At 65.7% G+C, this 55568-nt stretch carries 45 protein-coding genes; 36 read left to right on the top strand and 9 right to left on the bottom strand.

From position 1 onward, the window contains the following. From VNQ78_RS06440 to VNQ78_RS06420, 5 genes are all read left to right on the top strand, one after another. A partial coding sequence (locus tag VNQ78_RS06440) for a proline racemase family protein (protein WP_325687802.1) occupies window positions 1-527 on the top strand: 527 nt, incomplete at its 5' end. Further along, the gene (locus VNQ78_RS06435) at window positions 524-2218 is read left to right on the top strand and encodes an aconitase X (protein ID WP_325687800.1); all 1695 of its coding nucleotides are present in this window, start codon (window positions 524-526) and stop codon (window positions 2216-2218) included. The genes VNQ78_RS06440 and VNQ78_RS06435, both read left to right, overlap by 4 nt. Window positions 2219-2243: 25 nt before the next feature. Continuing rightward, on the top strand, window positions 2244-3272 hold the full coding sequence (locus VNQ78_RS06430; RefSeq protein ID WP_325687798.1) for a trans-3-hydroxy-L-proline dehydratase: 1029 nt from the start codon (window positions 2244-2246) through the stop codon (window positions 3270-3272). 70 nt (window positions 3273-3342) lie between these two features. Beyond that, a complete protein-coding gene (locus tag VNQ78_RS06425) occupies window positions 3343-4050 on the top strand; it encodes a GntR family transcriptional regulator (RefSeq protein WP_325687796.1) in 708 nt (235 codons plus the stop codon). Window positions 4051-4186: 136 nt separating this feature from the next. Continuing rightward, window positions 4187-5149: a dihydrodipicolinate synthase family protein gene (locus VNQ78_RS06420; RefSeq protein ID WP_325687794.1), complete on the top strand. Its 963-nt coding sequence runs from the start codon at window positions 4187-4189 to the stop codon at window positions 5147-5149. A gap of 36 nt (window positions 5150-5185) precedes the next feature. Here VNQ78_RS06420 and VNQ78_RS06415 read toward each other — a convergent pair whose 3' ends face one another. Then, complete coding sequence (locus tag VNQ78_RS06415; protein WP_325687792.1) at window positions 5186-5536, bottom strand: antibiotic biosynthesis monooxygenase; 351 nt, start codon at window positions 5534-5536, stop codon at window positions 5186-5188. After that, window positions 5533-5859, bottom strand: coding sequence for an NIPSNAP family protein (locus tag VNQ78_RS06410; protein ID WP_325687790.1), 327 nt, complete (start codon window positions 5857-5859; stop codon window positions 5533-5535). The genes VNQ78_RS06415 and VNQ78_RS06410 overlap by 4 nt, the downstream gene beginning before the upstream one ends. A gap of 74 nt (window positions 5860-5933) precedes the next feature. Between VNQ78_RS06410 and VNQ78_RS06405 the strand changes: the two genes are divergently transcribed. Both VNQ78_RS06405 and VNQ78_RS06400 read left to right on the top strand, forming a co-directional pair. Next, window positions 5934-6605 carry a winged helix-turn-helix domain-containing protein gene (locus VNQ78_RS06405; RefSeq protein WP_325687787.1) on the top strand — a complete coding sequence of 224 codons (672 nt, stop codon included), beginning with the start codon at window positions 5934-5936 and terminating at the stop codon, window positions 6603-6605. A gap of 64 nt (window positions 6606-6669) precedes the next feature. Further along, window positions 6670-7800, top strand: a complete 1131-nt coding sequence (locus VNQ78_RS06400; RefSeq protein ID WP_325687785.1) for a carboxylate-amine ligase — start codon at window positions 6670-6672, stop codon at window positions 7798-7800. A gap of 6 nt (window positions 7801-7806) precedes the next feature. Here VNQ78_RS06400 and VNQ78_RS06395 read toward each other — a convergent pair whose 3' ends face one another. Together VNQ78_RS06395 and VNQ78_RS06390 are read right to left on the bottom strand one after the other, a co-directional pair. Continuing rightward, window positions 7807-9183, bottom strand: a complete 1377-nt coding sequence (locus VNQ78_RS06395; RefSeq protein WP_325687782.1) for a GntP family permease — start codon at window positions 9181-9183, stop codon at window positions 7807-7809. Between the two features lie 18 nt (window positions 9184-9201). Next, entirely contained in the window at window positions 9202-10263 is a 1062-nt protein-coding gene (locus tag VNQ78_RS06390; protein ID WP_325687780.1) for a patatin-like phospholipase family protein, read from the bottom strand. A gap of 28 nt (window positions 10264-10291) precedes the next feature. Here VNQ78_RS06390 and VNQ78_RS06385 point away from each other — a divergent pair, with 28 nt between their 5' ends. From VNQ78_RS06385 to VNQ78_RS06310, 16 genes are all read left to right on the top strand, one after another. Beyond that, window positions 10292-10741, top strand: coding sequence for a hypothetical protein (locus VNQ78_RS06385; protein WP_325687777.1), 450 nt, complete (start codon window positions 10292-10294; stop codon window positions 10739-10741). 61 nt (window positions 10742-10802) lie between these two features. Continuing rightward, the gene (locus tag VNQ78_RS06380) at window positions 10803-12371 is read left to right on the top strand and encodes an arylsulfatase (RefSeq protein WP_325687775.1); all 1569 of its coding nucleotides are present in this window, start codon (window positions 10803-10805) and stop codon (window positions 12369-12371) included. Window positions 12372-12431: 60 nt separating this feature from the next. Continuing rightward, entirely contained in the window at window positions 12432-13442 is a 1011-nt protein-coding gene (locus VNQ78_RS06375) for an AAA family ATPase (protein WP_325687773.1), read from the top strand. Window positions 13443-13451: 9 nt separating this feature from the next. Beyond that, window positions 13452-14447, top strand: coding sequence for an HAD family hydrolase (locus VNQ78_RS06370; RefSeq protein WP_325687771.1), 996 nt, complete (start codon window positions 13452-13454; stop codon window positions 14445-14447). Continuing rightward, a complete protein-coding gene (locus VNQ78_RS06365; RefSeq protein WP_325687769.1) occupies window positions 14447-15427 on the top strand; it encodes a DUF58 domain-containing protein in 981 nt (326 codons plus the stop codon). Before VNQ78_RS06370 ends, VNQ78_RS06365 begins: the two co-directional genes overlap by 1 nt. After that, on the top strand, window positions 15424-15933 hold the full coding sequence (locus tag VNQ78_RS06360) for a DUF4381 domain-containing protein (RefSeq protein WP_325687766.1): 510 nt from the start codon (window positions 15424-15426) through the stop codon (window positions 15931-15933). Before VNQ78_RS06365 ends, VNQ78_RS06360 begins: the two co-directional genes overlap by 4 nt. After that, the gene (locus tag VNQ78_RS06355; protein ID WP_325687764.1) at window positions 15899-16939 is read left to right on the top strand and encodes a VWA domain-containing protein; all 1041 of its coding nucleotides are present in this window, start codon (window positions 15899-15901) and stop codon (window positions 16937-16939) included. Before VNQ78_RS06360 ends, VNQ78_RS06355 begins: the two co-directional genes overlap by 35 nt. Further along, window positions 16936-18465, top strand: a complete 1530-nt coding sequence (locus VNQ78_RS06350) for a VWA domain-containing protein (protein ID WP_325687762.1) — start codon at window positions 16936-16938, stop codon at window positions 18463-18465. Before VNQ78_RS06355 ends, VNQ78_RS06350 begins: the two co-directional genes overlap by 4 nt. Then, window positions 18462-19736 (top strand): hypothetical protein, encoded by a 1275-nt coding sequence (locus VNQ78_RS06345; protein ID WP_325687760.1) that lies wholly within the window; start codon window positions 18462-18464, stop codon window positions 19734-19736. The genes VNQ78_RS06350 and VNQ78_RS06345 overlap by 4 nt, the downstream gene beginning before the upstream one ends. Window positions 19737-19840: 104 nt before the next feature. After that, complete coding sequence (locus VNQ78_RS06340; RefSeq protein WP_325687758.1) at window positions 19841-20839, top strand: formylglycine-generating enzyme family protein; 999 nt, start codon at window positions 19841-19843, stop codon at window positions 20837-20839. A gap of 16 nt (window positions 20840-20855) precedes the next feature. Next, a complete protein-coding gene (locus VNQ78_RS06335; RefSeq protein WP_325687756.1) occupies window positions 20856-21659 on the top strand; it encodes a DUF72 domain-containing protein in 804 nt (267 codons plus the stop codon). A gap of 247 nt (window positions 21660-21906) precedes the next feature. Next, entirely contained in the window at window positions 21907-22749 is an 843-nt protein-coding gene (gene efeU, locus VNQ78_RS06330) for an iron uptake transporter permease EfeU (protein ID WP_325687754.1), read from the top strand. Next, window positions 22746-23900 (top strand): iron uptake system protein EfeO, encoded by a 1155-nt coding sequence (gene efeO, locus VNQ78_RS06325; RefSeq protein ID WP_325687751.1) that lies wholly within the window; start codon window positions 22746-22748, stop codon window positions 23898-23900. The genes efeU and efeO (VNQ78_RS06325) overlap by 4 nt, the downstream gene beginning before the upstream one ends. Before the next feature lies 1 nt (window position 23901). Continuing rightward, entirely contained in the window at window positions 23902-25182 is a 1281-nt protein-coding gene (efeB, locus tag VNQ78_RS06320) for an iron uptake transporter deferrochelatase/peroxidase subunit (protein WP_325687749.1), read from the top strand. After that, complete coding sequence (gene efeO / locus VNQ78_RS06315; protein WP_325687804.1) at window positions 25077-26048, top strand: iron uptake system protein EfeO; 972 nt, start codon at window positions 25077-25079, stop codon at window positions 26046-26048. Before efeB ends, efeO (VNQ78_RS06315) begins: the two co-directional genes overlap by 106 nt. Window positions 26049-26166: 118 nt before the next feature. Continuing rightward, on the top strand, window positions 26167-26856 hold the full coding sequence (locus tag VNQ78_RS06310; RefSeq protein ID WP_414694046.1) for a fumarylacetoacetate hydrolase family protein: 690 nt from the start codon (window positions 26167-26169) through the stop codon (window positions 26854-26856). A 40-nt stretch (window positions 26857-26896) separates the two neighbouring features. On the opposite strand, the gene VNQ78_RS06305 is transcribed toward VNQ78_RS06310, so the two are convergent. From VNQ78_RS06305 to VNQ78_RS06285, 5 genes are all read right to left on the bottom strand, one after another. Beyond that, a complete protein-coding gene (locus VNQ78_RS06305; RefSeq protein ID WP_325687744.1) occupies window positions 26897-28255 on the bottom strand; it encodes a hypothetical protein in 1359 nt (452 codons plus the stop codon). A 459-nt stretch (window positions 28256-28714) separates the two neighbouring features. Further along, window positions 28715-30343, bottom strand: coding sequence for an acyl-CoA dehydrogenase family protein (locus VNQ78_RS06300; RefSeq protein WP_325687742.1), 1629 nt, complete (start codon window positions 30341-30343; stop codon window positions 28715-28717). A gap of 87 nt (window positions 30344-30430) precedes the next feature. After that, window positions 30431-32422 (bottom strand): cellulase family glycosylhydrolase, encoded by a 1992-nt coding sequence (locus VNQ78_RS06295; RefSeq protein ID WP_325687739.1) that lies wholly within the window; start codon window positions 32420-32422, stop codon window positions 30431-30433. 135 nt (window positions 32423-32557) lie between these two features. Further along, window positions 32558-34768 carry a FepA family TonB-dependent siderophore receptor gene (locus tag VNQ78_RS06290; protein WP_325687737.1) on the bottom strand — a complete coding sequence of 737 codons (2211 nt, stop codon included), beginning with the start codon at window positions 34766-34768 and terminating at the stop codon, window positions 32558-32560. A gap of 265 nt (window positions 34769-35033) precedes the next feature. Then, a complete protein-coding gene (locus VNQ78_RS06285; RefSeq protein WP_325687735.1) occupies window positions 35034-36434 on the bottom strand; it encodes a YncE family protein in 1401 nt (466 codons plus the stop codon). Between VNQ78_RS06285 and VNQ78_RS06280 the strand changes: the two genes are divergently transcribed. The 13 genes from VNQ78_RS06280 to VNQ78_RS06220 all read left to right on the top strand — a co-directional run. Next, window positions 36433-36699, top strand: a complete 267-nt coding sequence (locus tag VNQ78_RS06280; RefSeq protein ID WP_325687733.1) for a hypothetical protein — start codon at window positions 36433-36435, stop codon at window positions 36697-36699. The genes VNQ78_RS06285 and VNQ78_RS06280 overlap by 2 nt on opposite strands. Window positions 36700-36731: 32 nt before the next feature. After that, window positions 36732-37058 (top strand): hypothetical protein, encoded by a 327-nt coding sequence (locus VNQ78_RS06275; protein ID WP_325687731.1) that lies wholly within the window; start codon window positions 36732-36734, stop codon window positions 37056-37058. Between the two features lie 399 nt (window positions 37059-37457). Then, window positions 37458-38792, top strand: coding sequence for a hypothetical protein (locus tag VNQ78_RS06270; protein ID WP_325687729.1), 1335 nt, complete (start codon window positions 37458-37460; stop codon window positions 38790-38792). 25 nt (window positions 38793-38817) lie between these two features. After that, window positions 38818-41697 carry a DUF6603 domain-containing protein gene (locus VNQ78_RS06265; RefSeq protein WP_325687727.1) on the top strand — a complete coding sequence of 960 codons (2880 nt, stop codon included), beginning with the start codon at window positions 38818-38820 and terminating at the stop codon, window positions 41695-41697. Window positions 41698-41869: 172 nt separating this feature from the next. Next, entirely contained in the window at window positions 41870-43027 is a 1158-nt protein-coding gene (locus tag VNQ78_RS06260) for a hypothetical protein (protein WP_325687725.1), read from the top strand. Next, window positions 43015-43740: a hypothetical protein gene (locus VNQ78_RS06255; RefSeq protein ID WP_325687723.1), complete on the top strand. Its 726-nt coding sequence runs from the start codon at window positions 43015-43017 to the stop codon at window positions 43738-43740. The genes VNQ78_RS06260 and VNQ78_RS06255 overlap by 13 nt, the downstream gene beginning before the upstream one ends. Window position 43741: 1 nt before the next feature. Continuing rightward, window positions 43742-47353, top strand: a complete 3612-nt coding sequence (locus VNQ78_RS06250; RefSeq protein WP_325687720.1) for a hypothetical protein — start codon at window positions 43742-43744, stop codon at window positions 47351-47353. Then, window positions 47353-49035, top strand: coding sequence for a hypothetical protein (locus tag VNQ78_RS06245; RefSeq protein WP_325687718.1), 1683 nt, complete (start codon window positions 47353-47355; stop codon window positions 49033-49035). Before VNQ78_RS06250 ends, VNQ78_RS06245 begins: the two co-directional genes overlap by 1 nt. Window positions 49036-49037: 2 nt before the next feature. Next, window positions 49038-51071, top strand: a complete 2034-nt coding sequence (locus VNQ78_RS06240; protein WP_325687716.1) for a hypothetical protein — start codon at window positions 49038-49040, stop codon at window positions 51069-51071. 35 nt (window positions 51072-51106) lie between these two features. After that, window positions 51107-51913 (top strand): hypothetical protein, encoded by an 807-nt coding sequence (locus VNQ78_RS06235; RefSeq protein WP_325687714.1) that lies wholly within the window; start codon window positions 51107-51109, stop codon window positions 51911-51913. Window positions 51914-52077: 164 nt separating this feature from the next. Continuing rightward, a complete protein-coding gene (locus VNQ78_RS06230) occupies window positions 52078-52608 on the top strand; it encodes a dihydrofolate reductase family protein (RefSeq protein WP_325687712.1) in 531 nt (176 codons plus the stop codon). A gap of 212 nt (window positions 52609-52820) precedes the next feature. Continuing rightward, window positions 52821-54653: an SLC13 family permease gene (locus VNQ78_RS06225; protein ID WP_325687710.1), complete on the top strand. Its 1833-nt coding sequence runs from the start codon at window positions 52821-52823 to the stop codon at window positions 54651-54653. A 121-nt stretch (window positions 54654-54774) separates the two neighbouring features. Next, on the top strand, window positions 54775-55568 hold a 794-nt coding region (locus tag VNQ78_RS06220), incomplete at its 3' end, for a Na/Pi symporter (RefSeq protein ID WP_325687708.1).

Raw genomic sequence — 55568 nt, 5'->3', positions numbered from 1 at the left:
TGGGCGAGGTCGTCGTGGACGTGGCCTATGGCGGCAATTTCTATGCCATCGTCGAGCCGCAGAAGAATTTCCGCGACATGGCCGACCACACCGCGGGCGAGTTGATCGGCTGGTCGCCGAAGCTGCGCGCGGCGCTGAACGCGAAATACGAATTCGTCCATCCCGAACATCCCGAGATCAACGGCCTTTCGCATATCCAATGGACCGGCACGCCGACGGTCGAGGGCGCCCATGCCCGCAACGCGGTCTTCTATGGCGAGAAGGCCATCGACCGCAGCCCTTGCGGCACCGGCACCTCGGCCCGGATGGCGCAGCTTGCCGCCAAGGGAAAGCTGAAAGCGGGGGATGAATTCTGGCATGAATCGATCATCGGCTCGATCTTCAAGGGCCGGGTCGAAGCTGAGACCACGGTGGCCGGACGCCCCGCCATCATCCCCTCGATCGCCGGCTGGGCGCGGATGACCGGCTATAACACCATCTTCATCGACGACCGCGACCCCTTCGCGCATGGTTTCGTGGTGAAATGACCGCCGCGCTCCGCATCCTGCCCGGACGGGCCGAAGGACCGGTCCTCGCCATGGCCGAGGGGCTCAGCTTCTGGGGCGGGGTGGATCCGGCAACCGCGCGAGTGATCGACGCGCATCACCCCTTGAACGGCGCCAGCCTTGCTGGTGCCGTGGTGATGATGCCGACCAGCCGCGGGTCGTGTTCGGGTTCGGGGGTGGTGCTGGACCTCCTCCTGAAGGGGAATGCCCCGGCAGCGCTGATCTTTTCCGAGCCCGAGGATATCCTGACGCTGGGCAGCCTGATCGGGGCGGAGATGTTTGGGGCAAGCTTCCCGGTCCTGCGGGTCGGCAAGGGCGATTTCGACCTGCTGGCGGCGCAGCCCCGGCTGACGATCAGCGAGGATGCGATCGTCGCGGGAGATATCGTGGTGCCGGTCGAGGCGCTGCCTGATACCGCGCTGAGCCTCAGCGATGGTGACCGCGCCATCCTTGATGGCCGCGACGGCGCGGCGGCGGCGCTGGCCATGCGCATCATCTGCGCCATCGCGCGCCAGCAGGGCGCGGCGCGGCTGACCGACATCCAGCGCGGCCATATCGACGGCTGCATCCTTGCCCATCCCGCGAACCTGATCTTTGCCGAAAAGATGGACGAACTCGGCGCGCGGGTCCGTGTCCCGACCACCATCAACGCCATTTCGGTGGACCGGCAGAACTGGCAGCGGCAAGGCGTCCCGGCGCTTTTCGGCGAACAGGCGTCACGGCTGGCCGATGCCTATGTCCGCATGGGGTGCCAGCCCACCTTTACCTGCGCGCCCTATCTGCTCGAGGACCGCCCGAGCCTTGCCGAACCGATCGCCTGGGCGGAATCGAACGCGGTGGTCTATGCCAACAGCGTCCTTGGCGCGCGAACGCCGAAGCACCCGGATTTCCTTGACCTCTGCATGGCGGTGACGGGGCGGGCGCCTCTAGCCGGACCCTATCTGGACGAGGGCCGGAAGGCCGGGCGCGTGCTTCAGATCGAGTTGCCTGAAGGCGTGGATGACGCGATCTGGCCGCTGATCGGATATGTGGCCGGGCTTAAATCGCCCGATCGCATCCCCTTGCTGCGGGGCCTCGCGGCGGCGGCGCCCGAGACGGATGACCTGAAGGCCCTTTGCGCGGCATTCGGCACCACCTCGGCCGCGCCGATGCTGCATGTCGAGGGCGTGACGCCCGAGGCCGAGGGCGCAGCCGCGCCCGATGCGGATCATGCGCGGATCACCGCGACCGACCTCCTCTCGGGCTGGCAGCTGCTTAATGACGGGCCGGAGACGGTGGACCTCGTCGCGATCGGCAGCCCGCATGCCTCGCTCTCGGAATGCCGGGCGCTGGCGCGGGAACTGGCGGGGCGGGCCATCAGCATTCCGGTCATCGTGACCGCCGGACGGAGCATCATTGCCGGGGCGCGGGCCGACGGCACACTGGCCCTGCTGGAGCGCGCCGGGGTGCAGGTGATCCCCGACCTTTGCTGGTGTTCGATCTCCGAGCCGGTCTTTCCGCCGGCGGCGCGGACGGTGATGACCAATTCCGGCAAATATGCACATTACGGACCGGGTCTTTCCGGGCGCGCGTTGCGGTTCGGCAGCATGGCCGATTGCGCGGCGGCGGCGATTTCGGGAACGGTTCCGGCAGATCCGCCGGAATGGCTCCTCCATGCCGCGGGACAGGCCTGAAGATCTATCAGCCAGAGGCGAGACCATGCGCAGCAACCGAACCATCCATGTGATCTCGGCCCATGCCGAGGGCGAGGTCGGCGACGTGATCGTCGGCGGCGTGCTGCCCCCACCCGGCGACACGATCTGGGAGCAGAGCCGCTGGATCGCCCGCGACGGAACCTTGCGCAACTTCGTGCTGAACGAACCGCGCGGCGGCGTCTTTCGGCATGTGAACCTGCTGGTGCCGCCCAAGCACCCTGAGGCCGACGCCGCCTTCATCATCATGGAGCCGGAGGATACCCCGCCCATGTCCGGCTCGAACTCGATCTGCGTCGCGACCGTGCTGCTCGACGGCGGGCTGATCCCGATGCAGGAGCCGGAGACGCATATGGTCCTCGAGGCGCCGGGCGGGCTGGTGCGGGTGCGGGCCGAATGTCGGAACGGCAAGGCCGAGCGGATCTTTGTGCGGAACCTGCCCAGCTTCGCCGGGGCGCTGGACGTGCCGCTGGAGGTCGAGGGGATCGGAACGCTGACCGTCGACACCGCCTTTGGCGGCGACAGTTTCGTCATCGTCGACGCCGCTGCGATGGGCTTCCGCCTTGCGGCTGACGAGGCTCATGACATTGCCCGGCTCGGCGTCCGCATCACCGATGCGGCGAATGCCGCGATGGCGTTTCACCATCCGACCCTGCCGGATTGGCGGCATTTCTCGTTCTGCCTCTTCGCCGGCCCGGTCGAGCGTGGGCCGGAAGGGCTGCGCGCCGGTTCCGCCGTCGCGATCCAGCCGGGAAAGGTCGACCGCTCGCCCACCGGGACGGCGCTTTCCGCCCGGATGGCGGTGCTGCATGCGCGCGGCCAGATGGGGATGGAGGACAGCCTGACGACGGTGTCCCTGATCGGCTCGACCTTTACCGGCCGCATCCTCGGCACCACCACGGTAGGCGACAGGCCCGCGATCCTGCCCGAGATTTCCGGGCGCGGCTGGATCACCGGCATCCACCAGCACATGCTGGACCCCTCGGACCCCTGGCCGGAGGGCTATCGGTTGACCGACAGCTGGGGCGCAAGATAGCTCGCCCCTCGCGAAATGAACGATCCCGGCCCATCGCCGGGATTCCCGTCCCGACTTACGAAGGTGCCCCATGAGCAAGAAACCCGCGCCCACTACCCTGCCCGAGCGCAAGCGCGGCGAGGGCGTCAAGCTGGTCTACGAGATCCTGCGCGACGACATCCTCGATCTCGTCCTGCCCCCCGGCAGCCCCATCGACGAGATCCAGCTTGCCGAGCGGCTTTCGATGTCGCGCACGCCGATCCGCGAGGCGCTGGTGCGTCTGGCGGGCGAAGGGCTGGTCACGACCCTGCCGAACCGCTCGACCGTCGTGTCGAATATCGACTTCCTGAACCTTCATACGTTCTTCGATGCGTTGACGCTGATGTATCGCGTGACCGCGAGGCTCGCCGCGGAATATCGGACCGCCGCCGACCTCGACGTGATCCGGGCCCGTCAGGTGGAGTTTGCAGCAGCCGTCGCGGCGCAGGACGCGCTGGCGATGATCGCCACCAATCGCGAGTTCCACGCCGCGATAGCCGAGGCGGGCCGCAACCCCTATTACACCGGCCTCTTCTATCGCCTCCTGGACGAGGGGCGGCGGATCCTGCGGATCTATTACTCCTCCTATAACGACCGGCTGCCGCAGTGCTTCGTGGACGAGCATGAGGACATCATCGCCGCTATCGAGCGCCAGGATGTCGAACTCGCCGACCGGCTTTCAAAGCAGCATGCGGACCAGATCGTGCAGCAGATCCAGCAGATGATGGCCCGAGATAGGCGGCGCCACATCGCGCTTTGACGGTTTGCGGATCGAAAGGGCACGGTCTTTTTGTTACCCAAAACTTGTCGACATAAAAAATACAAACGATATTGTATCAGTCGACTTACATTGATTCGAGGACCGCAGCCGGTCCGCCGCCCATAGGAGAACCAGAATGAACGCGCAGATCTTTTCCGGCTGCATGCCGGCGCTGATGACCCCCTGCACCGAGGATCGCCGCCCCGATTTCGACGCGCTGGTCCGCAAGGGACAGGAGCTGATCGCGGCGGGCATGGCGGCGGTGATCTATTGCGGGTCGATGGGCGACTGGCCGCTGATCTCGGACGAGGAGCGGATGGAGGGTGTGCGCCGTCTGGTCGAGGGGGGCGTCCCGGTCATCGTCGGCACCGGCGCCGTCAATACCGCCAAGGCGGTGGCGCTGGCCGCCCATGCCGAAAGCGTCGGCGCGCAGGGCCTGATGGTTATTCCCCGCGTCCTGTCGCGCGGCCCCTCGGTCACGGCGCAGCGTCACCATTTCAAGGCGATCCTTGCCGCCGCGCCGAACCTGCCCGCGGTGATCTACAACAGCCCCTATTACGGCTTTGCCACCCGCGCCGAGCTGTTCTTTGCCCTGCGCGCCGAACATCCGAACCTTGTCGGCTTCAAGGAATTCGGCGGTGTCAACGACCTGAGCTATGCGGCCGAGAACATCACCAGCCGCGATGACGAGGTTGCGCTGATGGTCGGCGTCGATACCTGCGTCTTCCACGGCTATGTGAATTGCGGCGCAAGCGGCGCCATCACCGGGATCGGCTGCGTGCTGCCCAAGGAGGTGCTGCATCTGGTGGCGCTCAGCCAGGCCGCGGCCAAGGGCGATGTCGAGGCACGCCAGCGCGCGCTGGAACTGGAGGCGGCACTGGCCGTCCTCTCCACCTTCGACGAGGGGCCGGATCTGGTGCTTTTCTTCAAGCATATGATGGTGCTGAAGGGGAACCCGGAATACCTGCTGCATTTCAACGAAACCGACGCGCTGACGGACAGCCAGCGCGGCTTTGCCGAAGCGCAGCTCGCGCTGTTCGATACATGGTATGCCAGCTGGTCGAAGCTGCCGGGCGCGGTCCAGACCTACAAGCCGTAAGACGGTCGCGGGGAACCCATGGTTCCCCGCCATCCTTCAATGCGCGGGATGGGCGTCCCTGCTGTCAGCAGGCGCCTCGTCGCGCCGGTCCATGCCATAATCGCGCAGCACACTGGCCACGCGGAGCCGATAGTCGATAAACACATGATCCCGCCCGGCGGCCTGTGCCCTGCGGTGCTGGCCCAGAGCGCGCCATTCGGCGACCGCTGCCTCGTCCCGCCAGAAGGACAGCGACAGCAGCTTTCCGGGCGTGGTCAGGCTCTCGAACCGCTCGACCGAGATGAAGCCGTCGATCTTCTGCAATTCGGGCCTCAGCGAGGCCGCGATCTCCAGATATTCGCCGCGCTGGCTCTCCTCCATCTCGACCTCGAAAATGACCGCGATCATGCCGCCACCTTGCCATGCGGGGCCGAGGCGAGGCGGACGAAAAGGCGGCTCTCGCGCCGGATGAAACGCTCGCGCCGGGCAAATTCGTAATTCTCCCGCCCGATCGGATCCTCGGCCAGTCTGGCGCGATAGGCCTCGTAATCCGCCAGCGACGGCAGGGAGTAGATGCCATAGGCGGTGCTTGCGCAGCCCTCATGCGGGGCGAAATAGCCGATCAGCTCCGCGCCGCAGCGCGGGATCGCCTGACCCCAGTTGCGGGCATATTCCTCGAAAAGCTCGCGGCGGTTAGCGTCGATGTCATATGTGATCACGCAGGTGAGCATGGCCTGTCCTTCTTCCTTGCTGACATGCAGACTAGCCGATTGTCGCGCCTTGATGCTTCGATTAAGATCGAAGCATGAGAGAAGGCCCGGAAATCGCCCGCATCGCCGCGCTGGTCGGCGATCCCGCGCGCAGCATGATGCTGCTGGCGCTGATGGACGGGCGCGCCCTGACCGCGACCGAGCTTGCGGGCCTTGCCGGTGTGACCCGCGCCACGGCCAGCAGCCACCTCTCCCAGATGGTCGAGGCCGAGGTGCTGGTGGTCCGCGCGCAGGGACGGCACCGCTATTTCGCCCTTGCCGGTCCGCATGTCGCGGCCCTGCTCGAGGCGCTGATGGTCTTTTCTTCAGATGCAGCGCCGCCACTCAGGACCGGCCCGAACGAGCCTGCGCTGCGAAAGGCGCGGGTCTGCTACGACCACCTCGCCGGAGAGATGGGGGTGCTGATCTTCGACCGCCTTCGCGCCGATGGCGGGCCGGAGTTCGACGCCGCCCCCAGCCTGTCCGAAGGCGGCTGGCACCGGCTGGGCGCACTGGGACTATCCCGCGAAGCCCTGCCGCGCAGCAATCGCCCGCTCTGCCGCGCCTGCCTCGACTGGAGCATGCGGCGGCATCATCTTGCCGGGACGATCGGCAAGCTGATCCTTGACCGCATCCTGACGCTGGGCTGGGCCAAACGCGTGCCCGGCTCGCGCGTGATCCGCTTTTCGTCCGAGGGCGAGCGCCGCTTTCTGGACTGGCTGGCCTGAGGGCCAAGGGAACGAAGCGCGCCTGCCCGGCCTTGTGTCTGACGAAACCGACACAGAGGCCAAGATGAGCAGCGAACCGGAATTCACCCTGGGCATCGAAGAGGAATACCTGCTGGTCGATGCCGCGACCGGCGATCTGAGCGATGCGCCCGATGCGTTGATGCAGGCCTGCAAGGCCGAACTCAGCGATCAGGTCAGCCCGGAATTCCTGCGCTGCCAGATCGAGATCGGAACCCCCGTCGCCGCCAACATCGCCGAGGCGCGCGCCCATCTGGCCACGCTGCGGCGCACCATCGCCCGGCAGGCCGCGGAGTTTGGCCTTGCCCCGATCTCGGCCGCTTGTCACCCGATCGCGGATTGGCGCGATCAGGACCGCACCGACACGGACCGCTATCACCGGCTGTCCAGCCAGATGCGCGGCATGGCCCGCCGGATGCTGATCTGTGGGATGCATGTCCATGTCGGCCTGCCGGACGAGGCCATGCGCATCGACCTGATGAACCAGTTCAGTTACTTCCTGCCGCATCTTCTGGCGCTTTCGGCCTCCAGCCCGTTCTGGCAAGGGGATGATACCGGCCTCGCCTCCTATCGCACCACGGTCTTTGGCGGCTATCCCCGCACCGGCCTGCCGCCCCGCTTCGAAAGCTGGGCTGCGTTCGAGCGTTCGGCGGGCGCGCTGAGCGAGTTGGGCGTCATCGAGGACAGCAGCGAGATCTGGTGGGACTTGCGCCCTTCCTCGCGCTTCCCGACGCTGGAAACCCGGATCTGCGACGCCTGCCCGCGCCTACAGGATACCATCACCATGGCCGCGCTGATCCAGACCACGCTGCGCATGCTGTGGCGCCTTACCCGCCGCAACCAGCACTGGCGGCAATACGACAATTTCCTGATCGGCGAGAACCGCTGGCGCGCGATGCGCTATGGCATCTCCGAAGGGCTGATCGACTTTGGCGAGGCCCGCATTCCGCCCTTCAGGGAACTGGCCGAGGACTGGCTGGCGATGATCGCCGAGGATGCCGACAAGCTGGACTGCCAGCCCGCCATTGCCGGGGTGCGCGACATTCTGGCCTCCGGCAATTCGGCCGACCGGCAGCGCGCGGTATTCGCCGCGGCGGTTTCGGCGGGCGCGAGCCGCGAGGAAGCGCATCAGGCCGTGGTCATGCACCTGATCGAGGAATTCCGTAAGGATCTGTAGGGCCGGTCAGAAGCTGCCAAACAGCGTCCCGAGCAGGATGACGACGATCAGCGCCGCCACCGGCCCCGCGATGCAGACCATGGCAAGATCGCCATAGGCCTTGCGATGACCGACGCCGCAGATCGTCAGCAGCGTGATGACCGCCCCGTTATGGGGCAAGGTGTCGAGGCTGCCCGTCGCCAGCGTCGTGACCCGATGCAGCAGGTCCGGCGAGATGCCCCGCGCCTCGGCCAGCGCGAGATAGTTTTCGCCCATTGTCGAGAGCGCGATCGACATGCCCCCCGAGGCGGAGCCGGTCAGGCCGGCAAGGAAGCTGGTCGCGATGGCGAGCGATGCCAGCACGTTCTCGGTCCCGAGTTCCATCATCCGCTCGGTGATCAGCCGGAAGCCCGAGAGCGAGGCCACGACCGCGCCGAATCCGACAAGGCTCGAGGTGTTGAAGATCGGCAGCAATGCGTCATTCGCCCCGTCCTGCAGCCCGGCCAGCACCGATCGCCAGCGGTGCAGGTTCAGGACGATCAGCGCGAGGATCGCAAAGCTGAGGGCCGCGATCACCGACCAGATGCCGCGCAGATCCTCGACATCGGTTTCCCCGAAGACCGGCAAGGCCAGATAGGACGTGTCCATCGCCGGGATCAGCAGCCAGGTGAAAAGCCCGTTCAGCAGCAGGACCAGCACCAGCGGCAGCGCAGCGAGCGCGACCGGAGGATCTTTCGCCCCCTCCTCGGGAATTTCCTCGGGCCCGACCTCGTCAAAACCCTCCTTCATGCGGGCGGCGCGCCATTCCAGCCAGCGCCAGCCGAAGAGGAACATGATCGCCCCGGCAATCAGCCCCAGCCCCGGCGCGGCAAACGGCGTCGTGCCGAAGAAGGGCATCGGGATCGCGTTCTGGATCGAAGGCGAGCCGGGCAGCGCCGACATGGTGAAGGTGAAAGAGCCAAGCGCAATCGTCGCGGGCATCAGCCGGCGCGGAATATCGGCCTGCCGGAAAAGGCCGACCGCCACCGGATAGGTCGCGAAAGCCACCACGAACAGCGACACGCCGCCATAGGTCATCACCGCGCAGGAGACGATCAGCGCAAGGATGGCCTGCCCCGCCCCCAGCATCCGCACGATGCCGCGCGACAGGGCGCGCGCCGATCCGGTCGCGTCCATGAGCTTGCCGAAGATCGCGCCCAGCAGGAAAAGCGGGAAGAACGAGATGACGAACCCGCCCATCGCAGGCATGTAGATCTGGGTGAAACTGGCAAGCAGCCTGCCGCCCTCGGCCAAAAGCACGACGAGCATCGCCATGACCGGCGCAAGCAGCACCATGCTGCCGCCCCGGAATGCCAATGCCATCAGCCCGCCAAGGCAGACGAGGATCACCGCGATGTCATACATGGATGCTCCCCCCGGGCCTCAGTCGCCGCTGATCGGTTTCAGCCCGGCGGGGCGCGGTGCCGGGGCAAAGAGTTCGGCGACCTCGAAACTCGCCCGCTTGCCCACGTCATCAAGATGCTTCTCCAGCCAGTCATCGGCCCAGATCCGCCCGCGCGCGAACAGGTCCGTCAAATAGTCCCATTCGGCGTTCATCTTGCTCGACGCTGACAATTCCTGCAGGTCGGCCTCGCCGTGGATCATGTGAAGGCGCAAGTCATTGCCCTCGGCCATGGTGACGACACCCTCGTTGATAAGGTTTCCCATCCTGTTCAACATGCCCAGTTCCTTCATCAGGCTGGTGTTGAAGCTGATCTCGCCCATGCGGTTGATGATCTCGCGGGCGGTCCGGGGCAGGTCGTTGCGGCGCAGCGGATTGAGCTGGACGATCAGCAGGTCAACGACCTCGCTGTCGAAAATCAGCGGGGCAAGCGCCGGATTGGCCGAGAAACCGCCATCCCAATAGGCTTCGCCCTCGATCTCGACGGCATGATACATCAGCGGCAGGCAGGCCGAGGCCATGACCGCCTCGGCGCTGATCTGGCCGGTCGAGAATATGCGGGGAAGGCCCGTCCGCACATTCGTCGCGTTGAGGTGCAGGCGGATCTGCCGGGAGCGGTTGACCGCGTCGAAATCCACGCTTTTCCGAAGAAGGCTTCGCAATGGGTTGAGATCGAACGGATTAAGCTCATAGGGCGAAAAGATCCGGCTCAGCGACTCGGCGACCAGATATCCGGGCGAGCGGTCCAGCGAGAAACTGCCGCGCAGCCGGTCCCAATAGCTGCGCTGGACTGGCGAAAAACGCGCGGAATCGCTGATGGCCTTCCAGAACTCGGCCAAGGCCCCCCGCGCGCCCTCGCGCCCACCCTTTTCCATGCCGTTGACCAGAACCACGCCGTTCATGGCCCCGGCGCTGGTTCCGCTGATCTCGGCGATGGAAAGGCGCGGCTCCTCCAACAGCCGGTCGAGAACGCCCCAGGCCAATGCGCCATGCGAGCCACCGCCTTGCAAGGCAAGATTGATCGGAACCGGCCGTTCGCTCACAGGTCACTCCCCGCACGGGATTTCTGCGATGCAGCATCAGGCAAATTCCGCCGACTTGCAAGAATTATGGAATACCGCCGGTTCGGGACGCATTCGATCATTGCGAATGATCAATCGGATAGCTGCGCGCATTTTCCGGCGCGCGGAACCCCTCATTTCCATTCGCCATTTGCCAGCTTCCGCTGCATCTTCTGCGCCTTGGAAAGCTGCCCCCATATTGCGCGATGGCGTCGGGGATATTCTTGGCTATGCAAGTTTCTGCCTGATTGTGAAAGATTTTCCCTCAAGGCGACTATTGCGCGACGTTTCGAATCCTGCTCATACTGGTTTTGCGGGAACCGAATATCGGCCATTTCTTGGGGGAGGATGCCGGGCCTTGGAAAGCGCGTCATTCATTCAGGAATTATCACGAGAATCGGTCCCCAGTCCGGGCCAGGCAGTTATCCGTCCAACCCTGCCCGCCAATAAGACGAAGTAGACGACCAACCCGAGTAACGCCGCCCGCTTGGGAACGGCGCCTAATCAATCGGAGAGTCCCAATGCTACGTAAACTTGGAGTTGTAGCCGCATTGACGCTCTGCACGAGTGGCTTTGCGCTGGCTCAGGACGCCCCTTCCGCAGAAAAGCCGAACATCCTCGTCATTTTCGGCGATGACATCGGACAGGGGAATATTTCGGCCTATACCAAGGGGCTGATGGGCTATCGTACGCCCAATATCGACAGCATCGCCAATGACGGCATGATCTTCACCGACTATTACGCGGAACAGTCCTGCACGGCTGGCCGATCGACCTTCATCACCGGGCAGGCGACGCTGCGCACGGGGCTGTCGAAAGTGGGTCTGCCGGGCGCCAATGCCGGGCTTCAGGCCAGCGACGCCACCCTCGCCTCGGCCCTGAAGGACCAGGGCTATGCCACCGGCCAGTTCGGCAAGAACCATCTGGGCGATCGGGACGAGTTCCTGCCGACCGCGCATGGTTTCGACGAGTTCTTCGGCAATCTCTATCACCTGAACGCCGAGGAAGAGCCCGAGAATTTCAACTATCCCAAGGATCCGGCATTCGCCGAACGCTGGGGGCCGCGCGGCGTCATCAAATCCAAGGCCGACGGCACGATCGAGGATACCGGCCCGCTGACAAAGAAGCGGATGGAGACGATCGACGACGAGACCTCGGCCGCCGCCATCGACTTCATGAAGCGCCAGCATGATGCCGGCACGCCCTTCTTTACCTGGATGAACACCACGCGGATGCATTTCCGCACCCATGTCCGCCCCGAACACCGCAGCGAGCCGGGGCTGACCGCGCTGACCGAATATGCCGACGGCATGATCGAGCATGACAATACCGTGGGTGAGATCCTGAAATCGCTCGACGACATGGGGATCGCGGACAATACCATCGTCATCTACACGACCGATAACGGCCCGCACCAGAACTCCTGGCCGGATGCCGGCACCACGCCGTTCCGGTCGGAAAAGAACACGAACTGGGAAGGCGCCTTCCGCGTCCCCGCCATGATCCGCTGGCCGGGGCATATCGAGGCGGGATCGGTCGCGAACGAGATGTTCTCGGGCCTCGACTGGTTCCCGACCCTGCTGGCTGCCGTGGGCGATACCGACATCAAGGAGCGCCTGCTGAACGGCACGACCATCGCGGGCAAGGAATACAAGAACCACCTCGATGGCTACAACCAGCTCGACTACCTGACCGGCAAGTCGGACGATGGCGCGCGGAAAGAGTTCTTCTACTTCAACGACGATGGCGAAGTGGTTGGATTGCGTTACGAAAACTGGAAGGTCGTGTTCAAGGAGCAGCGCGCGAAGGGAACGCTGAACATCTGGGCCGAACCCTTCACTCCGCTGCGCGTGCCGAAGCTGTTCGACCTGCGCGCCGACCCCTATGAACGGGCCGACATCACCTCGAACACCTATTACGACTGGCTGATGGATCACGTCTATATCCTCGGCCCGGCGCAGGCCGAGGTCGGCAAGTTCCTTGCAACCTTCAAGGACTATCCGCCCGCGCAGCGTCCCGACAGCTTCTCGATCGACAAGATCCAGGAGGAACTGAGCCAGCAGATCTCGAACGCCATGGGCGGTCAGTGATCCGCGGGCCGGGCGTGGATGCCGCGCCCGGCCATTCTTTCCCGAAACCCGAGGATATCCATGCCCGCGCATGACGCATTTGCATCCCTGATGGCCACGATGAACAAATCCGTCATCGGGCAGGAGCATCTGGTCGAGCGCATGGTGATCGGCCTGCTTGCCGATGGCCATGTCCTGATCGAAGGGCTGCCCGGCCTTGCCAAGACCCGCGCCGTCAAGGCCATGGCGCAGGCGCTGGCTTTCGATTTTACCCGCATCCAGTTCACCCCCGACCTGCTGCCGGCGGACGTGACCGGATCGGATGTCTATTTCTCGAAGGACGGCGCAGGAGAGTTCCGGTTCCAGCCCGGCCCGGTCTTCGGCAATATCCTCCTCGCGGACGAGATCAACCGCGCGCCGGCCAAGGTGCAGGCCGCGCTGCTCGAGGCGATGGAGGAACGGCAGGTGACGGTGGGCGAGGCGAGCCATCCCCTGCCCTCGCCCTTCATGGTGCTGGCGACGCAGAACCCGATCGAGCAGGAGGGCACCTATCCCCTGCCCGAAGCGCAGACCGACCGCTTCCTGATGAAGGTGCTGGTGGAATATCCCGCCCCCGACGACGAACGCAATGTGCTTCGCCTGGTGCGGGAAGAGGAGCAGGCGGCCCTTGCCCCCAAGCCCGCCGCTGCCCCGGACGCAGCGTCCGAGGCGCAGCACCAGAAGGACACGGCCGAGGCCCATGCCTCGCTGAACGAGGCGCGCAGCCAGATCGCCGGCATCCACATCGCCGAGGAGATCGAGCGCTATATCATCGACATCATCAACGCTACCCGCCAGCCCGGCAAACTGTCCGAGGATCTGGGCCGCCTGATCGAGCTGGGCGCCAGCCCGCGCGGGGGCATCGCGCTTGACCGCTGCGCGCGCGCCTATGCGTGGCTGCGTGGCCAGGATTTCGTCTCGCCCGGCGATGTGCAGGCGATTGCGCCCGACGTCCTGCGCCACCGGATCGCGCTCAGCTATGAGGCCCATGGCAGCGGACGCTCGGCCGATGACATCATCGCCGAGATGATGCGCCTGGTCGCGGTTGCATAGGAGGTCAGAATGAACAGTTCACGAAAGCTTCTTGTCCTCGCGCAGGCCGCCTGCCTTGCGGTCGCCATGCCGCTGGCGGCTTTCGCAGAGGAGCTTGCCTCATGGAATGACGGCCCGACGAAAAGCGCGATCACCGATTTCGTCAAGGCCGCGACCACCGATGGCGCCCCCGGCTGGATCGCGCCCGAGGACCGGATCGCCGTCTTTGACAATGACGGCACCCTCTGGTCCGAGCAGCCCGCCTATTTCCAGGCCTTCTTCGTCTTTGACCGCATCAAGGAAATGGCGCCGACACATCCAGAATGGAAGGAACAGCCGCCCTTCAAGGGCGTGCTGGAGGGCGACATGTCGGCGGTCGCTGCGAGCGGGGAGAAAGGGCTGATGGAGCTGCTGGCCGTGACCCATTCGGGCATGACCGACGAGGGTTTCGACACGGTTCTGGGCAAATGGCTGGAAACCGCGCGCCACCCCAAGACCCAGCGCCCCTTCACCGAGATGACCTTCGCGCCGATGGTCGAGCTTCTCGACTATCTGCGCGACAACGGCTTCCAGACCTGGATCGTCTCGGGCGGCGGCATCGACTTCATGCGCCCCTGGACCGAGGCCGCCTATGGCGTCCCGCCCCAGCAGGTCGTGGGATCGCAGATCGCCAAGGAATACCAGATCATCGACGGCAAGCCGCAATTCATGCGCAAGTCCGACGTGTTCTTCGTCGATGACGGCGCAGGCAAACCCATCGGGATCGACCGCCATATCGGCAAGCGGCCGGTCATGGCCTTCGGCAATTCCGACGGCGATTTCCAGATGCTGGAATATACCACCGCAGGCGATGGTCCCCGATTTGCCGCCATCGTCCATCACACCGATGCCGACCGCGAATATGCCTATGATCGCGAAAGCTCCTTTGGAAAGCTGGACAAGGCGCTGGATGCCGCGCCCGAAAAGGGCTGGCTGCTGATCGACATGGCGAAGGACTGGTCGCGCGTCTACCCGGACGCAAAGTGATGGCCGCCCCGGCCCCGGTCGGTGGGGATCCGCGCATCCATACCGACCTGCATCATCTGGGCGGACTGGAGGCGCGGGCGCGGGGCTTCGACTTCATGCCCCGCCAGCCCGTCGGCAGCGTGCTTGCGGGGCGGCGCGCCTCTCGCCTGCGCGGGCGCGGGCTGGAGTTCGAGGAGATCCGCGCCTATCTGCCCGGCGACGATACCCGCAGCATGGATTGGCGCGTCACCGCACGCACCGGCAGCCCCCATGTCCGCGTCACCCGTGAGGAGCGGGACCGCCCCGCCCTGATCATCATCGACCAGCGGCAATCCATGTTCTTCGGCAGCCGCCTGAACATGAAATCGGTGACGGCGGCCGAGGTCGCGGCCCTTGCCGCCTGGCGGATCCTTGCCGCTGGCGACCGGGTCGGGGGCCTCGTCCTGTCGGATACGGCGATCGAGGACCAGCGCCCGGCCCGCAGCCGCAATGCGGTCCTGCGCCTGCTGTCGCTGATCGCGACGCGCAACGCCGCCCTCTCGGCCGAGGCGCCGGTCGTCGCCGACGCTCCGGGCATCCTCGACCACGCGCTGGAGCAGGCGGCGCGTGTCGTCACCCATGACTGGCTGGTGATCATCCTGTCGGATTTCGACGGGGCGGGCGACGGGACGTTCCGCGCGCTCTCGCGGCTTGCGCGGAACAATGACCTGGTGCTGGGGCTGATCTATGACCCCCTCGCCCATGAGGTTCCGGCCGCGGGGCGGCTGGTCATCGGCGACGGGCACCTGCAGGTGGAACTCGACTTCGCCGAGAAGAAGGTCCAGCGCAACCTCGCCGAAACGGGAGGGGAGCGGCTGCGGGGCCTTCTCGCCTGGCAGGAGCGGCTGGACGCCGCCATCCTTCCGGTCAGCGCGGGCGAAGCCACCCTGCCCCAGATCCTGCGACTTTTCGGCTCTGGCCGGCCGGCGCGCGTGGCGGATTTCGGCGGGGGCGGGCCATGAACCCCGAGACCAAGGCCGATCCGGGCGAAAGCCTCGTCTCGCTCATCGCGCAGCTCCATGACCTGCGGGAGCCACAGGCAGTGTCGATGTGGCCCGACACCGATGCCTGGTGGGTGCTGGCCGTGATCCTCGCACTGCTGGTGGCATTCGGGATCTGGCGCTGGCTCAGGCACCGCCGGGCCAATGCCTATCGGCGCGAGGCGCTTGCCCGTCTGCGCGACCTTGAACCGGAACTGAGCAAGGGAGACCCCGCCGCCCTTGCCGGGCTTGACCAGATCCTGCGCCGCACCGCCCTTGCCGCCTTTCCCCGAGGCGAGGTCGCGGCGCTGACCGGGACGGATTGGGCCGATTACCTCGACCGCAGCGCGAAAGGGCTGCCGCCGCCGGGCTTTGGCGGCATCTCGGGCGCGCTGGCCGAGGCAGCCTACAAAGCCCGCCCCCCGGCTTTCGACGGGGCTGAGGTGGCGCGGCTTGCACGATACTGGATCCGGCATCACCATGCTTGAATTCGACGCGCCCTTCGCCTTTCTGGCCCTGCCGCTGCCGCTTCTGGTCCTGTGGCTGGCCCCGCCCCGGCGCGAGCGTGTGCAGGCGGTCCGGCTGCCTTTCTTCGAAAAGCTGAGCGCCGGCCTGCCAACCGGAGAGGGGGCGGTGGTCCCCGGCCGGCGCATCGCGCAGATCGCGGGCGTGGTGCTTCTCTGGGTGCTGGCAATCACGACCATCGCCCGCCCGGTCCTGCTGGGCGACCCGGTGACAAGGACCGAGGCCGCGCGCGACATCATGCTTGCCGTCGATATCTCTGGCTCGATGGCGGCGCGCGATTTCGTCGGGCCGGACGGAACGCGAGGCACACGGATGGACGGGGTGAAGCAGGTCCTCGACGGGTTCATCGCCGACCGCAAGGAGGACCGGATCGGTCTGATCGTCTTTGGTGCGGCGGCCTATGTCCTTGTCCCCTTCACCCGCGATACCAATGCCGCGCGCGAGCTGCTTGCGACGCTGGAACCCGGCATGGCGGGGCAGAACACGGTGCTTGGGGATGCGATCGGGCTTGCGATCCAGTCCTTCGCCGCCAGCAATGTCGAGGAACGGGTGCTGATCCTTCTTTCGGATGGCTCGGACACCTCGTCGCGCATGGCCCCCGCCAAGGCCGCCGACATCGCGGCGCAGAACAAGGTGACGATCCACACCATCGCCATCGGTGATCCCGAAACGGCGGAGGAGGAGGACCGCGTCGACCTGGACACCCTGCGCAAGATTGCGGGCGCGGCGGGCGGCACCTTCAATCGGGCCGAGGATGCGGCCGGGCTGACCTCGATCTATGCCCAGATCGACGCGCTGCATCCGGTCGAGGGCAAGGCGGTCTCATGGCGGCCGCGCCTGCCCTTGGGCAAATGGACGGCGGGCGCCTTCGTGCTGCTGACGCTGGCTAGCTATGGGATGCTGCTGGCCTCGCGCGCGTTGGGGCGCACGCGCAAGGCGACCAAGAAAGCAGATGAGGTTTCGGCGTGAACCTTTTATCCGATCTGCAGAATCTGACATTTCTGCGACCGATCTGGTTGCTCGCGCTTCCGCTGCTCGCGCTGGTCTGGTGGGGCCTGCGTCAGCGCGCGACGGCCGAGCGTCCGGTCATGCCGCAAGTCGCGCCGCATCTGCTGGAGGCGCTGACGCTCGGCCGCGCGGATGCAGAGCGGACGGGGCCCGCGCTGATCATCCTCGGCTCGGCCGCTTTGATGGCGATTGCCGCTGCCGGTCCCGCCTTCCGTCCCGAGCCTTCGCCCTTCGTGACCGAGACCGCGCCGCTGATCATCGCGCTCGACCTTTCGCCGGGGATGGCGAATGGCGACGTGCCGCCCTCGCGGCTGGAGCGCGCGAAGCAGAAGATCGGCGACCTGATCGCCTTGCGGGCGGGCGGAAAGATCGGGCTGATCGCCTATGCCGGCAGCGCGCATCTGGTGATGCCGCCGACCGAGGATCCGACCGTGCTGCAAAGCTTCCTCGAAGGGCTGAGCCCGGGCGTCATGCCGCGCGTGGGCCAGCGCCCCTCGGAGGCGATGCGGCTTGCGACCTCGCTTCTCAAGGCCGAGAATCAGGCGGGCACGGTCCTTTTCGTGACCGACGGGGTCGATCCGGCCGACATCCCCGACTTTCCGACCGATGGACCGGCGCGGGTCGCTCTGGTCGTCGCCCCGGATGGCGGCGGGGCCGAGCTTGACCGTTGGGCCAGGGCGGCGGATGTCGCGACGGTCGCGGTCAGCGTCGATGACAGCGACCTGCGCGCGGTCAATCGGGCCATTTCCTCGCGTCTGGCCCGGGCAGAGGCAAAGGACGGCAAGCTTCAGGACGATGGCTGGCTGCTGGCGATCCCCGCCGCGCTGCTGCTTCTGTCGTGGTTCCGGCGCGGGACGACGCTGCATTGGGCGATCCTTGCCTGCGCGGTGATGCTGCCGCCAGAGGCGCGCGCGGGCCCGCTTGCCGACCTGTTCTGGACACCCGACCAGCAGGGCGCGCGCGATTATGCGGCGCATCACTACCCCGAGGCGGCAGAGCATTTCACCGACCCGATGTGGAAGGCGGCGGCGCTGATACGGGCGGGAAAATATACCGAGGCCGCCGCGCTGCTGGAGCCGATCCAGAACCACGACGCGCAATTCAACCGCGGCGTCGCGCTGGTCCATGGCCGCGACTATCAGGGCGCGGTCGCCGCCTTCACCTCTGCCGTCGCGCTGGACCCATCGGATCGCGAGGCGCAGGAGAACCTCGACCTTGCCAAGCGCATCATCGCCTATCTGGACGAGAACCGCGATGCCGAGGATCCGCAGGCCGACAGCAAGGACAATGCCGCCGATGGCACGGTCGAGGATCTGCAAGGCGATCAGGGCCGCAAGATGCGCATCACCGGCGAGACCGGCCTTTCCGAGGACGCGGCCGAGCAATGGATGAAGCAGGTCCAGACCAAGCCCGCCGATTTCCTGAAATCACGCTTCGCGGTCGAGGCGGCGCGGCGCGCGGCCCGGACCGGCGGGGGCTCGCCATGAACATCCTGCGCGCATTGCTGCTGGCCTGCGCGGTCGGGCTGGCCGCGCTGCCGGTCGCGGCGCAATCGCCCGCGGATGCGCCACAAGTCGAGGTCACGATCGACCCGCCCGAGGGCGCGACCGTCGGCACACCGCTCAGTGTCACCCTCAGCGTCCTTGCCCCCAACTACCTGCTGAAGGCGCCGGTCTGGCCGGACCTGCAGATCGCCGATGCGATCACCCGCGTTCCGCCGAATGCGTCGCGTCCAGGCTCGCGCAGGATCGGGGGGCAGACATGGGTGATCGTTTCGCGTGTTTATGAGATCACACCCCAGCGCGCGGCGGATTACACCCTCGATCCGCAAAAGATCCCGCTGACCTATGCCGATCCCGAAACGAACCAGCCCGTCCCTGCAGAGGCGACGATGCCGGCCATCACCTTCTCAGGCACCGTGCCGAAGGGGGCGGAGGGGCTGAAGCCCTTCGTCGCGGCCGAGGCGCTGACCATTTCCGACGCGGTCGAGGGACCGGGCGACGACCCCCGCCCCGGCTCGGCGGTGACGCGGACAGTGACGATCGCGGCGCAGGGAACGCAGGCGATGCTGCTGCCCCCGATCCTTGGCGACGATGCCCCCGCCGGCCTGCGCGCCTATCCGCGCGAGCCCGAGCTTTCGGACCAGCCGGGCGAGCGCGGGGCCGCGCCCAAGGCCCGCCGGGTCGAGAGCGTAACCTATGTTGCCGAACTGCCCGGCGACTATACGCTGCCGCCGCTCCGCCTCGACTGGTGGAACAGCAAGGCGGGCAAGATCGAAAGCGCGGAGAGCCAGGGCGCGTCCTTCAGTATCCCCGCCCCGCCTGGATGGCATCCACCGGGCACGCCCGATCCACGCCGCGTCCTGCTGCTCTGGGTCGGGGGGATCACGCTTGCCATTCTGGCGGCGCTGTGGCTGGGGCGGCAGCGCCTGCGTTCCGGCTGGGCGCATCTTCGCCGGTCCGAGCCGGTGGTGTTTCGGCGGATGCTGGGACAGGCGCGCCACGGCCACACCGGCGAGGTGCGGGGAACGCTGGGCGAGTGGCTGCCGCTGCTCGGCGCTGGAAATCCCCCGGCATCGGTCGAGACCGCCTTGCGCAGGGCCGAGCGCGAGCTTTGGGGACCGGGAGAGCCGCTGCCCTCGCCCTCGTCAGCCAGCCGCAAGGCGCTGGTCGCCACGCTGCGCGAGGCGCGGCGCGACCTCCGCCACAGACGGCACGGGACCGCACAGGGCGCGCTTCCGCCGCTGAACCCATGGTGACGGCGCGACCGGGGCAAACGATTGCCAAGCCCGCGATGAAGCTTCAGACTGCGCAAGACGGCCGGGATGCCACCCCGCCCCCGGCACGGAGACAGGAGACCCGGATGACCGACCAGACCCTAGCCCGACCGGAGACCGCGCGCAGCGATGCCCGCAACGAACGACGGTTGCGCGACATGATCTGGGTGCCCGGCGGAACCTTTCGGATGGGCTCGGACGATCACTACCCCGAGGAAGCGCCCAGCCATCGCGTCAAGGTCGACGGCTTCTGGATCGACGTCGCGCCGGTCACGAACGGCCAGTTCAAACGCTTCGTCAAGGCCACCGGCCATGTGACCATGGCCGAGCGCCGGCCCGACCCCAAGCTTTATCCAGGTGCGCTGCCCGAGATGCTTTATGCCGGATCGCTGGTCTTTCTGCCGCGCCCCGGCATCACCGACCTGCGCGACTGGTCGCAATGGTGGAACTTCATGAAGGGCGCCGACTGGCGCCATCCCGCGGGCAAGGGCAGCAATATCCACGGCCTCGACGATCATCCGGTGGTCCATGTCGCCTATGCCGACGCGCTGGCCTATGCCAAATGGGCGGGCAAGGATCTGCCGACCGAGGCGGAATGGGAATTCGCGGCGCGCGGCGGCCTCGAAGGGGCAGAGTTCGCCTGGGGGGACGACCTGAACCCCGAGGGCCGGCAGATGGCAAATACCTGGCAGGGCAATTTCCCGGTCGAGAACCTGTCGCTCGACGGCTACGAGCGCACCTCGCCCGTGACCGCCTTCCCGGCGAATGGCTATGGCATCCATGACATGATCGGCAATTGCTGGGAATGGACGCAGGACTGGTTCTCGTCCAAGCATCCGGCGGATGCGGCCAAGGCCTGCTGCATTCCCGAAAACCCGCGCGGGGCGCCAATGGATGGCAGCTATGATCCCCAGCAGCCCGCCGTCAGGATTCCGCGCCGCGTCATCAAGGGCGGATCGCATCTTTGCGCGCCGAATTATTGCCGCCGCTATCGCCCGGCCGCGCGACATGCCGAGGCGGTGGACACCTCGACCAGCCATCTCAGCTTCCGCTGCGTGCTGAGGGCCGAGGGTCCGGCGACCTGAAACGAAGGAGACCCGGATGAGCAAGCGAAACGAGGGACGGATATTCGTCGGCATCGGCGGCTGGACCTATGAGCCATGGCGGGGCAGCTTCTATCCCGAGGGCCTGCCCCTCAAGCGTGAGCTGGACTATGCCAGCCGGCAGCTTACCGCGATCGAGGTGAACGGCACCTATTACCGCAGCCAGACGCCCGACACCTTCCGAAAATGGCATGACGAGACGCCGGAAGGCTTCGTCTTTGCGCTGAAGGCTCCGCGTTTTGCCACCAATCGCAAGGTTCTGGCCGAGGCGGGCGAGTCGATCGACCGCTTCGTCTCCGGCGGGATCGCGCTTTTGGGCGACAAGCTTGGCCCGATCAACTGGCAGTTCATGGCGACGAAGAAATTCGATCCCACCGATTTCGAGGCGTTCCTGACCCTGCTGCCGAAATCGGTCGACGGGCGGGAGTTACGTCACGCGGTCGAGGTCCGGCACGAGAGCTTCCGCACCGAGGCGTTTCTGGACATGGCCCGCGCCCACGGGGTCGCGGCGGTGATCTCGGCCGAGGGGGAGTTTCCCCAGATCGCCGACCCGACCGCGCCCTTCGTCTATGCCCGCATCATGGGAACGACCGAAACAGAGGAGCTGGGCTATTCCCCGGCGGCTCTGGACGAGTGGGCGGGCCGGGCGCGGAAATGGGCCGAGGGCGGGAGTCCCGAAGGCCTCGATTATGTCGGCACGCCCCAGCCGGGCGACCCGCGCGACGTCTATCTTTTCGTCATCAGCGGCTACAAGGAGCGAAACCCGCTGGCGGCGAAGGCGCTGATCGAAAGGCTGGGCTGAGACCCCCGGCGCGGAATGGCGGACAAACCCCAATCCCCTGACACGCTTTGCGCGATGTCGGGTCGAGCCTTTTCAACCGAAAGAGAGGGGAGCGCCCGGCCTGCTTCCACCGACCATTTTTCTCTGGATTGACAACATCGGGGCGAATGCCTTCTAACGGGATCCGACGCACCGACTGTGCGCCCAGTCCGTCGCGATGCCTCAGTGCCAGCCCCGGACCGCTCAAGTGGAATATCGGGACCGGCGAATGCTCGCACCATTTCTTATCATGCTGCGCGAAGGCCTCGAGGCCGCGCTGATCGTCGGAATCATTGCAGGCTATTTGCGCCAGACCGGGCGGCAGTCCTGGTTGCCGGCGATCTGGGTCGGCGTGCTGCTTGCCGTCGCACTGTCGCTCTTCGTGGGCGCGGCGCTCCAGCTTGCGAGCGCGAGCTTTCCGCAACGAACCCAGGAACTGGTCGAGGCCGTCATCGCGCTGATCGCGGTCGCGGTCCTGCTTGGAATGGTCTTCTGGATGCGGCGCGCGGCGCGGTCGATCAAGGGCGAGCTGCAAGGTTCCGTGGATCGTGCGCTGGGTCGCGGCGGCAGGCTGGCAAGCTGGGGGCTGATCGGCATGGTCTTTCTTGCCGTGGCGCGAGAGGGGCTGGAATCGGTGTTCTTCCTCCTCGCGATCTTCCAGCAAAGCCAGGACGGCGCGGCGCCGCTTGGCGCGGCGCTGGGGCTGATCGTGTCGGTGGTTGCGGGCTGGGCGATCTATGCCGGATCGCTGCGCCTCGACCTCCGGCGTTTCTTTCGCTGGACGGGCATCTTCATCCTCTTCGTCGCTGCCGGATTGTTCGCGGGCGCGCTTCGGGCATTGCACGAGGCGGGTCTCTGGAACGCCTTGCAGGAACAGGTCTATGACCTTAGCGGCCTGCTGCCCGAAACCGGCCCGCTGGGCAGCGTGCTATCCGGCCTGATCGGCTATCGCGAGGCACCGTCGCTCAGCGAGGTTCTGGCCTGGGCGATCTTCCTTGTCGTCAGCCTGACGCTGTTCCTGCGCCCGGTCACACCCGGCCTTGCCGCCACGCCGGCCGAGGTGCGGAAATGACCGGGACACCCTCGCGCATGATCTATCTCGCCATCGCGGGTTCGGCCTGTCTGGTGGCGCTGGGGGCCGGGGCGTTCTGGTATGCGACGACGCGCCAGCCCGCACAGGCAAGCGCCGCCGACCGGCTTGTCACCGTCGATGCGCGCAGCTGCGCCCCGAACGAGATCACGGTTCCGGGCGGCAGGCGCAGCTTCGAGATCCTGAACAGTTCCGACCGCCCCATCGAATGGGAAATCCTGAACGGGGTCATGGTCGTTGCCGAGCGCGAGAATATCGCGCCGGGCTTTCGCACGACGCTTGTGGCCGACCTTGCCCCCGGAAGCTACGAGATGACCTGCGGCCTCCTCTCCAATCCGCGCGGCCGGCTGATCGTCACCGCCTCGGACGAGGCGACGACGGCCGCGTCCGAGGTGACGCTGCGCAAGTTCCTCGGCCCGCTCTCCGAATACCGGGTCTATCTGGTCATGCAGGGCAATCAGGCGGTGAAGAAGGCCGAGGCGCTGCGCGATGCCGTGGCGGCGGGCGATCTCGATGCCGCACGCGCGGCATGGCGCGAGGCGCGCCTGCCCTATCGCCGGGTCGAGCCGCTGGCCTATCGCCTCTCGGACCTGGAAAACGTCATCGACCCGCATGCCGCCTATCTGGCCGGCCGCGAGGAGGATCCGGCCTTCACCGGCTATCACCGCCTCGAATACGGGCTTTTCCAGCAAAACAGCACCGATGGCCTGCAACCCTTCGCCGATCGTCTGGTCGAGGATCTGAAGACCCTCTCGGCCCGGCTGAAGGAAATGCCCCTTGATCCGCAACTGCTGATCGCGCTGCCCGGCGACATGGCCCAGCAGATCGCCACCGGCCAGATCCCCGAGGGGGAGAACAGCTATTCCGGCAATGATGCCGAGGACCTGGCGGCCAGCCTTGAAGGGATCGCGAAGCTGACCGACCTTCTGCGTCAGGTTACCGCCAGCGTCGATCCCACGCTGGACGAGGAAATCGGCCGGGCTTTGCAGAAAAGCCGGGACGGCGTCGCGGCGCTTGGCGATGTCGCCTCCTATGCAGAGGTTCCGGTCGCGACGCGTTCGGCGCTGGCGCAGGATCTGCTCGGGCTGGCGGACAGTCTCTCGCGTCTGCAACCTGTCATCGGGAAAAGCTGACATGGCCGGATGCCCGTTCAGTTCCGGTCCCAGCCGCCGCAGCGTGCTGATCGGCCTCGGCTCGGTCGGGACGCTGGGCGTCGTCCCCGCGCGCGCCGCGCCGCAGGTCGAGGATGCGCCGGCCCGCGAACCCGATCTAGCGGGGCGGCAGGTTCCCTTCTATGGCGCGCATCAGGCGGGGATCACCACCCCCCGCCCCGCCGCGGGCCTGATCGCAAGCTTCGACATCGTGGCCACGTCTCTGGACGAAATGGAGCGGATGCTGCGCGGCCTGACCGAGCGCGTGGTGTTTCTGACGCAAGGAGGCGAGGTTCCGCAGCGCGATCCGAAGCTGCCACCTGCCGATTCCGGGCTGCTGGGTCCGGTGATCGAGCCGGACAATCTGACCATCACGCTGGGCCTTGGCGCGTCGTTCTTTGACAAGCTCCCCGAACTCGGCCCTCTGAAGCCCGCCCGGCTGGAACGGATGGTGCAGTTTCCAAACGACGCCCTTGTCGCGGCGGATTGCCACGGGGACATCTCGCTGCAATTCTGCGCCAATCTGCAGGACACGAACCTTCACGCCCTGCGCGATGTGGTGAAGAACCTCTCGGAGTTTCTGGTCCTGCGCTGGATGGTCGAGGGTTCGGTCCCGCCCGTCACGCCCGCGCCGGACGGCTCGACCCCCAGCGCGCGGAATTTCCTCGGCTTCCGCGACGGATCTGCCAACCCGGATTCGACCGATGCTGAGCTGATGCGGCGGGTGGTCTGGACCTCGCAGCCGGACGAGCCCGGCTGGACCCATGGCGGCAGCTATCAGGCGATCCGCATCATTCGGAATTTCGTCGAACGCTGGGACCGCGCCCCGCTGGCCGAGCAGGAGCGGATCCTTGGCCGCACCAAGATGACCGGCGCGCCGCTGGATGGCGATGCCACGGCGACCGAGCATCACCTGCCCGATTTCGCCGCCGATCCCGAGGGCGAGCGCACCGCACTTGATGCGCATATCCGGCTTGCCAATCCGCGCAGCCCGGAGAGCGAGCGGAACCTGATCTTGCGCCGGCCCTTCAATTATTCGCGCGGCGCCACGACCAATGGCCAGCTTGATCAGGGCTTGCTGTTCATCTGCTACCAGTCGGACCTGCGCGCGGGGTTCATCACCGTGCAGGAGCGCCTGAACGGCGAGCCGCTGGAGGAATATATCAAGCCGGTCGGAGGCGGATATTTCTTTGCGCCGCCCGGCGTTCCGGGGCCGGAGGATTACCTCGCCTCGACCCTGATTACCGAAGCCAGGCGGTCCTGACCCGCCCAAGCCGCCAACCGAACCTCACGACATGGGAACGTGACATGACCGGAATACTGAAAACGACCGCTATTGCCCTGGTGCTGGGCGGGTGGGGCCACGCCGCCCTTGCCGCCGATCCCTCGCTGGACCTGATCGGACCGCTTTCCGAATACAAGATCTTCGTGGCCGAGAACACCGCGAAGCTGGTCGAGGATGTCGAGGCCCTCACCGGTGCCGTGAAGGCGGGCGATGTCGAGAAGGCGAAGGCGCTTTTCGCGCCCACCCGCACCAGCTATGAGCGGATCGAGCCGATTGCCGAGCTTTTCTCGGATCTCGATGTGTCGATCGACGCGCGGGCGGATGATTACGAAAAGGCCGAGCAGGATCCCGCTTTCACCGGCTTTCACCGCATCGAATACGGCCTCTGGCATGATGGTTCGACTGCGGGGCTGGAGGAATATGCCGACCGGCTGCTCGCCGATGTCAAAAGCCTCGACCAGCGCATCAACGACCTGACCTTCCCCCCTGAAGTGGTTGTCGGCGGGGCGGCCGTCCTGATGGAGGAAGTCGCCGCGACCAAGATCTCGGGCGAGGAGGATCGCTATAGCCGCACCGACCTCTGGGATTTCGATGCGAATTTCGAGGGCGCCGAGAAAATCTATCTGCTGCTGCGCCCGCTGGTCGAGCAGGACGCAGAGTTCGTCCAGAAAGTCGACGGCAACTTCAAGACCGTGGCGGATGTTCTTGAGAAATACCGCACCCCGGAGGGCGGTTATGTCTCTTACGAGAAGCTGACCGACGAGGACCGGACGCTGCTTTCCGCCAAGGTCAATACGCTGGCCGAGGATCTGGCCACCCTGCGCGGCAAGCTGGGTTTGGGCTGATCCGGCCTCCGCGCGTCATGGCTCTTTCCGGGTCGGCAATGGTTTCGATGCCGGCCCGGGCAAGGCTATGGAGCATGGAATACGAGGCAGGAGCCAGATGATGAACGAGATGACCAGGATCGAGGACTATGCCTTCGCGCCCGCAGCGGTGCCGACCATGCCGGTTGCCGGCAGCGACAAGCTGTTCCCGGTGCGCCGGATCTATTGCGTCGGGCGCAACTTCGCCGACCACGCGATCGAGATGGGCCATGATCCCGACCGCGAGCCGCCCTTCTTCTTCCAGAAGAACCCGGATGCGATCGTCCCTCCCGGGGGCGATTTCCCCTATCCGACGGAAACGAACGACGTCCATCACGAGATCGAGCTGGTCGTCGCGCTGAAATCCGGAGGCACCGACATCGCGCCCGAGGCGGCGCTCGACTGCGTTTTCGGCTATGGGGTCGGGCTGGACATGACCCGGCGCGACCTGCAGGCGGTGGCGAAGAAGATGGGCCGCCCGTGGGAGACGGCGAAATCCTTCGAGGCGTCGGCCCCGTGCTCGGCCATCCACCCCGTCTCGGCGGTCGGGCATCCCGAGGCGGGCGTGATCGAGGTCGAGGTCAATGGCGAGACGCGCCAGCACGGCGACCTGAACCAGATGATCTGGAAGGTGCCCGAGATGATCTCCTACCTCTCGCGGCTGTTCGAGCTGCGGCCGGGCGACGTGATCTTTGCCGGCACCCCTGCCGGTGTCAGCGCCGTGGTCCGGGGCGACGTGATCACGGGTCGCGTGGACGGCGTGGCCGAGATCACCGTCAGGGTGGTCTGACCTTCGGGCCGCCGGCCGGCGGCGGCTAAGCCGTGGCCTGTCATCCGGCGCCGTGGAGCCCGAGGATCAGCACCCAGGCCGAGATCATCAACCCGACGAGGATCGCATAAAGGCCGTTCCAGCGAAGCCCGGCCTGCCGGGGCGGCACCTCGCCATAGGTTCCGACCAGCAGCACCGAAGCGGTGAAGGGCGAGGTGGTGCCGCTGAGCGCCCAGCCCCCGGTAATCGCCGCGACCAGCACCGCGGGATGCAGCCCCATCTCGGCCGGCGAGGGCAGCATCGGCACGATCAGCGATACCGAGAGGATCGGGTTCATCCCGAGCTGTCCGGTCAGGGGCACCAGCCAGACCATCGCAATCGCAATGGCAAGCGGCGGCAGCGCGCCCAGATCCAGCCCGAGACGCGGCATCAGCGGGACGATCAGGAACGCGCCGAGGCTGCCGATGAAGGCGGCCATGAACAGCAGCACGATCTGGCCGCCATAGGCCGGCAGTTCGCGCTGCAGGAACTCGGCCACCTTGCGGCCAAGATGGGCCATCCTTCCTCCGCCCATGCCGTCACCCTGCAACCAGATCCAGCCAAGCGCGACGAGCGGCACGAAGGACATGACCGCGCCAATGACGTCGATCCCCGTCGCCCGGCGCAGCAGCAGGATGCCGCAGGCCACCACCCCCAGAAGCAGAAGCAGCGGCCTCAGCCGCACCAGCCAGCCGCCCGAAGGCGCGTCGCGGAGTGGCGCGGGCCGGGCGAGACGGGGCTTGAAGACACTGTCCATGCCCCAGCCCACCATAATCATCATCGCCGCATTCACCATGCAGGGCAGCGCCACGGCGCCCCAGCTTGCACCCGGCACCAGCCCGACCGTGATCGCCATGGAAAACCCGAGCGGCGACCAGCAGAGCGTCGAGGCGAAGCCGCGCTGGATCGCCACCAGCATCCGGCGCAGACGCAGGCGGCGAAGATCCGGGTCGGCTTCCCTCGCCGTGCTTTCCGCGGCAAGCGAACCGAGAAGCGCGATCGAGCCATAGAGCAGGATCAGCCCGAAGAGATGCCCGCCGATCGTCAGGGCGACATAGCGCAAGCCGGGTCTCTGTCCGGCCAGGAAACGCCCGCATTCGAGGATCTCCCACGAACCGATCGCGGCGATCCTTATGGCGGTCAGCGCGGTATAGAGGGCGATGACGAAGCTGCCGCTGCTCACCGCCCTCCAGATCCCCGTAAGCCCCTCGGGCCGCGTCGCCAGCGCCCAGATGGCCAGCGCAAGGCCGACAAAGACGAAGACCCGCGGCGTATTCCGGTCGGCGAGGCTGAAGGCAAGGATTGCCGCCAATGCGAAGGCCCCCGCAAGCGCATGGGGAACGGCGCCGCCGCCATATTCATGGAGGATGGTCGCGATCATGCAGCCGGCGGGGAGTAGACCCGCGAGGCTCGCTATCCTTCGCCGCATTTCGGGCATCAGACGCGGTCCCGGTTGACTGGAAGCGCCGGGTCGATCTTTCTCAGGCATCCAGCATCCGCCCGCGCGCCAATCCGGCCGGGATGCCGTCGAGCAGCGCGTCGAAGCGGCGGCGGGCGGGGTGATATTTGACGCCGATGCGCATGGTTTCCCGGGTTTCGTCCCGATCCGCCACCGCCCGAAGGGCAAGGGACGAATCGTGGCAAGCCTTGAGCAATCCCGACCGGGCGTCAATGGCATGCCCGGATCGGCCTTGACCTTTGGGCTATTGCCGCTCTGTCATTGCCTCCGCGCCCATCCGGTCGGCGGTTTTGCGGAAGGCTCGGTCAGCTTGCGGGTCGTTGAACCCGAACGGAAAACGCCCTTGGTCTCAAACGGGCATTCCTGTGTGCACCTGATGCCTCAAACCGGATCGAAAGGCAGCCCCGAGACCAGAATACGCTCGCTTTCCCCAGCCGGGATCGACCCGCCAAGCCGTCCCCTTTCGCCGCGAAGGCGGGTCTGGATGAACGCCTCGGCAATCGGCGTATCGGCGGCCTCGATCAGCGTGGCTCCGGTCAGCAGCAGGGCGGTGCGCTCGACGAACCAGCGCGCCTCGGCCTCGGGCACCTGCCTGTTCCAGCGTGCGCGATGCGCGGCCAGCGCGGCATCATAGCCGGGATCGCTCCCGCGCGCGGCATCGACCCGCGATGCGAGCATCTCGGAAGCCAGCGGCTCGCGCGCCAGCGTGCGCAAGGCGTCGAGGCAGATGATATTCCCCGAGCCTTCCCAGATCCCGTTCAGCGGCGCCTCGCGGTAAAGCAGGGGCAAGGGGGTGTCCTCGACATAGCCCATGCCCCCCAGCACCTCCATCGCCTCGGCGATGACGCTCGGGCACAGCTTGTTCGAAAGATACTTGGCCAGCGCGACGCCGATCCGGGCGAAGGCGCGGTCCTCGGGCGTCCGGCCGTCAAAGCTTTTCGCCACCGACAGACCCAGGACAAGGCTTCCCTGCCAGTCGAGGACCAGATCGGCCAAGGTCGCGCGCATCAGGGGCTGGTCGATCAACCGTCGTTGGAAGGCGCTGCGATGGCTGGTCCAGCGGCAGGCCTCGCGCAGGGCCGAACGCATCAAGCCCGCAGGCGCCATCGCGGTATCGAGGCGGGTGTGATGCACCATCTCCAGAATGGTGCGGATGCCGCTGCCTTCCTCGCCGACCTGCCAGGCCAGGGCGGAGTGATATTCGATCTCGGCCGAGGCATTCGAGCGGTTGCCGAGCTTGTCCTTGAGGCGCTGGATATGGATCGCATTGCGCCCGTCCTGCAACCATCTGGGAACAAGAAAACAGGTCAGCCCGGCCGGGGTCTGGGCGAGGGTCAGGAACCCGTCCGACATCGGGGCCGAGCAGAACCACTTGTGGCCGGTCAGCCGCCATTCCGTCCCATCCCGCTCGGCGCGCGTGGTGTTCGCCCGCAGGTCCGAGCCGCCCTGCTTTTCCGTCATCGCCATGCCGAGGGTCACGCCCTCCTTCTCGGCCATCGGCCGGATCGAAGGATCGTAGCGGCGCGAGAGCATCTTCTCGCCCCACGCCTCCGGCAAGTCGGCGGCGGCGATCACCGGCATCGCGGCATAGGTCATGGTCAGCGGGCAGCAATGCCCCGGCTCGACCTGGCTGGCGAGGTAGACCATCGCGGCATGGGCAAGATGCCCGTCCTCGCCCCCCTCCCAAGCAATGGAGTGATAGCCGGCCCCGACCGAGCAGGTCATCAGCGCGTGATAGGCGGGATGGAACCGCACCTCGTCCAGCCGCCGGCCGCCACTGTCGAACAGCCGCAATTCCGGCGGGTTGCGATTGGCGTCGCGCGCGGTCTCGCGCATTCCGGCCGAGCCGAGGGCCGCGCCGTAACGGGCCAATGCGCCGGTTGCCGCCGATCCTTCCAGCGCGTGCCGCAGCGCCGGATCGTCGCGCCAGAAATCACGATCCCCGGCAGGTTCGGGCTGGTTCAGCACCTCATGGGTTTCCAGCCGGGCCGTCCCCTCCAGCTCTGCCATGCGCTTCCTCCTCCGATCCGACAGCGGGATCCTATCCGATCGCGGGACGGAAATCCCCCCTTGTCGGGATGAGCCTGCCGTGACGGGCTAGCGGCGCGGAAGGCGGCAGCGGCCGGGATTGATGATGTCGTCCTCCTCCAGCGTCGAGACCCCGAGGATTTTCAGCCGTAGATCGCCCAGAGTGATCAGGAGGCCATCGGCCTCGCTCGCCCATTCGGGCTTGCATCGCTGGGCGCCCAGGATCGCAAGGTCGAGGACATCCTCGCCGGGGGTGAAGTCCGTGATCGTCACCTCGCCCGCGACATCGGGAAGGAAGCGGTCGGCGCCTTGGCCGCCCGTCATGGTCGTGACACCTGAGGGGGCGGCAATCAGCAGGTCGTCGCCCGGCCCGCCGTCCAGAGCGCCCTGCCCCTCGAGATGGTCGTCCCCGGCCCCGCCCGAAAGTGTATTGTCGCCCTCGGGATCGATCAGGACGTCACGCCCCGCGCCACCCGACAGGGCATCCGCGCCCTGATCGCCAAAGAGCCAATCGTCGCCGTCGCCGCCTTCGATCGTATCCGCGCCGGGACCGCCATAAAGCAGGTCGGTCCGGTCATGGCCGGTGATGCGGTCGGCCCCCTCCATCCCGTAGATCAACCCGTGCGGGTTGCTAACGCCAGAGGTGACATGGCCGGCATCCGAAGGGCCGGACGGATCGACGGCAAGCTGATCGTCCCCGGACGAGCCCCCGCCCGCAAGGCTGCCACGCTCGCCCCGCGACCAGCCCCAATGGGCGAAGGCCGCGGATTCCAGTTCGACCGCATATTCCTTGGTGCTGCCCTGCCATTGCAGCAGATCGCTCTTGCGGCCGGTTGGCGGCCACCATGTCCAGCCGATCCCCTGATCGGCGAACCAGGGCAGCATCCGGGCCATGTTGTAGCTGGCCACGGCCCGCTTGCCGGACGCCGTCGGGTCAAGCGAGCCTTCGGCGGTGTGAAGCTGCGACTCGGAGACGAGGATATCGTCGCCCTCCCCGGCCAGTGTGCCGATCCGGTCGCAGACCTGCTTTCTGAAGACGGTGCCGCCGCTGTCTGGAAATGGCGCCGTCACCCAACCCGGATACATATGGACCGACCAGATCAGCCTGTCGCCGGCGGCATCCCGGATCAGGTCGTGGTCGAGCCTCGCGAATTGCGCCGAGGCACCGAGACCGCCGACCAGAATGCGCTTGTCCCCCCAGTCGAGCCCGGTGATCAGGTCAGCCATGTGTCGGCTATAGAGCGCACCCGCTGCCGCATCCTGGCCATAGGCCATCGGCTCGTTCACCAGCTCCCAGCCGGCCACGGCATCGAGGATCGAGGCATGTTCGGGCTGACGGAACCATTTCAGGATCTCCTCCCAGTCCTCACGAACCTCGTTGATCTTCCACTGCCCGTCCGGCCGGGCCAGCGCATCGGCAGGCCCCAGCCGGTCACGCGCGATCATATGCTGTTTCGCGGACCCGTTCCGCACGAAGCCGCCCGCAAGCTCTCCATCCGAATATTGCACGACCAGCTTGTATCCCCGATCCGCGGCCGCACCGGCAAAATCCGCCCAGGCCTCCGCCGCGCCGGGGGATCTTGCGACGGCGGCATTGAAGTCGAGGCGGAGGACATTGACCTCGGGGAATGCCCCCGAGAGCGCATCGAGGACCTGCGCCGCCGAACCGCGATGGGCAATCCGAAAACCGGTATTCGCGCGCCACCCGACGAGGGATTTCAGGCCCGGCATCGCCGCACCCTTTTTCGCGACCTGCATCACCAGCAGCTTGCCCGAGGCGTCGCGCGCCGGCTCGCCCGTGATCGGGTCGCTGAAAACCGCGAGCGCCTGCCGCCCTCTTGCGCGGGGCAATCCGGCCCTGTCCGCTTCGGTCACGTCCGGTGTCCCGGCCGTCAGCTCTCGCAGGATATGGCCCCGCAGGCCCGGATCGAGGCGCTGCCCCTCTCCGAGCAACCGGACGCTTGCGGGATCCTCGACCACGGTAACATAGTCGGTCGCGAAGGATACGACGTTCCAGCCGTCGAGTTGGGAGTGGAACTCCAGATCAGTGCAATCCATCATGCGGCAATTCTGCAAAAACTGAGGCCAGGATAGAGCCTTGGCGAAGGCACGGCCAGCCCGGTGGCCGGACCCTGCGGGGTTCCCGCCGATCCCGGCAAGCGTCCGCCTGCCGGGCAGGAGGTGCGGTTGCCCGGATCAGAAGGTCGAGGTCAGCGTCATGTAGAATGCCCGCCCCGGCTCGTTGAAGGTATTCGAGCCTTCGCCGGAATCCGTCCGCAGCACCGACTTGTCGAAGAGGTTGGTGATCCCCGCCGAAAGCCGCGCCTTGTCCGTCATGGCCCAGTTCGCGCCGAGATTGACCAGGGTATAGGGCTCGCGCGAGTCGGGATCCTCATAGGGCGCGCCGGTGGTCGGGTTGGTCGAGGTCGCGTCGATCTCGCCATAATGTGTCGCGCTGAGGGTCACGGTGATCGCATCCGTCGCAAACCAGTCCAGCGCGGCGTTCACCGTGTAATCCGGCACGAGGCTCAGCGGCTCGCCATTGTCCATCTCGGACTTGATCATCTTGGTGAAATTGGCGTTGAACGCGAAGCGGTCGCCAAGAATGGTGGCGAAATTGCCCTCGAGACCCGAGATAACGGCGTTCTTCTGGTTTTCCCAACGATAGAGGCGGTTCGTTTCGGCGCCCGCATTATATTGGTAGACGCCAGAGCCAATGCGGTTGTCATAATCGTTGTGGAAATAGGTCAGGCTGCCGCTGATGCCGTTCTGACCCTGATAGGCGACGCCGATCTCTTTGTTCCAGCTTTTCTCGGGCTCAAGATCCGGGTTGCCCAGAACATAGCACGGACCGCCGACCTGCTCGCCGTCGATATAGGGGCAACCATTGCCGCGGGTCCGGTAGACATAGTTCGGGTTCAACTGGAACAGGTTCGGCGTCTTGAACGCGCGCGCGACGCCAAGCTTCATGGTCCATTGGTCGTTGAACGCGTATTCGGCGTTCAGGCTGGGCGACCAGTTCGAGCCGAAATTGTCGTTATAGTCGAAGCGCAGGCCGGGCGTCAGCGTCAGCTGATCGCTCCATTCGATATTCGCCTCGGCATAAAGGCCGATGGTGTTTTGTTCGGTCTTGGGATCGCGGTTCGCGGGGTCGGGATCGACGCCGCTTTCCTCGGCAATATCGTCATCCGCGATGTCGAGGCCGATCGTATGCGGGTCGTCCATGAACTCGCCACGATATTCGGCGCCGAAGGTCACGCGGCTGGCCTTGCCCGCCAGGGTCATCGGCAGGATCCATTCGGTCTTGGCCGTGATATTGTCCAGCGTGATCGTCTGGAAACCCGGCGCATCGCCCTCGCCATCGCCGTCGGTGTCGATGCAAGCCATGTCGATGCTGTCCTCGGGACCGCCCGCCATGCCCGAGCAGAAGCGCGAGTTGCGGGTATTTTCCCATTGCAGATAGCTGTTCGACTCGCCGAAATCATATTCGCCGCGATGCGTTATCGCGAGCGTGCTGCGATACATCCGGTTGGTTTCCTTGCCCAGCAGGTCGTCATATTGCGCATCGGTGGCGCCGCTGCGCGTATCACCGGCATAGAGGTTGCCCTGACGCGAGAAGTTCCATTCGAGGTCGATCTCATGCCCCTCGATCCCATGCCAGGTCAGAAGGGTGCTGAGATCCTTGTTGACCACGCCCTCGGTCCCCGCCATCGGCGGCTCCTCGCCCCCTTCGTCGTCATGGCGGGGCGGGTTGATGTCGGCGGCGTCCGGCTCGGTCCGGTTGTAATTGCCATAGACGCGGAAAGTGAAGTCGCTGCCTGCCGGACCGGCCAGCATGAAATTGGCGCGGTTGGTCGCGCCTTCCTTGCTGCTTTCGGGCTGGGTCGTGTGCATGCTGACCTGCCCGGTCAGCACCTCGGGCCGCTTGGTGATGATATTGACCACCCCGCCCGAGGACCCCGAGCCATAACGCGCCGCGGCGGGACCGCGGATGACCTCGATCCGCTCGATCATCTCGGCGGGGACCCAGTTCGAGTCGCCGCGCGTGTCACGCTCGCCGCCCCGGCTCATCTTGACCGCATTGCGCGACATGACGGGCTTGCCGTCGATCAGGATCAGCGTGTTTTCGGGGCCCATGCCGCGAATGTCGATCTGGCGGTTGTTGCCGCGCTGGCCGCTGGTGTTGTTGCCGGTCAGGTTGACGCCCGGCATCTTGCGCACGATTTCCGAGATGTCATTGACGACCGGCTGCCGTTCCAGATCCTCCTCGGTGATCTGCGACACGCCCAAAGCCTGCTTGTTCTGCTCCTCAGCCGAAAGCACGACCTCGTTCAGGACCACGGCGTTTTCGTCGCCGGGGGGCGTTTCCTGCGCAATCGCGAGGCCCGGGAGGGTCGGAAGGGACATGAGTAGACATAGGGCCGTGCCGGCGGCAGGGCGCACGAATGAGATCGCCATGAGCGGTTTCCTGGAATGCTGCGATGGAAAGCTGATTAGCTGGCGATAACGGGCTGCGGCGTTTCAACCACTTGTGAACAGGGGTTTCAATCCCCGGAGGCGGTTTCTTCTGTCGTAAAATGTCGCGAAAGTCGGGAAGGTCAGCGCAACCGAAAATTGCAAACACCCCGCAATAGGCCGCGGGGTGTCGGGGTCTTAGGCAGATTGAGGGAAATCAGCCCTTGGGCGAAATCCGCCAGATGCGATCGCCTTCGGGATCGTCCTCGCCGCGCGATTTGTTCACGGCCCAGACATTGCCCTCGCCATCGGCGCGAAGCTGGTTCGGCATGCTGCCCGCGTCGAGGTTCGCGACGATCTGCCCATCCGTGTCGACCACGGTGATCGTGCCCGCGCCACGGTTCGCAACAAAGGCGGTGCGGCTTTTCGGCTCGAACGCGACGTTCAGCGGGCCGGCGCCAACCGGGACGTCATGCAGGATCTCTCCGCTCTCGGCCTTGACGATCAGCAGGTTGTCGGTCCCCTGCGACGCAACGAAAATCAGGCCATCCTGCGCATCATAGGCGACGCCCGAGGCCGCTTTCACGCCGGGAAGCGGAATGACCTTCACCTCGCCTGTGGTCAGGTCGATGAAGGCGGCTTCCGGGGTGCTGAGGCTGACCGTGACCAGTTTGCCGCCCGGCTCGTCGATGTCGAGCGCCATGGTCGAGAACTCTTCGCCGCGGATCTTCGACTGGATGGTGATGGGCGCGAGTTTCTCGAGCGAGTTGATGTCGAAAACCTCGATATTCGGGGTGCCGGTGGCGCTGGCATAGGCGCGGCCATTGGCCTCGTCCACGATCACGTCGCGGGCATGGGGCACGGCGCCCGGTTCGAACTGCTTGACCAGCGACAGGTCGGACTGCTTATAGACCGCAGCGGTGTCCTGGCGGGTATTCGTCACCCAGACATTGCCATTGGTGTCGTCCACATCGACGCCATAGACGGCGAAAAGGCCGCCATCGCTGCCGTCCTCGCGCGCCGGGGCGGCGGCGGGGACAACTTCGGCCTCAACCTTCAGCGTCTCGGGGTCGAGCCGGACCAGCCTGGCCTCCTTGACAGGCGGACGGCCGACCGCGCTGGTGACAAAGACCCCCTCCTTGCCCGACTTCACCTGATAGAGGCCGCGCGTCACCGGCTCGCTTGCGATGTCGAACCGTTCGGCTCCGGTTATCGCAACCTCGGGCGAGATCTTCAGTTGCAGCACTTCGGCCGCGGCCGGGTTCTCGGCAATCACCACGACGGGCTGCAGGCCGGTCTCGGCCTCGGCATCAATGTCCAGCGTCACGCTGAACTCGCCCTTGTCATCGACGGTGATCGGCTGGGCGTTCAGGACCGTCTCGCCGCGAAGCAGCCGGATGGTCTGGCCAGGGATCAGGTCACTGCCGGCGATCACCGCTGTTCCGCCCTTGTAGATCGGCTGGCCGCCTTCGGCCCCGCTGGCCTGGATGCTGCCGGGGAAATCGGCCAGCGGCCGGGTGAAGGCCGTGTCCGAAATGGCCACGCCGGTCGTGGCGGTCAGGGCGAGGGCCGATGCACAAAGCATCAGGCGCATGCGGGCAATCAGAGGCGTGGTCATGGCTGTTTTCCTTGTCGTCCAGTGGATGCGCGCCCGCACGGTCCCCGGAGGGGCCCGACAGGACATCGAGATTTCAGGGCTGGCATCTGGCTGGCGTGCGACGATTACAATCATCTCGCCCGGTCCTGCGCAAGCGGTCGCGGCGCATCTTTTGTCGCAAGCCCGGGCGCGACCGCAGGAACACGGAAAAGTTGTGGCGACCCGCCGGGTATTCATGCTGCCGGAAAGCCGCGTGATTATTCTGGAATATTTTCAAAAATTTTGATAATCATAAAACACCTCAGAGGAGGCAGATTCATGGCGGATGTTGCGCTGATTATCGATTGCCTTGATAAAATCGCCGCGGCTGGATATCACTCGGTTCACGATGGCCCGCCTCCAAGCCGAAAGACAGGACACCAGCTGTCGTTCGAAACGCTCCAGGGTTCTGCCCGGCAAGTAGCCGCAATACTGCGGCAGAACCCGAATCCCAACGTGGATATGAAAGAAAACATAAGCACGTTGTTCGACGCGATGAACAAGATCGTCAGCTCCTACGTCCAGAAGACGGACGGAACGAGAAACATATTGATCTGGTTCAACGAAGCGAAGGTTGAATGGGGGTTGCTGCTGGCCGGTAAATAGACCTCGGCAATTCACCTTTCCAACGGAAAACTCTCGAAAACAACAAATAAATCCCGCGCCTACCATTGATTTCACAGATTTTCTGCGCGGAACGACTATATCCGCAGAAATTTCTGCATTGGCTGAGGTCGAGCCATCTGCCAGGGATTGAATTCGTTGACAAGCAGAAGGCCGACTGTAGTATTTCAATTGATTCTTCAGTAATTTCGGGTCAATTTTCCGACGACAGCAATCAACGCGACCTCGTCGAGACGCGACCCTTTCTTCTCGTCGCCGATACCTGAGACTCCAGAAACGACAGACCCACCATGACGGACGATTCGCGACGTAGTCGGTTCGGCTAATGAAAGCTCATGCGTTTTTTCCGGTTTTGACCATCATCAAGGGAATCTTTCCAACATGGGAAACGGATCAACCGACAACCAGAACCCCTCCGCCGGAAACAGGACAAAGATCGGCCTGCGCGCGGATATGACGATCGACGAGGAACCCGTCGCGATCGAAGGGCTTCTGGGTGGAGATTTCTTTTTGCAGTTGAGCAAACCGGCGACGCTGGGCACGCCGATTTCGTTCGCCTATTGGTTGCGTGACAAATACGAGGTCGCGAACCTCGAAATCATGTTGCCGGAGAAATATAAAACCGCGGCCGAGTTCAAGGCGGCCTACAAGGACTACAAAGCGGCGACCACACCTGCCGAGCGTTCGCCCTTCGAGAAGGTGATCGCCGACCATCTGAAGGGGCAGGTGCCGCCGCAATTGGTCAATCTGGTCAGGACCGCCTTTCTGGCCGAGCTGACGATCACCGACCTGATCATCGACATCAAGACCAAGGAAGGCGCGGACAACAAAAGCGAGGTGACATCGCAGAAGATGATGTTCGGCCTGTCCGTGGGTTTTCCCGACCCTCTGGACCTGATCCCCAATGTCGAGGTCAACAAGGTCAGCATCCTTGTCATGAATGCCCCGAAAGACGACTTCACGTTTCCGGCGCGCGTGAATCTTACCGGGGCCAAGGAACTGCCGATCCCGCCTCGCAGCGCCACGGGACATATTGCCTTTACGGACAATCCCGCGCCGAACAGCACGATCACCCTGGGCGAGGACACCTGGAAGTTCGTCACGGGCGATGCGACGGATGACAACCTGTCGCTCGGCAGCAATCTGGATGCGTCGCTGACGAAAATGGCGATCCACCTCAACGCTCGCACGGAGGGCACGACGGCGCTCTGCTCCTATCACGCCAATCTGGACGATCAGCGGCTGGAGATCGCCTATCGAACCCGCGGCTTTGCCGGCAACAGCTTTCGTATCGCCGCGAGCCCGACCGCGAATGCGACGACATCCGGCGCCACGCTTTCGGGCGGATTTTCAAGTGATGAATCGGGTGAAAAGGTCGAAGCGAAGGCCCGTGGCACCATCGCCTTCAGCGATCAGCCCGCCGATGCCAGCACGATCAAGCTGAACGGTGTCGCATGGACCTTCAGCAAGGAGGCACCGAAGGCCAGCGCAAACGCGTCGCAGCTTGGCGAGACGGCCGCCGCAACCGTCGCGAACCTTGCCAGCGCATTGGGGCAATCGGCCAATGCCAAGCTCAAGCCTTGCAGCTATTCCGCCGAGGGCACAACGCTGACCATCACCAGCAACCAGCCCGGCAAGGAGGGCAACGGCTTCACCATCGAGGCGACGGAGGCCTCGAACGGCAAGCCCTCGGGACCGACTCTGACCGGCGGGTGATGCGGTCGGATCCGAGGGGCGCCAGATGTCCTATACCGGGGAAAACATCACGCGGCTGGCGATCGGTCTTGCGATCCATGTCCTGGGCAAGCCGGTCGAGTTGCGTGCGGCGATCGGTGGCGACAAGGGCTGGACCTTCGAAGGTCAGCTCACGCTTCGCGAGAGGTTGAGCAGCCTCATCGCCCGGTTGCAGGCCGAGGAAGGTGCAAGCGAGGACTGGTTTGCCGCCGCGCCACCCGCGGATATCGACATCCATGACCTCGCGGTCTCCTATGCCTCCGAGACCGGCAGTTTCTCGCTGCGCAGCAATCTCGAGGTCGAGGTCGCCCATGGTCCGAAATTCGACCTCTCAATCATCTTCGCCCGGACCGTCCCGCTGCCGGATGACGCGGCTCGCGAGCCCGAGCCCGATCATGGCGAGGTTCTGGCCGGAATCTTCAGCCGCAGCCCCATCGACTTTGCCAGCGTCATCGGCCCCGATAGCGGCCTGATCGGCCGTTTCCTTGGTGGGCTGGAGCTTGACCGGCTGAGCCTCATCTACTCCTCGGCCGCGCAGGAGGTCGACGGCAGCCTGATCGAGGTCGACGAGGCCGGGTCCGTCGCTTTCACCCAGGGGTTGTCGGTCACGGCCCGGCTGGGTTCAGGCGGCAACTATACCGAGATCACGCTGCCCCCGCCTGAGCCCGACGACCGAACCGGCGATCTGTCCGAACAGGCGCCGACACCGACAGTGCGGACGCCCGGTCTTCCCGCGGCGGACGGTTCGCCGATGCGGATGTGGAAGCAGATCGACAAGACCATCGGACCGCTGCAATTGCGGCGGATCGGAGGGGAATGGCACGAGGGCAAGCTGGGCATCCTTCTTGATGCCGAGGTCGCGCTGGCCGGGCTCACGGTCGGATTGGCGGGCCTTGCCGTAAGGGTGCCGCCGTCGAAGCTGACGACCCTGGCCTTTGCCGATCTCGAATTCGGGCTCGACGGGTTGGAGCTTGCCTTTGCGCGCGGGCCGGTGGCAATCGCGGGCTCGCTTCTGCGCACGAATGAGAAGGGGCGCGTCGGCTATGCCGGGCTCGCCTCGATCCGCGCGGCCACATTTTCAATTGCCGCGATGGGGGCCTATTCGACCACCAGGGAAGGAGAGCCCGCCTTCTTCATCTATGGCGCCTATCAGGGCATGATCGGCGGACCGCCCTGTCTGGTCGTCACCGGGATCGCCGCCGGCTTCGGCTATAACCGCGCCATCGTGCTGCCTGAAATCGACGAGGTGCGGGACTTTCCGCTTGTCAGCCTTGTCATGGGCCATTCGGACGGCAAGTCCTCCGGCATGGCCGAGGGGCTTGGCAGGCAAGATCGGTTTCCGGCTGTGACCGGGCAATATTGGCTGGCCGCCGGCATCAGGTTCACCTCGTTCAAGCTGGTGGATGCCTTCGCGCTGATGACCGCCCAGTTCGGCACCCGGTTCGAAATCGCGATCCTCGGCGTCGCGACCTTGCGCCAGCCGCCGGAACCCGCACCTCGCGCGGTGGTCTTTGTCGAGATGGCGCTGAAGGCGCGCTTCGCGCCGGATGACGGCCTGCTGTCGGTCATGGCGGTGCTGACCGAGAATTCCTATCTTTTCGATCCCAGCTGCAAGCTGACCGGCGGGTTTGCCTTCTGCGTCTGGCTGCCCCCTTCCGATCCGTCGGTCATCAACCGGGCCGGGGATTTCGTGCTGACACTTGGCGGCTATCACCCCCGGTTTCAGGTGCCGGCACATTATCCGAAAGTGCCGCGGATCGGCTTCAACTGGCAATTGCCGGAATGCGGCGTGACGATCAGGGGCGAGGCCTATTTCGCGCTGACCCCCTCGTTCATCATGGCGGGCGTCCGGCTCAGCGCCGTGTTCCGCGCCGGCGATTTCTCGGCCTGGTTCGAGGCCCATGCCGATTTCCTCATCGGCTGGGCCCCCCTGCATTACGAGGCCGAGGTGGGCGTCAGGATCGGCGCGGCCTATGTCCTGCGCATCGGTTCGCTGTCCTGCCGGCTTTCCTTCGAACTGGCGGCGATCCTGAAGATCTGGGGGCCGCCATTCGCGGGCGAGGCGCATGTCGATCTGGGGATCGTCGCCTTCACCATCCCGATCGGCGACCAGTCCGCCTCGCGTCAGCCGCCGAGGATCTGGTGGCCAACATTCGAGACGACCTTCCTGCCCGAGGAACCGCTCTCGATCACCTTGGCCAGCGGTCTGGTCGCCGAGCGGGACGGAAAGGACGGCTATGTCATCGTCAACCCGTCCGAGCTTTGCCTCGCCGTCCAGTCCTTCATTCCGATCACACGATCCGACTTCGCGATCCGGTGCCTCGACCCGCCGCAGCCGGTGAAGCCGGCGCCGTCGCTGGGCATCAGACCGACGCGGCAGGAAAAGCTGGAATCGTCCCTTCACCTTGCCTTTTCCCGCGATGCCGGGGGCAATCCTGTCTCGCAGGAAGACCTTCTCGCCTATCGCCCGGTCCTGCAAAACGCACCGGAAGCGCTGTGGAGCAGCACGCCGATGCCGGACGCGAAAACCGCCACGACCCTTTCGGCCAATGTCATCGAGGACGTGCTCATGGGTGTGCAAATCTTTCCCGCCGAGTGCCGGACATTCGGCAGAACCACCGCCACCGTCGCCATCAGCCCGGTTGCCGCCAATCTGCGGGCGCGGCCGGATTATCATCACCGGGACGCGCCCTATGAGGAGCCCGAGAGGCGCGCGGCCAAGTTCCGCAGCGGTTGGAAGCTGCCGGATGCGGCGCTGGTTGCAAGCCCTGCGGCCTTTGGCTTTGCCGTTCCGGCCATCCAGATCGGTCCGCAATTCCCCGCGATCTGGCAGGCGACCCCGACGCTGGCCGAGCCGGGGGAACTGCCCGCCGAGCACGGAGCCTGAGCCGTGGAAGCCGATCCTGAAATGACCCTTGTCGATGCCTTCGTCCCGCAACTCGCGGCAGGCAGATATGTGCTGACCGCGACCCAGACCCTGCAGGTCGAAACCGAAGATGGCGGCACTGCCGAAGTGCGTAAACTGGGCAGCAAGGCATTCTTCGTTCAGGGGCCGCGCTTTGCGCTGGCGCCACGAAATCTATTCGCGCTATCCGGCGGACGGGCAAAGCGGGCCTTTTCACGACACCCTGCCGCATGTGGTTTTCCGCAGAAAGACCCTGCCATGGGAGAGATCGCTGGACGAAAGCCGGGGCAGCGATCAGGTTCCGCCGCTGCCGTGGATGGCGCTGCTGGTCCTGGGTGAGGAGGAATTGTCCGAGGCAACCTTCTCCGCCAAGGCGCTTGCCGATGTCGTGCACCTGCCCGAGGGGTTTCGCGGACCGGAAATCGGGCTAGACCCCTGGGAAACCGGAAAGGACGGGACCGAGGCGCAGAGTTGCACCGTCCTCGACCTGCCGCTTGGAATGTTTCGCCGCCTTGCGCCACGCCGGGATGAGTTGCGCTGGCTTGCCCATGCCCGACTGGCCGGGACGCGGCATAAGGAGGATCTCTACGGCATCGGCGATGGCTGGTTTTCCGTGATCCTTGCCAATCGCCTGCCGCAGGACGACGCCCGCAATCTGGCCGTCCTCGTCTCGCTCGAAGGGCATCTGGACCTGCTCGGCGACACGGAACCCGACATGCGGGAGGGCACTCTGCTGCGACTGGTAGTGCTGGACAAATGGGCCTTTGTCTCCAGAGGCCCGACATTTGAGGAGCGGCTGCGGCACCTGAGCGAAAGTGAGGAATCCTGGCTTCGCGTGGCGGGCGGGCAGGATGCGCCAGATCCGCGCGTGGCGACGGCGCTGTCACTGGGCTATGTGCCGATGCCCCATCGGCTGCGGGACGGCAGCCAGACCCTGTCATGGTATCGCGGGCCTTTCGTGCCGGTGGACGTTCCCGCGCCATCGCGGCCGGAGGTCTTCGTCAACCCGGACGAGGCCCTGCGCTATGACGGCGCGACCGGCATGTTCGACACCTCCCTCGCCGCCGCCTGGCAGTTGGGACGGCTGCTGGCGCTGCAAAACCAGGAATTCGCGCGCGCGCTTGATCAGGCCGAGAGCGGTCAGGTCGCAAGGGTGCTTCTTGCCGAAGCCGAACGAAGGCTTCAGGCGCTCGACAAGGACAGGCCCGAAGCCGACGAGGCAGAGGCGCGGCGCATCGCGCGGCTGGGCGAGGCCGCGCGCCTCCATCGCGATGACCTGATGGCGGCGCTCGCCTTGGAATGGTCGCTCTGATGGCCGGGCTTTTCGACCAGAATGAAATTGCTGCAATCACGCGGGAGGCGTTGACACCCCCTGCCGCCCCGGCTCCGATGACTGCGTTTCTTGGCCGGTTGTCGCTGCTTTACGGGGTGCCCTTCGCCTATCTGGTGCCCGACGAACGCCTGTTGCCGCCCGAGTCGCTCAGGCTGTTTCGGATCGAGCCGCGCTGGCTTGACGCGCTGGTCGGCGGCGCGCTCAGCCTTGGGCGGGGCGGGATGACGCGGCATCTGTTGAACAAGACGCAGGCCGGGAACTTCATCGCCGCAATCGTTTCTGCCGCCCGTGCCGCGCGACCACCGGGACGCGGTGACGAAACGCTGCCCTCCGCAACCTTGCCCGCCTTTGCCTTCAGCGGCTTTCTGCTGCATTCACGCGTGCTGGAGGCATGGCCCGGACTGGAGGTCCGCGCCTATGGCACTGAAAACGGGGGCGACCGGCCGCTGGCGCTGCTGAGGCTCGAACGGATCGCGCCGGCGATCCTTCTGGGCATCGCAGACGGGGCGATCGACGCGATCGAGATCACCCAGCCCCCCGAGGGGTTGCATTTTTCCGCCGGCAGCGCGCCGCAGCGCAAGGACCGCGTGATAGACGTGGCGAAATGGGCGGGCGACAGTCCGGGTTCGGCGGCGCTGGCCAAAAGGCAGATGTCCCGGCAATTGCGTTTCACCTTCAGGGTCGAGGGATAGGATGGGCGCGTCTTCCCGCGATCATCGCCTTTGGGTGCCGATGCAGATCCAGTCGCTGGTGTTCGGTCGTCCGGGCTCTGCCGCGTTTCTCGACCTGACCCCGCGCTATGAGGAGTTGACGGATACCGAGCAGGCGCCCCTTGGCCGTCACATCCGCCCGAACCTGCGCAAGATTTCCCCTCGTCCGCCCTATCTGCGTCCGGGTATCCATTTGCACTGGATGCTGCCGGCCGCGTTCACGCATCTGCAGGCCGACAGTTCCGATCCCCCGCCCCGCGCTCCCAACCGCTGGCTGGTAACGCGGATCTGGATGCAGGACGGGCGGCTTGAATTGCGCTGCAAGCTGGTCGAGAGCGATAGCATCGCCGCGGATGACGACGTGGAACGGGGCAGCGTCGCCTGGTTTGACGAGCGACTTGATCCGTCGCTGACGATGGGCATGACCCGCAACCTTGCGGATTGGCACGAACCGGGCACCGCCAATCCCGGCTTCAGCGCATTCGCGCCCGGAAATCTTGGCTTTTCCGCCTCTTATCCGGCCTGCCGCGGGGTCTTCGGCTACCACGATGATTGCCGCGATCTGCCCGCCGGAACGCTTTGCACCTATCTGGTCGCGGGCTGGTTTTCCGACCCGGCCGCCGACCCCCTGAATATCACGGACCCGGCAAAGGGCGCCTGGGCCGAGCGGATGGAGAAGCTGCGCTGGCGCGTCACCGGCGATCCGCCCTTCCTGCCAGCCGCCGTGACCTGTCATGCCATCGCTGCGAGGATCCGCTGGACGCCGGATGCGGCCTGCACCTCTGCCGCGCAGCGGGATCTGCCGGTCGCGATAGGGCGCGGCTTCAACGAAGCCGTGGCGGCGCTTGCCCGGCGCAATGGCAGCAAAGGCGAGCGGGACGGCTTCGTCAAATTTCATCAGCTTGCAATCCTCGACGAACGCCGCCCGACGGCGCAGGATCTCGCGTCCGGGCTATTCCAGGATCTCGACCGGATGCCGGCCGCGCAGGCACGACAGCATCAGCGGGGCTTTGCGGCCAGAGATGGCGGCACATTCTGGGAGATCGTCTCGGTCGGATCGGCGACAAAGGCCGCCGAAGGTCAGGCGCCGATGATGCCCTCGCTGCCGCCCGATCTGGCCCCGATGCTGGCCGAACTGAACAGCCGGCAAAGCGCGCTGGACGCGGAGGAGCGCAGCCTGGCCGCCGCGCGCGAACGCCTCTTCCTCGCCTGGTCGCAGCACCAGTTCTGGACGATCCGCCCGGTCGGCAAGGCGACCGAGGCCGAGGCGCTGTCACTGGCCAATGCGGTCGCAGCATGCACGGCCGAAGTCCGCCAACACATCGCGGCGCTGCCGCAGCTTCAAAGACAACGCGACATAGCGAAGGACGGGATTGCCACGCGACTCGATCAGGAGACACCCCGCGCCTTCGACCTGCTCGCGCGGGCGATGCCGCGGTTCTGGCGTCCGGCCGACCCCTTCATCCTGACCTCGGGACTGGACATCCCGATGATGCAGGGCGGCGCAAGCCGGTTGCTTTGCCGGTTCAGCAACCAGACGATCCCGCGGATCGGCGGCCGCCTGCCCGTCTCGCGCAGCACATTGCGCGGCTGGCTTGAGAAGCGGATGGCGGGGATGAAGAGCCTGCCTCCGGGCAATCCCGACCTGCCCCCCGACTGGACCGACCTTCTGCTGGACACCTTGTTTCTGGACAGCGGCATGGCAGGCGCGCTGGCCCTTGCGGCGCTGAGCACGACCTCCACCGACCCCGACGAAGCCCAGATTGCCGCCGCCGAGGACAAGATCGCCGCCGCGCAAAAGCCGGTATCGGCGGCTGCCGAAGCGATCAACCGGGGAGGGATGGATCTGCCGGAGCTTCCGTTCGGGCTTGAAGACGGCGTTGCCCGTGCGCTGCTCTCGGCGTTCTGGCCCCCCTCGATGCCTCCCCGGCCCGTCTTCTTGGTCTGGCAGGCCAGCTGGCGACGCCTTGCGACCGAGGGCTGGACACTGGCCGACGATGCGACCGATCTGACCTGGTCGGGAGAGACGACCGAGCTGGCCGAGCATATGCTTGACGGTGTCATCCCGCTTGCCACCGGCCTTGAACGCGGCCTTGACCCCGCACGCGAGCAATTCCCCGATCAGGCCTTTGCCTTCAGGGGGCTTGACCGCCTCGCCGGGCAGACACTTGCCGGGCTGACCGACGCATTGGCGACCCGTGACATCGGCGCGCAGCTGACGCCGCTGCGACGCGAGGGGGGAAAGCTGCGCCCGGATCCGGTCGGCAATCTTCTTGGCGCGCATCCCCTGACCGGACCGCTGACCGGCGACAGCGATCCATCGCCCTTCTCGCCCATGCGGGGCGGCGATCTGGTGCTGACCCGCCTCTGGATCGTCGATAATTTCGGGCGGGTGCAGCGCCTTCTGGACACCGAGGACAGCAGCCTCGCTCAAGCGGCGCCGGCGATCTCTCGCGCCATTCCCGGTTTGAGGGCAGGTTCCGCCCTGCTGCCGCCGCGCCTTGTCCAGCACGCGCGGATCCGCCTTGACTGGAAGGCCGCGCGTGAAGGTGGCACCGATACCAGCCCGATCTGCGGCTTCGTGCTGCACAACCGCCTCGACCGTTGCCTTCTGTTCTATGAGGCCGGAGCATCCCCCAGCTTCCTCGGCGCGCTGCAACCCGTACGACTTGCCCATGGGCAAGAGGTCATTCGCTGGTCCGCCCTGCCCGCCCGAGCCGGTGAGGATGACGCAAACCCTTCGGCACCCCTGACCGGCAGCGATATTCCCGACCCGCGCCTGCGCGGCTTCGTGAACGGGCTTCTTGCCGGGTTTGGCGACGCGGAAGGACGGGGTTTCGAGGATTTCCGCACCCTGCTTGCCCAGCATGACGAGGGCGTGGATTTCACCGGGGATCAGGCGCTTCAGTCCATGCTGACCGAGCGACCGCTTGCCTTGGTGCGGGCCGAACTCCGCATCGAGATGGACGCGCCCCCGGTGGCCGACCAGCACCGAAGCGCGGTCCTTGAACCCGATCCGACCGCGCCACCCTGGTTTCGGGGTCTGGCTTTTGCCGCTCGGCTTGGCGACCGCCGGCTTGGGCCTGAAGGGCTTCTCGGTGCCTTCATCGACGATGGCGGAGGGCCGGCCTTTCGGACCCTGCGCCCGCGACCCGATCTTCGCCTGCCGCCCAGCCTCGCCAGCCACGGCTATTTCGATCGCCGCGCGCTTTCGGTGCCGGCCGATCCCGCGATGCCACCGCTCTCCGTGGTGCTGCTGATCGACCCGCGACGGCCGCTGAACCTCGTCACGGGCATTCTGCCGGCAGCCAGCTTTCATGTGCCGCGGGACACCGTGACTGCCAGCGCGTCGAGCCTTGAAATTCCATTCCTTGTCGCCCCGATCCTTGGCGAGGCCGAGCCGTCATCCGGGCGCGCGATGCCATTGCCGACCGGCAGCCATGACGAATGGCGATGGGCCGGCTTTTCCGACCGGAAATCGCCCGCCACCGACGAGCCGGTGGGCGGCGACACCGCAGCCGCAGGCAGGCTTCAGGTCCGCAAGGCCCTCGACGAGGGCTGGCTGCGCTATTGCCCGACCAAGCGGGGGACATGATGACAGGCGACAGGATCGCAAGGCTGGAACGGATCACCCGCGACCCTCTGAGGGCGGGGCAGCGGCAGTCGCTGGCATTGCAGGTCACGACCAAGGGCAACCAGAGCCTCTATGTCCGTTTCCCGCTCGGCACCGGGGCGGATGCGCTGATGACGCCGCAGGAATTCGATCAATGCGCGGTCGTCTTTCCCGAAGCCCCACCTCCGGGGGTCAACGAAATCCAGACCTACCCGGAAACGGCTTGCGCCCGGATCTATATCCGAAAGCCCGACCAGCAGCTTTCGTTCACCTTCGTGGTTGAGGACTTTCTTGTCGACGCGACGCCCGGAACGGTTGAACTGACGCTCTATGCCGACAGTCCTGAAACCGAGGCGCTGGAGAGCATCCCCGTCGAGAAAACTGGAACCCGGCCCGAGATCCTGAGCTTCACAGCCTCGGCCTATAACGCGCTCAACCAGTCTCGCGTGGCGCTTTCCTGGACGCTGAGCGAGGCGGCCGATTACGCCCTTTTCAACGACAGGGCACCCGAACCGCTGCTGACGGGTCATGGCTCGGCGGTCAGGTCCACGATGCAGACGGCGGGCAACTATGTGCTGAAGGTCGTGCAGGGCGGTGAAGTGGTCACGACCCGACATTTGCGCATCCACCGCTACAGCAAGACCGGCTTTCGCAGCTATCCGCTGGACCTGCCCGTCACCGCCGATGCCGGAACGGCGGCGATCTGCGGGATCCTCGGCCTTCATGCCCATGCCGGACGCGGGCGGCTTTACGCCCTGCTGCGTGTGACGGGCGAGGAGGATTCTGCTCAGCTCTGGTCCACCGATCATGGCTTTACCGCGACGGCATGGCAGCCCGAAACCAACGCGGCGGGCGAGACGATCCGCATTCCGATTGCCGCCGCGACCCGGCCCGGCGCGATCATCCACGACCGGCTCTGGCTTATGGGCGGGCATTGCTGCGACCCGGATTCCCCCGGCCGCGACATCGGCTATTACGACTTCCAGAACAATGTCTGGCATGAGGTCGGCGTGGGCGATGGCCGCCGTTGGCCGGACGAAATGGCCTCTCGCATGGGCCATGCGGTCGTGGCCCTGCCGTCCGGCGACAGGCTTTGGGTCATGGGCGGCTGGAGCCAGGACGGCGGGGCCTGCGGCGACATCGGCGAGTTTGACGGCAAGGGCTGGACCAGCCTCGACGAAGGGTGCGAGCTGTGCCTTTTTGGCGCGACGGCAACCGAAGACGGCGTCTGGCGCTTTGGCGGCTTCGCGGAGCCGGGTGGAGCCGGAAAGCTGACCGCCGCGCGCCATGATCTGGATGGCAAGGCCGTCACCCATACGGACCTGCAAGCGGGTTTCGGGTTGTCGCCCAGACAGCAATATTGCGCCGGAAACCTCTTTGCCCTCGATCCCGCCCACGGGCCGGGGGGCGTCAGCGTGCTTTTCGCCAATCGAACCTATAGTTCGGCCCTGTTCTTTCTGGGCAGCGAGCAGATGGAGCTGACCTTCCAGAAAAGCGAGCTTGCACAGGAAACCGCCGTCGGCGTGCTGCTGCCCCGGGATTATCTGCATATCCAGTCGGCGGTCTTTCAGGGCGCGGTCTTCTTCCGGTCCCTGCTGCCCGACCCGAATGCCCGCCTCGCGCCGCAGATCAGCTATCTCGTCAAGGTGAACTCGGACAGATGACCATGAAGCCGTTCATATTGATATCCTTCATCAATGCGCTGCTGGCGACCCCTGCGAGCGCCGAGCAGGCAAGTACCGTGATCGCCTCGGCCATATCCCCGCCCGGAAGCACGCTCGCGATTGCCGCCGACGAAAGCAATGTGCCGACCGCGACCATCGAGATGCAGTTCCCCCTCTCTCCCCTGCCGCAGGTAACCGAGCTTGGCAGTTGCGGGTTGCGGGTGGTGCTGGACAGGAACAACTCGCAAAGCGACGACAATGGCGTCCTGCTGCAACTGTTCGAGGCAGGTGACAGCGCCCGCCCCGTCGCCGCCCTCCGGGTTCCGCCACGTTCCGCCGCCGGCTCGGCCGTTCATCTGCGCAGCAAAAGCCTTTGCGGCGTGGTGGAAAAGGCGATGAGGGAGAAGAATCCCACCGTCAGGCTTCGCCTGCAGACGACGACGCGCAATGGCAGGCTTTCCCTCGCCGGATCGCGCGGCGACGCGCAGGCGGCCCTGCCCCGTCACGGCGATGTTCCCCGGCTACTGTTGCGATATCACGCAGACGAGGCGCGGGTCGGTGCGGCCGATTGGGGGCAGGTCCGTCAGGGCTCGGGGCATTCCGGCCGATCGGACTGGAGGCTTTACGATCCGGGCGGAAGCCTTGGCCCGACCGCATGGACCGCTGTGCCGGTCCCCGCGGCGCAGGTCATAACCGATCTGCACCAGTCGCCGATCCTCTATCAGGGCCGGATCCTCGCTGCGACAGGTTCCGGCAGTGGTCAATTCCGGCTTTTGGCACTGGATCGATCCGGCGCAACCCTCGGTCAGGCCGCGCTGCAGGAACAGCCCCGCTTCCTGGCTGCGGGTGCAGGACGCCTTGCCTATGCGGCGGAGAACCGGATCCTGCTGTTCGATCCGCTTGCATTGTCGATGACCCCGAACGCGCTGCCAATCCCTGCCGAGGAAACTCTGCGCGACCCGCCCACCATAGCCAGCGATGGCGCGCTTTATACCGTCACCAACCGGAACATTCGCGGTTTCACCGCCGGACTTGCGGAATCCTGGAGCTTTCGGACCGGCAATCAGGACGACATCGCCGCCGTCGCCCTCAGCGACGACGAGGCGACGGCCTATGTGCTGCTCGGCGGGGCGGAGCCCGCGCTGATGGCGCTTGACGCCGGGACCGGGGATTGCAGGTGGAGCCAGCCTTTGCAGGCGATCCTTCATGCCAGCAACGAACCGATGCCCCTGCCGGTCGTCACCGGAGCCGACATCCTCCTTACCGATGCCTTCCCGACAGGCGACAGCCTCAATATCATTCACGACATCCCGCCGCCCGCGCCCCCATCCGATCGGGGCGGGATCGAGCCTCCGACGCCGACGGCAGCGTGCCGGGCCAAAGCCGCTCCAGCAGGGCTAAGCCGGATCACCGAGGCCAATGCCCATGTCCCGACACCGGTGGCGGGTATCAGCAACGACGCCTTCTACCTGCGGTCAGGCAAGCTGTGCCGCGGCCGCAGCAGTCAGGGCGAGACGGGCCGGAACTGGGTCGAGATTTGCATCGCGATGGAGGGCTGCCCACCCGATCGCGCCCAGGGCATCACCCTGCTGATCGGCGACAGCAGCGGGGGCGACAGCCCGGCCCATCTTTATGGCCTCGCCCCGGTCCAGCGCGAGATTTCCTTCATCACAGCAACGCCCGAGGAAAAGGGCGGCCTCCGCGCCCAGTGCCGCGCGCAGACTTTCGCCGCGCTGGGACCGAACCTTGTCCTTGGCGCGGATGGAACATTGTTCAACACCACCCCCGATCACGGCCTGCAAGCAATCGTTCCGGCCAGTTTCGGAGCAAGCGCCGGCAACATCACCCTGACCGAACGGCTTCTGGACGAAAACGGCGGCAGCGCGTTCCGCACGCCCGGGGAAATCATCACCGACCCCAGCCTGCGGCTTGGCCCGGAGGCGGATATCATCCTCCTGTCCGGGAAGCGGATCGTCTTTTCATCCGGGTTCAGGGTGTCCCAGGGCGCCGCCCTGCGCGCGAGGGTGGGGTTCTGATGGCGGGATCAGGAAAACAGAGCGAGGAGACAAAGATGGACTTCATCCGGCAGAAGATCAGAAAGCGGTTTGCCGCGACCGCTCTGGCCATCGGCACGCTATGTGCCACTCCGACCACCGCGCAGGACGCGCTTGCCATCGACAAGGATGGCATCCATGCCGGGGCGAATCTGAATTTCGGCAACAGGCTCGCGCCGCTGATCACCCTATGGAATCCGACCTATACCATCGGCATCCAACCCGGGACGATGTATCTTCGCACCAACAAGCGTTTCATCTGGTATCAGTCCGGCACCCATTCCAACACCGAGTTCGATGCCGGGGGCGGGACCACCCTGATGACGCTTTCCGCGGCGCCCGCCGCGGACAAGGGCACGCTGGATGTGAACGGGCTCATCACCGGCAAGGGCGCCGTACCGGTGGGCGCGATCCTGATGTGGTCGGGCGATCCCTCCAAGCTCCCGGCGGGCTGGGTACTGTGCGACGGCCAGAACAACACGCCTAACCTCTTGGGCCGCTTCATCGTCGGATACCAGCCCGGCAATCCCGATTATGCGGTCGGAAAGACCGGCGGCGCCGAGAAACACACGCTGACGCTGGCCGAAATGCCCGCCCACAATCACGGCGAGGCGGGAGAGCATCGCCATAGCCTCTGGGCTTCGGGACATGGCTGGGCCTTTCCGGTCGTCCAGACAGGCGACACGCGGGTAAAGAACGATTCTCACTTCGTCACCACCGACGCGGCAGGAAAACACACGCATAACACCGAAGGCGGCGGTCAGCCGCATGAGAACCGGCCACCCTATTATGCGCTGGCCTATATCATGTTCACTGGCAAATAGCCGGGCACGCCAGAGGTCTACGAACCTCTGGCGTGCGCCCCGGAATAGCCGAAACCGGGGGCCGAGGCTTCGGGGCGCCAAGCTTGCTGTCATGGCGACAAATCCGCTGACGGACGACCCCGTTCCGGGCTATCCTGAAGAACCCGGAAGAGGGAGCCTGACGTATGGCAAAATTCGTCTTCACATTGAATGTATCGCTGGACGGCTATGTTGATCATGACCGGTTTCAGCCCGATGCCACGCTTTTTCGCCACTGGACGGAATATGTGGCCGGGCTGAGCGGCAGCGTCTATGGCCGCCGCTTGTATGAGATCATGCGCTATTGGGACGAGGATGATCCCGCATGGACACCCGAGTTGCGCGACTTCGCCAAGGTATGGCGCGACCAGCCGAAATGGGTCGTCTCGCACAGCCTGAAGTCGGTCGGCCCGAACGCCACCCTCATCATCGATGACGTCGGGGAGGAGTTGCGCAAGCTGAAGGACCGGCTTGGCGGAGAGGTGCAGGTCGGCGGTCCGGGCCTTGCGCAAAGCCTGACCGACCTTGGCCTGATCGACGAGTATCGCCTCTATCTGCACCCTGTCGTCCTTGGCCGGGGCAAACCCTTCTTTGCCGGCCCATGCCCGCCGCTGCGCCCTGTGGCACAGGACAGGTTCGGCGCGCAGGTCATCCGGCTGACCTATGCTCCGGCCTGACCGGCGCCGCAGGACTGCTGCGAAAGGTCGTGACAAGACGCCCGGCTTCGGTGGCCGCGCGTTGAGCGCAGGCGCTGACGCCATGTATCCTCCCCACGTCACTATCCTTCGCTCAAGGGGCCATCGCCACGCTACGGCTTGACGCCGGCCCCTTGCCCTGCCGAAGTCCCCCCAGAGGGAACGTGCCGAGGTGGATCGGGAGGGGGAAGGCCATGACGACGGATCTTGCGACTGTTCTGGCGCTGCTGGTCATGGCCATCGTGATGTTCGCCATCAACCGTCCCCGCATGGACGTGGTCGCGCTCTTGGTCATCGCCGCCCTGCCGTTGACGGGGATCATCACCCTCGAGGAGACGCTCGCGGGCTTCAGCGACCCGAACATCATCCTGATCGCGATGCTTTTCGTCCTGGGCGAGGCGTTGGTCCGCACCGGCGTCGCGCAACGCACGGGCGACCTCTTGGTGCGCTATTCGGCTGCGTCGGAAACGCGGCTGGTCGTGCTGCTGATGGTCGCGGTCGCCGGGATCGGCGCCTTCATGAGTTCGACCGGCGTTGTGGCGATCTTCATTCCGATCGTATTGCGGATCGCCACGAATATCGGCGCGGCGCCGGGCCGGTTGATGATGCCCCTCAGCGCCGCCGCGCTGATCAGCGGGATGATGACGCTGGTTGCGACGGCGCCCAACCTCGTCCTCGACAGCCTGTTGCAGCGCGCCGGATATGAAGGCTGGAACTTTTTCGCCTTCACCCCTTTCGGCCTGCCGGTTCTGGTGCTGGCGGTGGGATATATGCTGGTCGCCCGGCGCTGGCTGGCGGCGGACAGCAAGGCCGCGCCGCCCTCGCGCCCGCGGCTTGCCGACTGGATCACCAGCTATGGACTTGCCGAGCGGGAGTTCCGGCTGCGGATCACCCCGGATTCGCCTTTGGCGCATCAGCGGCTTGACCAGCTCGACCTGCGCGGCACGGCAGGGGTCAATATCCTCGGGATCGAGCGCGCGTCCCCCTATGGCCGACGGCTGATCCAGCCCATGGCCGATACGATCCTGCAGACGGATGACGCGCTGTTTCTGGATTTCTTCGGCAAGGAGGGCACCGATATCGAGGAGTTCTGCCGCCTGCACGGCCTCCAGCGGCTGCCGATGACCGGCAGCTATTTCATGGATCACGCGCAGGAAATCGGGATGGCCGAATTCATCGTTCCCCCCGGCTCGCCGCTGACACGCAAAAGCATCGCCCAGTCGCGCTTCCGCTCGGTCTTCGGCCTCGCGGTCGTCGGGCTTCGCCGCGACAACCAGCCGGACGAGGAAGTGGATGCGCAGACCGTCCTGCGGGCCGGCGACGTGCTTCTGGTCGTGGGTCCGTGGAGCCGGATCCGCCAGCTGCGCCACAGCCGCGATCTGGTCGTCCTCGCCCTGCCCGGAGAGATGGACGAGGTGCTCGAGGTGCCGTTCCGCGCGGCCCCGGCCGTCGCGATCCTTGGGCTGGTCGTGCTGATGATGATCACGGGCATCGTGCCGAACGTTCTGGCAGCGCTGATCGGTTGCCTGCTGATGGGGCTTTTCGGCTGCGTGGACATGCCTTCGGCCTATCGTTCGATCCATTGGCAAAGCCTGATCCTGATCGTGGGGATGCTGCCCTTCTCGATCGCTCTGCAAAAGACGGGCGGCATCGACATGGCCGCCGATTACCTGCGCGACATCATCGGCGAGGCCAACCCGCGCATCGCATTGGTGGTGATATTCGTGACCACGACGGTTCTGGGCCTTTTCATCTCGAACACCGCGACGGCGGTTCTGATGGGACCGATCGCGCTGGCGCTGGCGCAGGATATGCACGTCTCACCCTATCCCTTCGCGATGACGGTGGCGCTGGCGGCCTCGGCGGCGTTCCTGACACCGGTATCCTCGCCGGTGAACACGCTGGTGGTCGATCCGGGCGGGTATCGGTTCTGGGATTTCACGCGGATCGGCCTGCCGCTGGTGGTGATCGTGCTGGCCGTGGCGGTGGGGCTGGTGCCCGCAATCCTGCCATTTCACCCCGGCTGACCGGCAAATCATGGCCGCCATGCAACGCCAAGGGGAACTGATCGGGAACGCGCGCCCTTTAACATGACAATTACATGTCAGTCATGCGACGCTTGGCATGACAGCATGAAGCCGGAGCACAATGACCTCGATCGGGATATTTCTGCAACTTGCGGGGGCAGTGGCACTGCTGCTCTTCGGGCTTGGCCTTGTCCGGGACGGCATGGTCGAGGCCTTCGGGCTGCGGATGAAGATGATCCTGGGCGTCGGAACCCGGACCGGGCCGCGCGCCTTCGTCTCCGGCCTCGTCGCGACGCTGGGGCTGCAATCCTCGACGGCCTGCGCGCTTCTGACCGCATCCTTCGTCGATCGCGGCATGATCGGAAACCGCATGGCCCAGATCGTGCTTCTGGGGGCGAATATCGGGACGGCGCTGACCGCGGTGATCGTCTCCAGCCAGGTCGATGCCCTTTCCCCTGCGCTGATCCTGCTGGGATATGTGCTGCGCCGGCGCAAGGGACCGGTCCAAACCGGAATCGGGACCGCCTTGCTGGGCCTTGGCCTGATGCTGGTCTCGCTGACGCTGCTGGATCATGCGACGACGCCGATGCGGGGATCGGCCGAACTCGCCGCCTTCCTGCCCTTGCTGGACGATGCCTGGCCCGTCGCGCTGGTATTCTCGGCCATCGTCGCGATGCTCTGCTCCTCCTCGCTGGCCGGGGTGCTGCTGATCGGGTCACTTGCGCTGCCGATCGACCTTACGGTCGTTCTGGTCCTCGGCGCCAATCTTGGCGGTGCCGTCTCGGCCGTGATCGCAAGCTCGGGGCTGGGCACGGCGGCGCGGCGCGTTACCATCGGCAACCTCGTCGTGCGGGCCACCGGATGCCTGCTGGCCTTGCCCTTCGCGGGCGGCGCAGCCGCGCTGCTTTCGGGATT

The sequence above is a fragment of the Paracoccus sp. (in: a-proteobacteria) genome (assembly GCF_035556475.1).
Classification (GTDB): Bacteria; Pseudomonadota; Alphaproteobacteria; order Rhodobacterales; family Rhodobacteraceae; genus Paracoccus.
The sequence above is the reverse complement of the archived record's forward strand: the minus strand, read 5'-3'. Positions and strand labels throughout refer to the sequence as shown.

Excerpts from the sequence above, each read along its gene's own strand:
- VNQ78_RS06435 (WP_325687800.1), top strand. The coding sequence starts at position 524 with ATGACCGCCGCGCTCCGCATCCTGCCCGGACGGGCCGAAGGACCGGTC.
- VNQ78_RS06430 (WP_325687798.1), top strand. The coding sequence starts at position 2,244 with ATGCGCAGCAACCGAACCATCCATGTGATCTCGGCCCATGCCGAGGGC.
- VNQ78_RS06425 (WP_325687796.1), top strand. The coding sequence starts at position 3,343 with ATGAGCAAGAAACCCGCGCCCACTACCCTGCCCGAGCGCAAGCGCGGC.
- VNQ78_RS06420 (WP_325687794.1), top strand. The coding sequence starts at position 4,187 with ATGAACGCGCAGATCTTTTCCGGCTGCATGCCGGCGCTGATGACCCCC.
- VNQ78_RS06415 (WP_325687792.1), bottom strand. The coding sequence starts at position 5,536 with ATGATCGCGGTCATTTTCGAGGTCGAGATGGAGGAGAGCCAGCGCGGC.
- VNQ78_RS06410 (WP_325687790.1), bottom strand. The coding sequence starts at position 5,859 with ATGCTCACCTGCGTGATCACATATGACATCGACGCTAACCGCCGCGAG.
- VNQ78_RS06405 (WP_325687787.1), top strand. The coding sequence starts at position 5,934 with ATGAGAGAAGGCCCGGAAATCGCCCGCATCGCCGCGCTGGTCGGCGAT.
- VNQ78_RS06400 (WP_325687785.1), top strand. The coding sequence starts at position 6,670 with ATGAGCAGCGAACCGGAATTCACCCTGGGCATCGAAGAGGAATACCTG.
- VNQ78_RS06395 (WP_325687782.1), bottom strand. The coding sequence starts at position 9,183 with ATGTATGACATCGCGGTGATCCTCGTCTGCCTTGGCGGGCTGATGGCA.
- VNQ78_RS06385 (WP_325687777.1), top strand. The coding sequence starts at position 10,292 with ATGCAGCATCAGGCAAATTCCGCCGACTTGCAAGAATTATGGAATACC.
- VNQ78_RS06380 (WP_325687775.1), top strand. The coding sequence starts at position 10,803 with ATGCTACGTAAACTTGGAGTTGTAGCCGCATTGACGCTCTGCACGAGT.
- VNQ78_RS06375 (WP_325687773.1), top strand. The coding sequence starts at position 12,432 with ATGCCCGCGCATGACGCATTTGCATCCCTGATGGCCACGATGAACAAA.
- VNQ78_RS06370 (WP_325687771.1), top strand. The coding sequence starts at position 13,452 with ATGAACAGTTCACGAAAGCTTCTTGTCCTCGCGCAGGCCGCCTGCCTT.
- VNQ78_RS06365 (WP_325687769.1), top strand. The coding sequence starts at position 14,447 with ATGGCCGCCCCGGCCCCGGTCGGTGGGGATCCGCGCATCCATACCGAC.
- VNQ78_RS06360 (WP_325687766.1), top strand. The coding sequence starts at position 15,424 with ATGAACCCCGAGACCAAGGCCGATCCGGGCGAAAGCCTCGTCTCGCTC.
- VNQ78_RS06345 (WP_325687760.1), top strand. The coding sequence starts at position 18,462 with ATGAACATCCTGCGCGCATTGCTGCTGGCCTGCGCGGTCGGGCTGGCC.
- VNQ78_RS06340 (WP_325687758.1), top strand. The coding sequence starts at position 19,841 with ATGACCGACCAGACCCTAGCCCGACCGGAGACCGCGCGCAGCGATGCC.
- VNQ78_RS06335 (WP_325687756.1), top strand. The coding sequence starts at position 20,856 with ATGAGCAAGCGAAACGAGGGACGGATATTCGTCGGCATCGGCGGCTGG.
- efeU (WP_325687754.1), top strand. The coding sequence starts at position 21,907 with ATGCTCGCACCATTTCTTATCATGCTGCGCGAAGGCCTCGAGGCCGCG.
- efeO (WP_325687751.1), top strand. The coding sequence starts at position 22,746 with ATGACCGGGACACCCTCGCGCATGATCTATCTCGCCATCGCGGGTTCG.
- efeB (WP_325687749.1), top strand. The coding sequence starts at position 23,902 with ATGGCCGGATGCCCGTTCAGTTCCGGTCCCAGCCGCCGCAGCGTGCTG.
- VNQ78_RS06305 (WP_325687744.1), bottom strand. The coding sequence starts at position 28,255 with ATGATCGCGACCATCCTCCATGAATATGGCGGCGGCGCCGTTCCCCAT.
- VNQ78_RS06300 (WP_325687742.1), bottom strand. The coding sequence starts at position 30,343 with ATGGCAGAGCTGGAGGGGACGGCCCGGCTGGAAACCCATGAGGTGCTG.
- VNQ78_RS06295 (WP_325687739.1), bottom strand. The coding sequence starts at position 32,422 with ATGATGGATTGCACTGATCTGGAGTTCCACTCCCAACTCGACGGCTGG.
- VNQ78_RS06290 (WP_325687737.1), bottom strand. The coding sequence starts at position 34,768 with ATGTCCCTTCCGACCCTCCCGGGCCTCGCGATTGCGCAGGAAACGCCC.
- VNQ78_RS06280 (WP_325687733.1), top strand. The coding sequence starts at position 36,433 with ATGGCTGTTTTCCTTGTCGTCCAGTGGATGCGCGCCCGCACGGTCCCC.
- VNQ78_RS06285 (WP_325687735.1), bottom strand. The coding sequence starts at position 36,434 with ATGACCACGCCTCTGATTGCCCGCATGCGCCTGATGCTTTGTGCATCG.
- VNQ78_RS06275 (WP_325687731.1), top strand. The coding sequence starts at position 36,732 with ATGGCGGATGTTGCGCTGATTATCGATTGCCTTGATAAAATCGCCGCG.
- VNQ78_RS06270 (WP_325687729.1), top strand. The coding sequence starts at position 37,458 with ATGGGAAACGGATCAACCGACAACCAGAACCCCTCCGCCGGAAACAGG.
- VNQ78_RS06265 (WP_325687727.1), top strand. The coding sequence starts at position 38,818 with ATGTCCTATACCGGGGAAAACATCACGCGGCTGGCGATCGGTCTTGCG.
- VNQ78_RS06255 (WP_325687723.1), top strand. The coding sequence starts at position 43,015 with ATGGTCGCTCTGATGGCCGGGCTTTTCGACCAGAATGAAATTGCTGCA.
- VNQ78_RS06250 (WP_325687720.1), top strand. The coding sequence starts at position 43,742 with ATGGGCGCGTCTTCCCGCGATCATCGCCTTTGGGTGCCGATGCAGATC.
- VNQ78_RS06245 (WP_325687718.1), top strand. The coding sequence starts at position 47,353 with ATGACAGGCGACAGGATCGCAAGGCTGGAACGGATCACCCGCGACCCT.
- VNQ78_RS06240 (WP_325687716.1), top strand. The coding sequence starts at position 49,038 with ATGAAGCCGTTCATATTGATATCCTTCATCAATGCGCTGCTGGCGACC.
- VNQ78_RS06235 (WP_325687714.1), top strand. The coding sequence starts at position 51,107 with ATGGACTTCATCCGGCAGAAGATCAGAAAGCGGTTTGCCGCGACCGCT.
- VNQ78_RS06230 (WP_325687712.1), top strand. The coding sequence starts at position 52,078 with ATGGCAAAATTCGTCTTCACATTGAATGTATCGCTGGACGGCTATGTT.
- VNQ78_RS06225 (WP_325687710.1), top strand. The coding sequence starts at position 52,821 with ATGACGACGGATCTTGCGACTGTTCTGGCGCTGCTGGTCATGGCCATC.